General features: G+C 36.1%; 47 protein-coding genes, 1 tRNA gene and 6 pseudogenes (1 of these 54 running past the window's edge). 24 read left to right on the plus strand and 30 right to left on the minus strand.

Translation table 11 applies throughout. The annotated features are described in order from the left end of the window. Positions 1–136 precede the first annotated feature (136 nt). The 6 genes from ON07_RS00765 to ON07_RS00790 form a co-directional block, all read right to left on the minus strand. A tRNA-Ala gene (locus ON07_RS00765) sits at positions 137–210 on the minus strand. A gap of 65 nt (positions 211–275) precedes the next feature. Further along, positions 276–1154 (minus strand): alpha/beta hydrolase family protein, encoded by an 879-nt coding sequence (locus tag ON07_RS00770; RefSeq protein ID WP_010227398.1) that lies wholly within the window; start codon positions 1152–1154, stop codon positions 276–278. Next, on the minus strand, positions 1141–3900 hold the full coding sequence (locus ON07_RS00775) for a PD-(D/E)XK nuclease family protein (RefSeq protein WP_010227399.1): 2760 nt from the start codon (positions 3898–3900) through the stop codon (positions 1141–1143). Before ON07_RS00775 ends, ON07_RS00770 begins: the two co-directional genes overlap by 14 nt. A 67-nt stretch (positions 3901–3967) precedes the next feature. Continuing rightward, positions 3968–5392: an OmpA family protein gene (locus tag ON07_RS00780; protein WP_010227400.1), complete on the minus strand. Its 1425-nt coding sequence runs from the start codon at positions 5390–5392 to the stop codon at positions 3968–3970. 245 nt (positions 5393–5637) lie between these two features. Further along, on the minus strand, positions 5638–6831 hold the full coding sequence (kbl, locus tag ON07_RS00785; protein ID WP_010227401.1) for a glycine C-acetyltransferase: 1194 nt from the start codon (positions 6829–6831) through the stop codon (positions 5638–5640). 32 nt (positions 6832–6863) lie between these two features. Next, the gene (locus ON07_RS00790; protein WP_010227402.1) at positions 6864–10004 is read right to left on the minus strand and encodes a UvrD-helicase domain-containing protein; all 3141 of its coding nucleotides are present in this window, start codon (positions 10002–10004) and stop codon (positions 6864–6866) included. A gap of 172 nt (positions 10005–10176) precedes the next feature. Here ON07_RS00790 and ON07_RS00795 point away from each other — a divergent pair, with 172 nt between their 5' ends. Continuing rightward, positions 10177–10791 (plus strand): superoxide dismutase, encoded by a 615-nt coding sequence (locus ON07_RS00795; protein WP_010227403.1) that lies wholly within the window; start codon positions 10177–10179, stop codon positions 10789–10791. 241 nt (positions 10792–11032) lie between these two features. On the opposite strand, the pseudogene ON07_RS14045 reads toward ON07_RS00795, so the two are convergent. The 4 genes and pseudogenes from ON07_RS14045 to purN all read right to left on the minus strand — a co-directional run bounded on the left by ON07_RS14045 (position 11033) and on the right by purN (position 15088). Further along, a pseudogene (locus ON07_RS14045) lies at positions 11033–12932 on the minus strand (amidophosphoribosyltransferase). A gap of 62 nt (positions 12933–12994) precedes the next feature. Next, positions 12995–13933: a PfkB family carbohydrate kinase gene (locus ON07_RS00805; protein ID WP_010227405.1), complete on the minus strand. Its 939-nt coding sequence runs from the start codon at positions 13931–13933 to the stop codon at positions 12995–12997. Positions 13934–14028: 95 nt separating this feature from the next. Continuing rightward, positions 14029–14493: a ribonuclease HI gene (gene rnhA / locus ON07_RS00810; RefSeq protein WP_010227407.1), complete on the minus strand. Its 465-nt coding sequence runs from the start codon at positions 14491–14493 to the stop codon at positions 14029–14031. Further along, positions 14486–15088 carry a phosphoribosylglycinamide formyltransferase gene (gene purN, locus ON07_RS00815; RefSeq protein WP_010227408.1) on the minus strand — a complete coding sequence of 201 codons (603 nt, stop codon included), beginning with the start codon at positions 15086–15088 and terminating at the stop codon, positions 14486–14488. The genes rnhA and purN overlap by 8 nt, the downstream gene beginning before the upstream one ends. A 147-nt stretch (positions 15089–15235) precedes the next feature. Here purN and ON07_RS00820 point away from each other — a divergent pair, with 147 nt between their 5' ends. The 5 genes from ON07_RS00820 (at position 15236) to pyk (ending at position 19509) form a co-directional block, all read left to right on the plus strand. Then, complete coding sequence (locus ON07_RS00820) at positions 15236–15469, plus strand: acyl carrier protein (protein ID WP_010227409.1); 234 nt, start codon at positions 15236–15238, stop codon at positions 15467–15469. A 16-nt stretch (positions 15470–15485) separates the two neighbouring features. Then, positions 15486–16739, plus strand: coding sequence for a beta-ketoacyl-ACP synthase II (fabF, locus tag ON07_RS00825; RefSeq protein WP_010227410.1), 1254 nt, complete (start codon positions 15486–15488; stop codon positions 16737–16739). Between the two features lie 9 nt (positions 16740–16748). Then, entirely contained in the window at positions 16749–17483 is a 735-nt protein-coding gene (gene rnc / locus ON07_RS00830; RefSeq protein WP_010227411.1) for a ribonuclease III, read from the plus strand. 110 nt (positions 17484–17593) lie between these two features. Further along, positions 17594–18079 (plus strand): IPExxxVDY family protein, encoded by a 486-nt coding sequence (locus tag ON07_RS00835; protein WP_010227412.1) that lies wholly within the window; start codon positions 17594–17596, stop codon positions 18077–18079. Beyond that, a complete protein-coding gene (gene pyk / locus ON07_RS00840; RefSeq protein ID WP_010227413.1) occupies positions 18079–19509 on the plus strand; it encodes a pyruvate kinase in 1431 nt (476 codons plus the stop codon). Before ON07_RS00835 ends, pyk begins: the two co-directional genes overlap by 1 nt. Before the next feature lie 72 nt (positions 19510–19581). Here the strand turns inward: pyk and dinB are convergent, their stop codons facing one another. Continuing rightward, a complete protein-coding gene (gene dinB, locus ON07_RS00845) occupies positions 19582–20682 on the minus strand; it encodes a DNA polymerase IV (RefSeq protein ID WP_010227414.1) in 1101 nt (366 codons plus the stop codon). Positions 20683–20793: 111 nt separating this feature from the next. Between dinB and ON07_RS00850 the strand changes: the two genes are divergently transcribed. The 3 genes from ON07_RS00850 to ON07_RS00860 are packed head-to-tail and all read left to right on the plus strand — an operon-like array spanning position 20794 to position 22437. Then, positions 20794–21450 carry an NAD-dependent epimerase/dehydratase family protein gene (locus tag ON07_RS00850; RefSeq protein WP_010227416.1) on the plus strand — a complete coding sequence of 219 codons (657 nt, stop codon included), beginning with the start codon at positions 20794–20796 and terminating at the stop codon, positions 21448–21450. A gap of 12 nt (positions 21451–21462) precedes the next feature. Next, positions 21463–21939 carry a CYTH domain-containing protein gene (locus tag ON07_RS00855; RefSeq protein ID WP_010227418.1) on the plus strand — a complete coding sequence of 159 codons (477 nt, stop codon included), beginning with the start codon at positions 21463–21465 and terminating at the stop codon, positions 21937–21939. Between the two features lie 3 nt (positions 21940–21942). Then, a complete protein-coding gene (locus ON07_RS00860) occupies positions 21943–22437 on the plus strand; it encodes a YciI family protein (protein ID WP_010227421.1) in 495 nt (164 codons plus the stop codon). Between the two features lies 1 nt (position 22438). Here the strand turns inward: ON07_RS00860 and ON07_RS00865 are convergent, their stop codons facing one another. Together ON07_RS00865 and ON07_RS00870 are read right to left on the minus strand one after the other, a co-directional pair. Next, positions 22439–23272 carry a phospholipase A gene (locus ON07_RS00865; RefSeq protein ID WP_010227423.1) on the minus strand — a complete coding sequence of 278 codons (834 nt, stop codon included), beginning with the start codon at positions 23270–23272 and terminating at the stop codon, positions 22439–22441. Positions 23273–23423: 151 nt separating this feature from the next. Beyond that, positions 23424–24527 (minus strand): isoaspartyl peptidase/L-asparaginase family protein, encoded by a 1104-nt coding sequence (locus tag ON07_RS00870; protein ID WP_010227425.1) that lies wholly within the window; start codon positions 24525–24527, stop codon positions 23424–23426. A 274-nt stretch (positions 24528–24801) separates the two neighbouring features. Here ON07_RS00870 and ON07_RS14050 point away from each other — a divergent pair. The 4 genes and pseudogenes from ON07_RS14050 (at position 24802) to ON07_RS00890 (ending at position 27641) form a co-directional block, all read left to right on the plus strand. Beyond that, a pseudogene (locus tag ON07_RS14050) lies at positions 24802–25337 on the plus strand (3-hydroxyanthranilate 3,4-dioxygenase). 87 nt (positions 25338–25424) lie between these two features. Continuing rightward, positions 25425–26978 (plus strand): L-piperidine-6-carboxylate dehydrogenase, encoded by a 1554-nt coding sequence (gene amaB, locus ON07_RS00880; protein ID WP_010227426.1) that lies wholly within the window; start codon positions 25425–25427, stop codon positions 26976–26978. A 140-nt stretch (positions 26979–27118) separates the two neighbouring features. Beyond that, the gene (locus tag ON07_RS00885; protein ID WP_010227428.1) at positions 27119–27361 is read left to right on the plus strand and encodes a ribbon-helix-helix domain-containing protein; all 243 of its coding nucleotides are present in this window, start codon (positions 27119–27121) and stop codon (positions 27359–27361) included. Beyond that, a complete protein-coding gene (locus ON07_RS00890) occupies positions 27354–27641 on the plus strand; it encodes a type II toxin-antitoxin system RelE/ParE family toxin (protein WP_010227429.1) in 288 nt (95 codons plus the stop codon). The genes ON07_RS00885 and ON07_RS00890 overlap by 8 nt, the downstream gene beginning before the upstream one ends. Before the next feature lie 56 nt (positions 27642–27697). On the opposite strand, the gene ON07_RS00895 is transcribed toward ON07_RS00890, so the two are convergent. The 14 genes from ON07_RS00895 to hemA all read right to left on the minus strand — a co-directional run bounded on the left by ON07_RS00895 (position 27698) and on the right by hemA (position 38962). Continuing rightward, the gene (locus tag ON07_RS00895; RefSeq protein ID WP_010227430.1) at positions 27698–28411 is read right to left on the minus strand and encodes a 3'-5' exonuclease; all 714 of its coding nucleotides are present in this window, start codon (positions 28409–28411) and stop codon (positions 27698–27700) included. Beyond that, complete coding sequence (locus ON07_RS00900; protein WP_010227431.1) at positions 28389–29561, minus strand: serine hydrolase domain-containing protein; 1173 nt, start codon at positions 29559–29561, stop codon at positions 28389–28391. The genes ON07_RS00895 and ON07_RS00900 overlap by 23 nt, the downstream gene beginning before the upstream one ends. 39 nt (positions 29562–29600) lie before the next feature. Next, a complete protein-coding gene (locus ON07_RS00905; protein ID WP_010227432.1) occupies positions 29601–30071 on the minus strand; it encodes a methylated-DNA--[protein]-cysteine S-methyltransferase in 471 nt (156 codons plus the stop codon). Next, positions 30055–31155 carry a CNNM domain-containing protein gene (locus tag ON07_RS00910; protein WP_010227433.1) on the minus strand — a complete coding sequence of 367 codons (1101 nt, stop codon included), beginning with the start codon at positions 31153–31155 and terminating at the stop codon, positions 30055–30057. The genes ON07_RS00905 and ON07_RS00910 overlap by 17 nt, the downstream gene beginning before the upstream one ends. A 135-nt stretch (positions 31156–31290) precedes the next feature. Beyond that, on the minus strand, positions 31291–31641 hold the full coding sequence (locus ON07_RS00915; RefSeq protein WP_010227434.1) for a hypothetical protein: 351 nt from the start codon (positions 31639–31641) through the stop codon (positions 31291–31293). A gap of 298 nt (positions 31642–31939) precedes the next feature. Then, complete coding sequence (locus ON07_RS00920) at positions 31940–32296, minus strand: hypothetical protein (RefSeq protein ID WP_029331286.1); 357 nt, start codon at positions 32294–32296, stop codon at positions 31940–31942. A gap of 61 nt (positions 32297–32357) precedes the next feature. Beyond that, positions 32358–33332 (minus strand): porphobilinogen synthase, encoded by a 975-nt coding sequence (hemB, locus tag ON07_RS00925; protein ID WP_010227437.1) that lies wholly within the window; start codon positions 33330–33332, stop codon positions 32358–32360. 73 nt (positions 33333–33405) lie between these two features. Continuing rightward, positions 33406–33777, minus strand: a complete 372-nt coding sequence (locus tag ON07_RS00930) for a DUF2255 family protein (protein ID WP_010227439.1) — start codon at positions 33775–33777, stop codon at positions 33406–33408. A 15-nt stretch (positions 33778–33792) separates the two neighbouring features. Beyond that, on the minus strand, positions 33793–34698 hold the full coding sequence (hemF, locus tag ON07_RS00935; protein WP_010227441.1) for an oxygen-dependent coproporphyrinogen oxidase: 906 nt from the start codon (positions 34696–34698) through the stop codon (positions 33793–33795). A gap of 7 nt (positions 34699–34705) precedes the next feature. Further along, entirely contained in the window at positions 34706–35101 is a 396-nt protein-coding gene (locus ON07_RS00940) for a hypothetical protein (protein ID WP_010227443.1), read from the minus strand. Between the two features lie 6 nt (positions 35102–35107). Then, the gene (gene hemE / locus ON07_RS00945) at positions 35108–36133 is read right to left on the minus strand and encodes a uroporphyrinogen decarboxylase (RefSeq protein ID WP_010227444.1); all 1026 of its coding nucleotides are present in this window, start codon (positions 36131–36133) and stop codon (positions 35108–35110) included. Next, on the minus strand, positions 36130–36738 hold the full coding sequence (locus tag ON07_RS00950; protein ID WP_010227445.1) for a uroporphyrinogen-III synthase: 609 nt from the start codon (positions 36736–36738) through the stop codon (positions 36130–36132). Before ON07_RS00950 ends, hemE begins: the two co-directional genes overlap by 4 nt. Beyond that, complete coding sequence (gene hemC / locus ON07_RS00955) at positions 36735–37709, minus strand: hydroxymethylbilane synthase (RefSeq protein WP_010227446.1); 975 nt, start codon at positions 37707–37709, stop codon at positions 36735–36737. Before hemC ends, ON07_RS00950 begins: the two co-directional genes overlap by 4 nt. After that, the gene (gene hemA, locus ON07_RS00960; RefSeq protein ID WP_010227447.1) at positions 37709–38962 is read right to left on the minus strand and encodes a glutamyl-tRNA reductase; all 1254 of its coding nucleotides are present in this window, start codon (positions 38960–38962) and stop codon (positions 37709–37711) included. The genes hemC and hemA overlap by 1 nt, the downstream gene beginning before the upstream one ends. A 200-nt stretch (positions 38963–39162) precedes the next feature. Between hemA and ON07_RS00965 the strand changes: the two genes are divergently transcribed. The 8 genes and pseudogenes from ON07_RS00965 to ON07_RS14060 all read left to right on the plus strand — a co-directional run bounded on the left by ON07_RS00965 (position 39163) and on the right by ON07_RS14060 (position 50085). Further along, positions 39163–40068: an AraC family transcriptional regulator gene (locus tag ON07_RS00965; protein ID WP_010227450.1), complete on the plus strand. Its 906-nt coding sequence runs from the start codon at positions 39163–39165 to the stop codon at positions 40066–40068. A 110-nt stretch (positions 40069–40178) separates the two neighbouring features. Continuing rightward, positions 40179–41213: a ferrochelatase gene (hemH, locus tag ON07_RS00970; protein ID WP_010227452.1), complete on the plus strand. Its 1035-nt coding sequence runs from the start codon at positions 40179–40181 to the stop codon at positions 41211–41213. Continuing rightward, a pseudogene (locus ON07_RS14055) lies at positions 41213–42576 on the plus strand (MATE family efflux transporter). Before hemH ends, ON07_RS14055 begins: the two are co-directional and overlap by 1 nt. Before the next feature lie 76 nt (positions 42577–42652). After that, positions 42653–45777 (plus strand): annotated as a pseudogene (locus ON07_RS00980) (VPS10 domain-containing protein). Positions 45778–45782: 5 nt separating this feature from the next. Then, positions 45783–46331: a CopD family protein gene (locus ON07_RS00985; protein WP_010227459.1), complete on the plus strand. Its 549-nt coding sequence runs from the start codon at positions 45783–45785 to the stop codon at positions 46329–46331. Between the two features lie 47 nt (positions 46332–46378). Beyond that, positions 46379–47842: a sensor histidine kinase gene (locus tag ON07_RS00990; RefSeq protein ID WP_029331291.1), complete on the plus strand. Its 1464-nt coding sequence runs from the start codon at positions 46379–46381 to the stop codon at positions 47840–47842. Between the two features lie 204 nt (positions 47843–48046). Beyond that, positions 48047–48829 carry an enoyl-CoA hydratase/isomerase family protein gene (locus ON07_RS00995; protein ID WP_010227461.1) on the plus strand — a complete coding sequence of 261 codons (783 nt, stop codon included), beginning with the start codon at positions 48047–48049 and terminating at the stop codon, positions 48827–48829. Positions 48830–49007: 178 nt separating this feature from the next. Beyond that, positions 49008–50085, plus strand: a pseudogene (locus ON07_RS14060) (PA0069 family radical SAM protein). On the opposite strand, the gene ON07_RS01005 reads toward ON07_RS14060, so the two are convergent. Beyond that, positions 50082–50573, minus strand: a complete 492-nt coding sequence (locus ON07_RS01005; protein WP_010227462.1) for a hypothetical protein — start codon at positions 50571–50573, stop codon at positions 50082–50084. The pseudogene ON07_RS14060 and the gene ON07_RS01005 sit on opposite strands and share 4 nt — an antisense overlap. Positions 50574–50677: 104 nt before the next feature. Then, positions 50678–51724, minus strand: a complete 1047-nt coding sequence (locus tag ON07_RS01010) for an endonuclease/exonuclease/phosphatase family protein (protein ID WP_029331294.1) — start codon at positions 51722–51724, stop codon at positions 50678–50680. A 126-nt stretch (positions 51725–51850) separates the two neighbouring features. Here ON07_RS01010 and ON07_RS14065 point away from each other — a divergent pair, with 126 nt between their 5' ends. The 3 genes from ON07_RS14065 to ON07_RS01020 are packed head-to-tail and all read left to right on the plus strand — an operon-like array spanning position 51851 to position 56077. Continuing rightward, complete coding sequence (locus ON07_RS14065) at positions 51851–53893, plus strand: carboxypeptidase regulatory-like domain-containing protein (RefSeq protein ID WP_316928051.1); 2043 nt, start codon at positions 51851–51853, stop codon at positions 53891–53893. Further along, positions 53883–54662, plus strand: coding sequence for a TonB-dependent receptor (locus ON07_RS17545; protein WP_316928052.1), 780 nt, complete (start codon positions 53883–53885; stop codon positions 54660–54662). Before ON07_RS14065 ends, ON07_RS17545 begins: the two co-directional genes overlap by 11 nt. Before the next feature lie 20 nt (positions 54663–54682). Further along, positions 54683–56077: a DUF5689 domain-containing protein gene (locus ON07_RS01020; RefSeq protein WP_010227464.1), complete on the plus strand. Its 1395-nt coding sequence runs from the start codon at positions 54683–54685 to the stop codon at positions 56075–56077. A gap of 596 nt (positions 56078–56673) precedes the next feature. On the opposite strand, the pseudogene hflX reads toward ON07_RS01020, so the two are convergent. Beyond that, positions 56674–57671: pseudogene (gene hflX / locus ON07_RS14070) on the minus strand (GTPase HflX); it runs 224 nt beyond the window's last position.

Here is a 57671-nt window from a genome sequence, read left to right on the forward strand (position 1 = left end):
AAAAAAACCATCCCAAAAAGGATGGTTTCCCTCATTGAGGGTTTTAATTTAAAGTCCCGATAGCTATCGGGATGTCCCTATTTTAAAAGTAGTTCCAAATACATACCTCATGGACTAGCCTTAAAGCTTTTGATTGTGGAGAATATCGGAGTCGAACCGATGACCTTTTGGCTGCCAGCCAAACGCTCTAGCCAACTGAGCTAATCCCCCTAATTCGATTTCAAAGTTAAACATTTATTTATAGGAGCGAAAAATAATTTGACTTCTAAAAATTGCTATTTTTTTATAGGAGTTGGCGCTTTTTCAGCAATAAACTTTGAAGTGCCATCTAGTACATATTGAAAATTTGCTGGTAATGATTTACCGCTATTCCAAGGATGTGATACATCATAAACATGATCTGCTCCTTCCACCAATAATAATTCTGGATTTGGGCTCCATTTGAATAAATCGCCAGATTCACTTAAAGGCACCGAAGTGTCCTTGCTGCCATGTACAATTAAATGCGGAATTTTTAATGCTTTTGTAGCTCTGGAAATGTTTAATCGCTCTTCATTTGCTTTAAAATTCTTATAAAATTGAAAGTGATGAGGCAGTTGTTGTTTCGTTCTGGTATTTACAATATAGCTCACTCCTTTCTCTTTCCAACCTTCTAAAATTTTTCCTGAAGGAAATCTTGAAGCAAAGTCTGATACCGAAGAAAAAGTTACCAACTTGGTGATCCTACTTTCTTCAGCAGCTTTAATTATACTTATTCCACCACCACGCGAATGCCCGATGAGGGTAATGTTTGACGTGTCTATGTATTTTGAATATTCAGAATTTGCTTGAAATAACCAATCTATTACAGATTGAAGATCGTCTAATTCCTTGGTGTAATTATTATCTCCAAAAGCCTCAATATCCATAAATTCTGTAAGATTCTCTGGAGTCGTACCATTATGAGAAAAATTGAATTTCAGGAAAAAATAGCCTTTTTCAGCAAATTCTTTAGCCATCATATCCCAAGCTCCCCAATCTTTAAAGCCTTTATAACCGTGGCAAAAGATAACTATAGGTTTAGGTTTCGAATCTTCGGTAAAAACCACATCGGTTAAAATTGGTTTATCATGTTCACCTGTAATTAAAATATTATTCTTTTTAATAAGCTCCATAAGCGGGTTTTAGTTCTTTTTCTATAAATGGAATTTCCGGGTCACAAATTTCTAATATTAATAGATTTAATTGCTCCTGAAAATTACTTAGAATTTCTTCTGAAATATTTGAATTTTTTACTGGTTTACTGCCTTGTTTTTCTTTTAAACTGAACTTTAAAAAACCTGCTTTCAAATTTTTAAAGGAAATCACTCCGGCTTCTACTTCTCCATTATTTTCTTTGTTATTTAAGAGCATAGTAGCATAAGTTAAGACTTGAAAAGGTTTCGAATATTTATCATAATCGGAGGTAAGCAAATCCCAATCTGCTATTTCTAACTGATTTTGCATCACTTTTCCTGTCTTGTAATCTATTATTCTTAAAACTCCATCTGCTAAATCTACGCGATCTACTTTTCCTCGAATATGAATAGGGAAATCAAGTTCAGGAATAGTAAGTGCTGAACTCAGATTAGATTCCACTTCTTTTATAATGATGTTCTTCCCGGCTTCTAAGTCTTTTATTTCCATATTCAGGAAATTGATCACATAGCGCTTTGCAACCTCAAATATCAAGAGATTCTTGCCTAAACTTAAAGGTGCTTTACTATAGGTTTTCTCAAACTGTTTCTTTACTTCTTGTGCTGTTAATTTTTTGAGCTCCTTCAGGTTTTCTAAAGTAAGCGGTTTCCCTATAAAAGGCTTATAAAATACTTCTAAAGTATCATGGACAACAGTCCCTAGTGTATTGTAAGCAACAGTTTCTTCAACTTCTTCATTATCTCTAATCCCAAGGATGTATTGTTTGTAAAAATCTAAAGGATTTCTAATATAAGTGGTAAGTGCCGAGGGTGAAAATCCTCGTCCGGCTAGTAGTTTCAATTTTTCGAGAACCTCAGGAGTTTTTTGAATCTTTTGAAGTTCATTTTTAACTACCGGAACTTCGGGAGAGATAAGAGAAGTAGTTATTTTATGTGCAGGTTGCTCTTCGTGTAGCAATTGCAGTAAAAATCTGCTCTTTTCACTACCCATTTGGCTTTCGGTATCGGTATCATGGAGTAAGTAAATTTTCTTAGCCCTATGAAGCAAATGATAAAAGTGGTAGGTGTAAATGGCATCTTTCTCCTTATACGTGGGAAGGTTGAAGGTTTTTTTAAGATCGTAAGGGATAAAAGAATTATTGCTTTTACCTGCCGGTAGAATCCCTTCGTTTACAGAAGTAAGAATAACAGTCTCAAAATCCAGACCTCGGGTTTCCAGCATTCCCATAAGTTGTAAACCCTGAAAAGGTTTTCCTTGAAAATCTAATGATTGTAAACTACTAAATTCCCTAAAATATTGAAGAAGGGAAACCAAAGAGGTGAAATGTGGGAATTCGGTTATTAATTTACTTAGTCGTTGTACCACTAGATGATAGTGATATAAAAACTCAAGGGAAAGACTGTCTTCGTCTTTATCTAATAGTTCTTTAAAGTGCCTTATTATGGTTTCAAATCGAAGTAAAACTTGCTCTGGGGTTAGTTTTACATCCGGGAAGCAAGCCAATATTAATTTCTGCTGTTCTGCTGAAAAAAAGCCTTCTATTTGCTGTTTGCTTAGATAGAGTAAATTTTCAGTTTTAATCTTATTTATAACCTCTTCCGATATAAAATTAGTTGCCTTGATAATAAGGGGAGAACTCAGGATGGCAATCACATCTTTATAATAGATCTGGTTATTTTCTATTTGATATATTTCGAATAATTTTTCAAAGAAACTTGAAAATACACTGTATTTCAAGGGATATCCCATGGTAATATTGAGCGCTTCAATATTTGAAGGAATGGAATTGAGCATTGGGAGCAGGAGTGACTCATCACCTAGCACCAATGCGGTAGAATTTAATTGTTCCTTATTTAATTCTGAAAGTGTTTCTGCAACAAATTTAACTTGTCCAATATTTTTCGGAACGCCAATAATTTCAATTTCCTTTTCAGAATTATAGGTGTTCGAAGCGAATTCGAATGCATTGGTTTTATAATATGGCCAATTTTCAAGGTATTGTCTTATAAATAAGGAGGCATCATGGTTGTTGTCTTTTAGAAAGACTTCATCGATGTCCCAAAAGATCCTTGCTTTGTTGGCCAACATCGATTGGATAATATGCTGCTCGGCATTATTTAAAGCATTAAAGCCCAGAAATATGTAGTTTTCGGCATTCGGCTTGGCGAATTCATCTATGTTTTCGGCAGCATGCCTATAGATTAATCCTTGATAGCCTTCAGATTTATTTAAAAGATTTTCCTTAAGTAAGCTGTAATATTCAGGAAGTTTTTTCCAAAAGACTAAGTAGTTTTTAACGATGTCTGTTTGGTTTTCACCTAAAGACCAATGATTCTTATCCTGAATTTCAAAAAGGTAATTAAAGATTTTCTCTGGCTTTATGAGATATCTATCTATCTCGTTGAAATCATGAATAAGGGTTTGTGCCCAATTTCCAAAACTCTCAAAATCTTCCTGTTGCTCTTTCGGGGTGAGTTCTTTATATACAGCATATAATTCGAATAGGGTATGTACAGAATCTATAGTTTTTAATCCGGATACCTTTTCTGAAAATTCTTCAATACTAATAACCTCTGGAGAAAAGATAGGTTTATCCACCAGATCGCCCAGTTCTTTCCTTAAATAAGCTCCTGCACGTTTGCTGGGAAAAACAAAGATCAAATTAGAGATATCCTTATCCTGTGATAGGAGTTGCTTAAGGATTTGGGAGATAAAAGACGTCATGGGTTAAAAATAGAAAACGCCCCGAAGAATCGGGGCGTTTTTAAAAAAACTTTAAAGATTTTTAATACTACATTTTATCTGTAGAATCTTTTTTAGTGTCTTTCATTTCTTTGTCTTTGTCTAAAGAAATTTCAACACGTCTGTTATCTTGTCTTCCTTTTGCAGTCTTGTTAGTTGCAATTGGTCTAGTTTCACCATAACCTTCAGAAGTCAATCTATAAGCAGGAACTCCAGCAGAGATTAAAAAGTCTCTAACAGAAGCAGCACGCTCTTTAGATAAGTTCATGTTGTATTCGTCTCTTCCTTGAGAATCTGTATGACCTTCAATATGGAAAATTGTGTTTGAATATTCTTCCATGATGTCTGCAATAGATTTTAAAGCTTCACCTGAATCAGGACGAATTGAAGCTTTGTTAGTATCAAACAAGACTGTTTTAGAGTACTCATTTAATTCTTTAATAGCTTCAGCAGTTGGCTCTGGACATCCGTTGTTAGCAGCAGTTCCTGCAACCTCTGGACATTCATCATCTTTATCTAAAACACCATCACCATCCATATCTTTGTAAGGACATCCTTTGTTTTCTTTAGGACCAGCTTCGTTAGGACATTCGTCTTCACTATCTTTTACTCCATCACCATCAGCATCAGGACATCCATTCATTGCAGCAATTCCAGCAACAGTAGGACATTCATCTTTTGGATCAGCAATTCCGTCACCGTCAGTATCAGGACATCCGTCAAACTCAGCTAAACCAGCTTCGTTAGGACAAGCATCTTTACGATCTTCGATTCCATCACCATCAGTATCAGGACATCCGTTAAATTCTGCTAAACCAGCAGTCTCAGGACATTCATCATCTTTGTCATATATTCCATCACCGTCAGTATCTTTTCCTCCGAAGATTACTTTAAGACCAGCAGCATGTTGGAAATGAGAATCTGCTTCATCTTTAAAAGCATGTTTGTAAGTAGATTGTACGTTTAAAGCGATATTATCTGAGAACCAGATATTAAAACCAGCTTTACCGTTTAAAGTTCCATTACCTTCTGAATCTAACCAGTTGTAACCACCACCAACTCCAAGTTGTGGGTCAAACCATCCGTCGTTCAATAAAGCTCTAAGGCTATAGTTAGCCATACCATCTACAGCGTAGTAAGATAAATCATCTACACTTTGCTTTCCAAATGTATCTATTTGGTTAACAGAACCTGCAACCTCAACTACGAATCCACCACCTACGTATCTAGAAACAGAAAGTCTAGAAACAGAAGGAAGGATATTCCATTGGTCAGTATCGAAAAACTGGTCTCCGAATCCTCCTCCGGCTACACCGTTTCCGATCATACCTGGAGTGTCGTCACCAGTACCACCATAATTAACCGCGTTTACGCCAATTTCGATGGCCCATGGGTTGTTTGCGTCTTGTGCTTGCATTGAAGAGAAGCCCAAAACAAACATTGAAGCTAATAAAAATCTGCTAAGATGTTTCATATTTGTTGATTTAGTTTTTTGTGTTAATTCAAGCAAAAGTATATGCTAATTAGATATTAACAAAGATAAAATTAATAAAGTTTTCTTAATTGACCGCGAGATACACCGTATTTAAAGGGATTTACTCAATTTTCCTCCATAAATAGGCCTATTATCATACACTTTCGAGCAATCTGATTAACAGAATAAATCTTAGATTTTAAGAAAATATTAATGGTTCCTCCAATAACTGGGGAGATTTTCATTTATATCACCTTCAGTTCTTTCCCTACTTTTGTAAATGCAGCTATGGCTTTATCTAAATGTTCTTGTTCATGTGCTGCAGAAAGCTGAACTCGAATTCTTGCCTTATCTTTTGGCACCACCGGGAAAAAGAATCCAATTACATAAATCCCTTCTTCTAATAACTTATCTGCCATATCTTGAGATAACTTCGCATCATATAACATTACCGGCACAATTGCAGAATCCCCATCGATGATATCAAAGCCGGCCGCCTTCATTTTTTCTTTAAAGTATTTTGTGTTGCTCTCCAACTTGTCTCTTAAACTCGTGTCGTTTTTAAGCATATCAAACACCTTGATGGATGCACCAACAATAGAAGGTGCTAAGGAATTTGAAAATAAATATGGTCTGGAACGTTGTCTCAATAGGTCAATGATCTCTTTTTTTCCTGTGGTATAACCACCCATGGCACCACCAAGAGCTTTTCCAAAGGTTCCTGTAATAATATCTATTCTACCTAGGACTCCTTTTTCTTCCATAGTTCCAATCCCGGTCTTTCCAATAAATCCGGTTGCATGGCATTCATCTACCATAACCAGCGCATCATATTTATCGGCTAGATCACATATTTTATCTAAAGGAGCAACAAGGCCATCCATGGAGAATACACCATCTGTAACGATCAATTTGAATCTAGTTCCTTTTTCTGTCGCGGCTTGCAATTGCTTTTCAAGATCTTCCATATCGCCATTCGCATAACGATATCTTGCTGCTTTACAAAGACGAACGCCATCTATAATAGAGGCGTGGTTCAAAGAATCTGAGATTATTGCATCTTCTGCAGATAATAAGGGCTCGAAAATTCCTCCATTAGCATCGAAACAGGCCGCATATAAAATAGTGTCTTCAGTTCCGTAGAAATCTGCTACTTTTTGTTCCAGTTCTTTATGGATATCCTGAGTTCCACAAATAAAACGAACGCTGGACATTCCGAAGCCATGAGAATCCATAGCATCTTTAGCCGCTTGGATTACATCTGGATGAGATGAAAGCCCTAAATAGTTATTTGCACAAAAGTTAATAACTTCTTCTCCGGTAGATATTTTTATAGCCGCTCCCTGAGGAGATGTAATGATTCGCTCTTTTTTATAAAGTCCGTTTTCCTTTATTTCTTTTATTTCAGCTTGTAAATGCTCTTTTATTGATCCGTACATAATTTCAATTTTTTTTCAAAAATAAACATCTTTTAAACAATTGCTATGTTCACTTCTGTATTAATATATATGAGTATTTTTTTGAGTACACTATATCCCATTTCACTTAGGACGTTTTCATATTGCTCCATTTGGAGTTGATGCGTCTTTTGAAAAGAACCCGTTTTATAATCTATAATGGTAACAAACTTGTCTTTTATGTTCAATCTATCGGGACGCAAAACTTCTCCATTTGGGCTTAAAATATTTCTCTCTTTAACTACGACGGCTTCAGAAGAATAATATTCTGAAAGTTCTGGATGAAGGATCACTTCTGAAATTAATCTCTCTAATTCCTGAAGTTCACTTTCTTCTAAATTTTCCCCTAGCGTGAATTTTTGAATTGCTGAAGACATATCTTCGATAGTATCTATTTCAGAAAAAATATCATGATATAAATCCCCTTTTAAAATTGCTTTTTCCTGAAGCGAATCCCATAACAAGCCAGATTTTGTCATTATCTGTACTGCATTATTTTGTGTGGAAGAGGAGAAAAAATGACTATTTTTAAGATTGGTTGAAGATTCTGATGTTTGATAATTTTCCATAACCTTTGTGCCAAACTCAAAAGTTTCCTTTTCATCACTCCATAAATTATTGTCTTTTAAATAGCCAATAAGCAAGCCGGACACCTTATTTTCATTGATTTCTCCTTTAGCCGATACATCCAAATTAGAAATTATATATAATTGTTGGGCTGCTCTGGTAAAAGCCACATATAGAATGTTAATGCTGTCGAATTCTGTTTTATCTAAAAGCTCCTGATATGCATTTGCTTCTGTCTCTCCCCAATCCAGCATTCCTTTGGAAGCTTTTAAATAACCAATTGGAATGTCATTTAAACCTTCCGGCAAGGGCAACCAAATAGATTCCCTAGTAACATCTTGCAGCGCCGAATTCGCAAATGGGTAAATAACAATAGGAAATTCCAGTCCCTTAGATTTATGAATAGTCATAATTTGGACTGCGTTGTTAGACTTTGGGGCAAGGATGCTTAATTTTTCACTCTTTTGATTCCAAAGCTCCAGAAATTCTGACACTCCAATATTTTTATTATTTAAGGAATCGAAAACAAAATCTAAATAAAACTGGAGATAAGCATCGGAATCTTTAATTAATGAAAAAGCTCTTATAATATATTCCGCAGCTTCGTAGATAGATAATGTTTGAATCTTTTTTATATCGAAATAAATATTATAGTCTGATAGCCAAGCAAAAAACTCCTGATGCTCTTTTTCTAAATTTTCCAGGATTAGTTTATGAGCATCCTTAATTTCTAATTTTTGAACTAGGTAATTAAGTAGTTCCCATTTTATATTTTTATCATGCGGATTTAAGGATGTAGTAAGCAGATTATTTATAAAACGAACTTCGGGAGAATTCGACACTAACAAGGATTCCGAAGAAACAATAGACACACCTTGCTCATTTAAATAATTGGCAATGGCAAAACTTTCTTTTCGAGTCCTTGTTAAAATACAAATATCGCTTCTAGAAACTCCTTGAGCATCTAGATCTTTAATTATTTCTAATACTTTTAATGGATGCAGTTCTAATTCTTCCTCTTTCTTTTTAGCTTCTAAAAAAGAAATGTTCACATAACCACCTTCTTGTTTTACAGGTTCCTGTGCGCTATTAAGAAACAGCGTTTTATAGGTGTGACTTTCAAATTTGTTGGAGACATATTGAAAGAAAGAATTGTTGAACTCCACCACTTCTTTTGCACTTCTATAGTTGGAAGGCAGGTCTATTACCTCTTTTTCTACTTGAAATGGATTTTCTACCATACAAAGATCAATAAATTGCTCTGCCTTTCCACCTCTAAATCTATAGATAGACTGTTTTGCATCTCCTACCAGAGTTATATTTGCCGCAGGCTCATCATTGGATTGGATTGTATTAAGGTTATGATCTGCAAGCGGAATTATATTTGTCCATTGCATTTCTGAAGTGTCCTGAAATTCATCTATAAAGTAATTTTTATAGCGTTCCCCAAGGCGCTCATAAATAAAAGGCACCGGCTGATTGTTGATCTCTTTGGCGATAGTTGGATTAAAATCGGAGATTAAAACAAGGGAGCGTTCTTTTTTGATTTTATCGATCTCATTGGAAATTTCACTTAGCAAGGAAAGCGGAATGATACTTTTATCGATAGCTTTTAAATAGTCCCTTTTAAGAATAGCTTTTTTGGATCTATTGAAAAGTTCTGCGATTTCAGGTTGATGTTGATCTAAAACAGCTTTTTTGTTATCACTTAATCGTTGTGGGTAAAGTGCTGAATCTTCAAGTTTATCTTGCCATTTAGCTCCAAATAATTTTAAATAATTTTGATTTTTAATTTTGATGAAATACTTAAATAAGTACCCACCGTTGAAATCTTTTTCGGTAAGATCGAATTTATTTAAGAGTTCGAAAAAGGAATTAGCAAAGCCCGTAATATCTTCTTCAATCAAAGTAATTCCCAATTTTATTTTTTCAGAAAAATCGGCGAAATCCTGAAGGCTCTTTCCTTTTAATTGCTGAACATATTGTTGCTGACTTTCACGAATGAGCAATTTTGAAAAAGAAAACAGATCTCTGCTAATATCCCAGCTTTTGTCATCGTCGGTTTTATCCAACGTGAATTTTAAAAGCACCTTTGTGAGTTCTTTTTCTTCTCCGGCTCTATTTATAACCCGATCTACAGCTTCCTGCAGAATAAGATCTAAATTTAATTCTACTTCAAAATTTGCCGGGATTCCAAGATCTTTGGCAAAAGTTCTTATTATTTTATGTGTGAACCGATCTATGGTAGAAATATCGAAGGCCGCATAATTATGAAGAATATTCTTCAGGATTTTTTTTGATCGGTTTTGGATCTCGCTCTTCTCTAATTTTGTTTCCTCCATGAGAAGCTTCAGCAAAGATTCGGTATTAGTAGGAGTTTTTTCTTCAGCCAAAGAACTCAACCCAAGAATCACCCTGGATTTCATCTCTCCTACAGCCTTGTTGGTAAAGGTTATGGCAAGTATGTTTTTATAGGCATCATCCCGGCTACTATTTAAAAGTAATACGAGGTAATCTTTTACCAGCGTAAAGGTTTTACCGGAGCCTGCCGATGCGTTATATATAGTAAAGGTATTAGGATTGATCAACTAAAAGATGTTTTGTGAGTGTTCGTGGGTCTAAATTAAATGAATATGATAATAAAACCTTCCAATAGAACATAATCTTTAAGTATTTTATAACACAAAAACGTTTATTTTAAATTTCCTAATGACTAAATTTGAATCAATTGAATAAATACTAACTAGAAAACATATAATTATGGCTTTTGAATTACCAAAATTGAACTATGCTTTTGATGCATTAGAACCACATATAGATGCTAAAACAATGGAAATTCATCATGATAAACATCATGCGGGATACACTTCTAAGTTGAATGATGCTATTGAAGGAACAGATAATGAAGGAAAAACGATAGAGAATATCCTTAAGAATTTGGATATGACCAATAAAGCGCTTCGTAATAATGGTGGTGGTTATTATAACCACAATTTATATTGGGAAGTGATGTCACCAGATGGTGGAGGAAAACCTGAAGGAGAACTTGCAACAGCAATTGATACTGCTTTTGGTTCTTTTGATGCTTTTAAGGATGAATTTTCTAAAGCAGGGGCAACGCAGTTTGGTTCTGGATGGGCATGGTTATGTGTTCATAAAGGTGGGAAAGTAGAAGTTTGTTCTACTCCAAACCAAGACAACCCATTGATGCCAAAAGTTGGATGTGGAGGAACACCAATCTTAGGAATGGATGTTTGGGAGCACGCTTATTATTTAAAATATCAAAACAAGCGTCCAGATTATATTAATGCATTTTTTAATGTGATTAACTGGAAAGAGGTTTCTGCAAGATATGCTCAGGAGAAAGAAAAATAGATCTTGAATTTATTATATGAAAATGGCCGAGGAAACTCGGCTTTTTTTTTGTTCATTATTGCGCATAAAAAAAGGTGGATGAGAATCCACCTTTTTTTGCCCCAAATCTACCATGAACTTAACCTACTTATGCTATGGCTCTGCTAATATATATAATAACTTCAGTCACGCAAACTCTTTTAGACGAACAACCCAGATAATAGTTGAACTGCAGTTTATGCGTTAAAAAACAACGAATTACTTAATAAGATCTTCCTTCGTTTCCTTCATAAAAGTTTATAAATGCTCTGTTTACTACGCGATTACCACCAAAAGTAGGATAGTCTCCTGTAAAATACCAATCTCCTAAATGTTCAGGACAGGCTTTATGGAGATTCTCTACCGTTTGATAAATAATCTTGACTTTGGTCTTCACTTCCGGCTCACTTAATAAATCGGCAATCTTATCGGAGATCTCTTGATCTGTAAATGGTTCGTAAATTTCTTTTACGAAATTCTTTACATCCTTGTCCTCTAAATGCTCTTGTAACTTGCATTTTTTATAAACTTCTTCTATAAGGTCATATTTCCCGGCATCTTTTAAAAGTTCCAGAGCTGCTCTAAAAGCAACCAAGCCTTCCAGCCTAGCCATATCTATTCCGTAACAATCCGGATATCTTATTTGCGGTGCAGAAGAAACCACCACCAATTGCTTCGGATTCAATCTATCCAACATTTTTATGATACTCTTTTTAAGAGTAGTTCCTCTTACAATACTATCATCGATAATCACTAAGTTGTCCTCGGGTTTTACAACTCCATAGGTGACATCGTAAACATGCGCTACAAGATCGTCCCGACTGCTATCTTCAGTAATAAATGTTCTGAGCTTTACATCTTTAATAGCCACTTTTTCAGTTCTTAACTTATACGCCAAGATTTGCTGAAGCCTTTCGTCTGTAAGGTTTTCTTTTTCAGAAAGAATGGTTTCATTCTTTTGCTTGTTCAATTCGTCCTGAGCTGCTTCCACCATTCCGTAGAATGAAGTCTCCGCAGTATTTGGAATAAATGAGAAAACAGTATTAATGGTATCGTGATCTATAGATTTTAAAACTTCGGGCATCAGAAGACGGCCAAGCATTTTGCGTTCCTTATAAATCTCGGCATCACTACCTCTAGAAAAATAGATTCGCTCGAAGGAACATGCTTTTCTTTCTAACGGTTCTAAAATTTGTTTTATGGAAACGTCACCACCCATTTTAGTGATAATTGCATGCCCCGGTTCCAGTTCTTTTACATCTTCAAATTTTACATTGAAGACTGTTTGAATTACAGGTCTCTCTGAAGCAACTACTACAACTTCATCATCTTTATAATAATATGCGGGTCTAATTCCTGCAGGATCCCTAAGTACAAAAGAATCTCCGTGTCCTAATAATCCGGCCATGGCATAACCACCATCCCAGTTTTTAGCAGATTTCTTTAAAATTTTTGCAACATTTAGTCTATCTGCAATTAAAGGGGAGGCTTCTACTTTGGAGTATCCTTCTTTTTTTTAATTTTTTGTAAAGTTTTCGAACTTCATCATCTAAAAAGTGCCCGATCTTTTCCATCACAGTCACTGTATCTGAATTTTCCTTAGGATGCTGCCCAAGTTCTACCAAATTGTCGAAAAGTTGAAAAACATTGGTCATATTAAAATTCCCTGCCACGATCAAGTTTCTGTGCATCCAGTTGTTTTGGCGAAGAAATGGGTGAACGCTCTCGATGCTATTTTTCCCAAAAGTTCCATATCTCACGTGTCCTAGAAGCAATTCTCCTATGTAGGGAATATTCTTTTTCTGAAGCGCAACATTATCCACATATTCCGGATGTTCGCTTAATTCAGAATTAATTCGTTCATTAATTTGTGCAAATATATCTTGAATAGGTTGTGCTGCATTAGACCGTAATCTGCTAATGTACCTATCCCCGGGTTTTGTATTTAATTTAATACTGGCAAAGCCTGCCCCGTCTTGTCCACGGTTATGTTGCTTTTCCATCATTAAATACATTTTATTTACTCCGTAAAATGCACTCCCGTATTTTTCTTTGTAGAATTCTAAGGGCTTTAATAGTCGGATTTGTGCAATCCCACACTCGTGTTTTAATGCGTCACTCATAACTAGTACCTTTCGGTTTCAATAGGGTTGAAAAAAATTTAGTCACAAAAAAAACCCTGACATTACAGGGTTTTGGTAGGCGTTAATTCTATATCGAACTGTGTTAAGCTCTGAAACTCTTGCAAGCGTGATTCTAATTCGGGATGTTTTAAACTTTCCATCCTTTCAGTTCCGAATTTTTCTACACAAAAGGAGGCTAAACTAGATCCGTAGATCACAGCGTTCTTCATATTTTCAAAAGAAATATCTTCAGACTGCGCTAAATAACCAGTAAAACCACCGGCAAATGTATCTCCAGCTCCAGTTGGGTCAAAAACCTCTTCTAATGGTAATGCAGGTGCAAAAAAGATTTGGTCTTTGTGAAACAACAATGCTCCGTGTTCCCCTTTTTTAATCACTACATATTTAGGGCCCATTTTTTCGATCTTTCTAGCTGCTCTTACTAGAGAGTGTTCTTCAGTTAATTGGCGAGCTTCTTCATCGTTAATGGTAATAACATCTACTTTGGAGATCACTTTCTTAAGATCTTCCAGTGCGTTGTCCATCCAAAAGTTCATTGTGTCTAGTACAACTAATTTAGGATTAGTTACCTGCTCTAGAACGCTTAATTGCACTAGCGGGTGAAGGTTCCCTAACATCACAATTTCTGAATCTTTAAAATCTTCTGGCACCACCGGATTAAAATCGGCTAACACATTAAGTTGGGTGTCTAAAGTATCTCTGGTATTTAAATCGTTGTGGTATTTACCACTCCAAAAGAAGGTTTTTCCTCCTTTTACTATTTCTAATCCTTGGATGTCTATTCCGTGGTTTGTTAAAAGATCCATATGCTCCTGCGGAAAATCTTCTCCTACTACAGAAACTATAGCACTTTTAACGTTGAATTGAGAAGCAGATAAGCCAATATATGTGGCAGCACCACCTAAAATTTTATCGGTTTTTCCAAATGGGGTTTCAATTGCATCGAAGGCTACTGTGCCTACTATCAATAATTTACTCATAATTACGTTTCAAAAATGTGCTGCAAATATACGGTTTGTTTTTCAAGACCCTTAGCAATTTTGAAATTTTAGGAAATCAATTTTCAGAAGAAAAATTAATCAGAAAAACCTTCATCTATAAGAAGACGTTTTTCTTTTGAAGCCGCTACCGCAAGTGCATCGCAGCGCTCATTTTGAATATGATTATTATGGCCTCGAATCCACTTAAAGTCTACCTTGTGCTTTCGGTACTCTACAAGGAAATCTTTCCAAAGATCTGCATTCTTCCTATCCTTAAAGGCTTTCTTTTCCCAGCCAAAGACCCATCCTTTTTTAACCGAGTCTACTACATATTTGGAATCTGTAAACACTAAGACCGAAACCCCCGGTTTTTTCAGCTTTTTAAGAGCATCGATTACCGCCAATAATTCCATTCTATTATTAGTGGTATGCTTGAAACCTTTAGAAAACTCTTTTTTATAAGGTTTTCCAACCCATTCCATAACAATTCCATAGCCTCCGGGGCCGGGATTACCACGTGCGGCACCATCTGTATAAATGTGAACTTCAGGATTAATCAATTGTTGAAGATTCTAATAAATTTTCGATCACTTTAGGGAAATGGCGATGTTCCAGTTCGTGAATCTTTTCCGTAAGACTTGTTAATGTTTCTTCAGAAGAAATGGGAAATGATTTTTGAAATATGATCTGGCCATCATCATACTTTTCATTTACATAATGTATGGTAATTCCAGTTTCTTTTTCCTTATTCTCCAATACCGCTTTGTGTACATTATTTCCAAACATCCCTTTTCCACCAAATTTAGGCAACAACGCAGGATGAAGATTTATAACCTTATTTGGAAACTTTTCTAAAATAAAAGAGGGAAATAACCAAAGAAAACCTGCCAATACTATGAGATCTGGATTCGTGTCTTCTAAAATATGTAAAACGTCGTTTGAGTTATAAAACGCAGTTCTATCAAAATATAGAGCAGTTACATTTAATTTTTGAGCTCGGTCCAAAACTTTTGCTGAAGGTTTATTTGATAGTACAGAAACAACTTCAGCAGTCCTAGAATCTTTAAAATAACGTATAATATTCTCAGCGTTAGAGCCGGAGCCGGATGCGAAGACAACAATTTTTTTGGGAAATATTCTTTTTGATGCGGACAAAACTTCGCTGTTAACAATTATTAAGTGTAAAAATAAAGGGTTTAAATGAAAATTCCGTAAATTCCCGTCACATTTTTAAAGTAAAAACCGGTTTTAAAGTAAAGTTTTTTATTTTTGCCACTTAATCAAAATTTAAAATAGAATATTATGTCAGACATTGCATCAAGAGTAAAAGCGATTATCGTTGACAAATTAGGCGTTGACGAGAACGAAGTTGTTACAGAAGCAAGTTTCACGAACGACCTAGGCGCTGATTCATTAGACACTGTGGAATTGATCATGGAATTTGAAAAAGAATTCGATATCCAGATTCCAGACGACCAGGCAGAAAACATTGCTACAGTTGGTCAAGCAATTTCTTATATTGAAAAAGCAAAATAAAAAACGATAGTACTATATGGAGTTAAAGCGAGTAGTAGTTACAGGCTTAGGAGCACTTACACCTATTGGAAACAATGTTGAAGAATATTGGGATGCATTGGTGGCCGGTAAGAGCGGATGTGCACCTATAACCTATTTCGATGCTGAAAAGTTTAAGACAAAATTCGCTTGTGAACTCAAAAATTTTAATGCGCTTGATTTTTTCGATCGAAAAGAAGCTAGAAAACTAGATAGATTTGCACAATACGCAATTGTTGCATCCGATGAAGCTATAAAAGACTCCGGAATAGACCTTGATGTTGTAGATAAACACAGGGTTGGAGTAATTTGGGGTGCGGGAATTGGAGGATTGGAAACATTTCAGGATGAGGTGATCAATTTCTCTGAAGGAGATGGAACACCGCGTTTTAATCCATTTTTTATCCCTAAAATGATCGCAGATATTGCCCCTGGTAATATTTCGATTCGTCATGGTTTTATGGGTGCAAACTATACTACGGTTTCTGCTTGTGCTTCGGCTGCCAATGCTATGTTTGATGCTTTAAATAACATTCGCTTGGGATATAGCGATATTATTATTTCTGGTGGATCTGAAGCTGCGGTAACAAAAGCAGGAATGGGAGGTTTTAATGCAATGCATGCGCTTTCTACACGAAATGAAAGTCCCGAAACAGCTTCCAGACCTTTTGATGCAACCAGAGATGGATTTGTCTTAGGAGAAGGAGCAGGTGCTTTGGTTTTAGAGGAATATGAACACGCAAAAGCACGAGGAGCGAAAATCTACGCCGAATTAATTGGCGGTGGACTTTCTTCTGATGCTTACCATATGACGGCTCCACACCCGGAAGGAATTGGAGTTGTTGCAGTAATGGAGAATTGTTTACAAAATGCGGGATTAAAACCGGAAGAAGTAGACGCAATTAATACACATGGAACTTCTACACCTTTAGGGGATGTAGCAGAGCTTAAAGCAATTTCCAAAGTTTTTGGAGAGCATGTGAAGAATATTAATATAAATTCTACAAAATCCATGACAGGTCATCTGTTGGGTGCTGCAGGAGCTATTGAAGCTATTTCTTCAATACTTTCTATAAAGCATGGAATTGTACCACCTACGATAAATCATGAACATCGAGATGAAAATATAGATCCGGAGTTAAATCTTACTTTAAACAAAGCGCAAAAACGCGAGGTTAATGTAGTAATGAGTAATACTTTTGGATTTGGAGGTCATAACGCATGTGTACTGTTTAAAAAATTAGATGAATAACCTGTAGAAATGAGTGTTATTCGAAACATATTAAATTCCCGTTCTTCTAAAGGCGGGAATTTTTTTATAGAAATTCAAAAGATCTTAGGCTTTAAACCTAAGAACATCAATCTTTATAAAAAGGCATTTACCCATAGATCTTTAAACCAAAAGGATGAAGCGGGAAACGCTATAAATTTTGAACGCTTGGAATTTTTGGGTGACGCTATGCTAAGTGCAGTTATAGCAGCCTATTTATTTAAAACAGTTCCCGGTGGCAATGAGGGTTATCTTACAAAGATGCGATCTAAAGTAGTAAGTAGAAAGCATTTAAACGAACTAGGGAAAGACTTAAATCTTATAAGTCATGTACATACAAATATTCCAAAAGAGCAGTTTGGAGTTAATATTCACGGAAACTTATTCGAGGCTCTTATAGGTGCGATTTACTGGGATCGCGGTTACAAATATTGCAAAAAATTTATTTTCGATAGAGTGATCATTCCCTACGTAGATATAGAGCAGCTGGAAGGAAAGGTGATAAGCTATAAGAGTTTACTTATAGAGTGGTGCCAGAAAACCAAAAAGGAATTTAGTTATGATGTCTATGACGATTCTGGAAAAGATGAAGTAAAACACTTTGCGGTAAAACTTAGGATAGACGATAAGGTTGTGGCAAAAGCCAGAGCTACTTCAAAAAAGAAAGCAGAAGAAAAAGCTTCTAAAAGAGCCTATTATGCGCTTCAAACTAAGATAGATATCTAGCAATCAATAGCTTCTAACTATAACGATTTCGTAAATATTACTCAAAAAATCCTATAAATTTATTAGAATTCTGCATTCTTATTTTATCTTTAACCTTAAAGATTAAGAGTATGTTATCCCATAAGTTACTGTTGGATGATGTAGAGGATAATTATCATTTATTGGCCATTCACAGTTCTTTAGAAGAATTTAAAATGGCTTTTCTATTGAATATGAATCTGCAACTAAGCTTAAGACGCGCTCCATGCGATGTAGATTTTAATCACGGAGAAGTTCAAGCTATGTATCCGCTTTATTCGTTTAAAGAGCCTGCGAAATACCGCACTTACTATTTATTCAAAAATAAGTATAAAGGATCGGTAAAAAAGGTAGTTAGTTCGGGTTCTTTATTTGTAGAAGAGGAAATTTCTACCCAGCTCACGTATTTAATTCCAGAGTACAAAAAGGTGGATTATTTTTTTAAAATAGAAGACGATCTAGAGGAAGAGCTTATTCAAGATCTTTTGAATGCCATAAGTAGGATACCCAGAGTTATTACAACATATGTAGTTGATGTAAATCAGCTAAAATCAAGAAACAATTTAATTGTAGATTAATGCCAGCAAATAAAAGAACAAAAATTGTAGCCACATTAGGACCAGCAACCAGCCAAAAGTCTGTGTTAAAGGATATGCTAGAAGCGGGAGTAAATGTGTTTAGAGTTAATTTTTCGCATGCAGATTACGAAGATGTAAAGGAACGAATTAAAATGATCCGGGATCTAAATGAAGAATTTGGGTATACGGCAGCAATATTAGCCGACCTTCAAGGCCCTAAGTTAAGAGTTGGGAAGATGAAGGAGGAAGTGATTGTAAGCCCTGGAGATGAAATAATTTTTGCTACCGGAAAAGAATTTAAAGGAACAGCCTCTCGTGTTTATATGAACTACGAGCAGTTTCCAAGAGATGTGCAACCAGGAGAAAATATTCTTTTGGATGATGGAAAGTTGATGTTTGAAATTGTAAGCACTAACAAAACAGATGAGGTGGTTGCCAAAGTTATTCAAGGCGGACCATTAAAATCCAAAAAAGGAGTAAATCTTCCAAACACAAAGATCTCTCTACCGGCACTTACCAAGAAGGATATAAAAGATGCCATTTTTGCCTGCGAGCTTGAGGTAGATTGGATTGCACTTTCTTTTGTGAGAAATGCGGAAGACCTATTGGAATTACAAAATTTGATTAAGGAACATAGTGATCATAAAATTCCAATTATAGCAAAAATTGAAAAGCCAGAGGGCGTTGAAAATATCGATAAGATAGTTGCGTATTGCGACGGACTAATGGTTGCACGTGGAGATCTTGGGGTAGAAATTCCTGCTCAGGAAGTTCCGCTTATCCAGAAACAACTAGTTCTTATCGCTAAAAAAGCACGAATTCCTGTTATTATTGCGACTCAAATGATGGAAACCATGATCACGAGTCTTACTCCAACCAGAGCAGAGGTAAACGATGTGGCAAATTCTGTAATGGATGGGGCAGATGCTGTAATGTTAAGTGGAGAAACCTCAGTTGGAAATTATCCGGTACAGGTGATAGAAAAAATGACGCAAATCATAAAAAGTGTAGAAAATTCTCCACTAATTAAAGTGCCTCATGATCCTCCACATGTAAGAACCAATAGATATATCACAAAATCTGTATGTTTTCATGCAGCCATTATGGCTAATGAAATAAAAGCAAAAGCAATATGTACGCTAACAAATAGTGGATATACTGCATTTCAAATTTCAGCATGGCGCCCGGAAGCTACAATTTTGGTCTTTACTTCTAATCATAGAATTTTATCTCAATTAAGCTTGCTTTGGGGGGTAAAGGCTTTCTACTATGATAAATTTTCGAGCACAGATGAAACTATAGAGGACATTAATAATATAGCTCGAGATAATGGATATGCCGAAGTTGGGGATTTCATGATCAATTTGGCGTCTATGCCAATTGCAAACCGAGGAATGGTTAATACCTTAAGAATTTCTGAAATAGAATAAACATTTATAAAATTATTTAAAGCCACTAGTTTGCGAATTAATGCGGACTAGTGGCTTTTTTATTGAATTGAATCAGAAGTCAAATTTTAATTGCACCGCGATCACTTTCTCCTTTTCATGAGTTTCTTTTTTTCCGGTATTTAAATTGGAAAGCGTGATTCCCAAAAGGCGAACAGAATTCTTCATCTTTTCCTGAAACAATAATTCTTTCGCAGTATCTAAAATAACAGCTTTAGAAGCAATATAATATGGCAGAGTCTTGCTTCTGGTTTGAAGTGTGAAATCGCTGTATTTTATTTTTAGAGTAACAGTTTTACCCGCCACTTTGCTTCCTTTTAATCTTCGTTCGATCTCTTCGGCGATATTTTCAAGGCGTTCCATCATGAAGATCTCTGAAGCGATATTCTCACTGAAAGTCCTTTCTGCTCCAAGCGATTTCCTTATTCTATCGGCTTTTACTTCACTATTATGGATCCCTCGTACCACATTATAATAGTACTTACCGCTCTTCCCGAAATTTTCGGTTAGGAATTCCTCGGATTTATCCTTTAGTTGAATTCCTTTAAAAATTCCCAAGCGATACATCTTTTCTGCAGTCACTTTTCCAACCCCGTAGAATTTCCTGATCTGCAATTGCTCTAAAAACTCCTCTACTTCTTCAGGATTTACTGTTTTTTGGCCGTTGGGTTTATTGATATCACTGGCGACTTTTGCTATAAACTTATTGATGGAAATTCCTGCGGAAGCGTTCAACCCCGTTTTCTCCTTTATCTTCTCCCGAATTTCTTGGGCAATTAAGGTAGCACTAGGAATCCCTTTTTTATTCTCGGTCACATCCAAATAGGCTTCATCTAACGAAAGCGGCTCCACCAAATCTGTATATTCCAAAAATATCGCTCGAATCTGACTTGATATTTCTTTGTATCTATCGAATCTGGCTTTAACAAAGATTAGATTTGGACAATTTCGCTTTGCGATTACACTACTCATGGCACTTTTCACTCCAAATTTTCGAGCTTCGTAACTCGCAGCTGAAACTACACCCCTTTCTGAACTTCCTCCAACGGCGACCGGCTTATTTCGTAAATCGGGATTATCCAATTGCTCTACAGATGCGTAAAATGCATCCATATCTATATGAATAATCTTTCGAATTGGGACCTGGGTTTTCACATTGTAAATTTAAGGAAACTTGTATTACTCCAGTGCTTGGTGATCTCTTTAACTAAGATTTTTGGATCGCTTAGAATCAGCTATCTTTGAAGAGTATTATGTAGAAAACTTATGAAATCAGCGATACTTTTAGGAGCAACAGGATTAACAGGAGGGTATTTATTGAAAATTTTATTGAACGACCCAACTTATGAGACCGTGAAGGTTTTTTCCAGATCTAGTGTGGGTTTCGAGCACGAAAAATTAGAAGAGCATCTGGTAGATTTATTGAAACTAGAAGACTATAAAGACAGCTTTCAGGCAGACGAAGTATATTGCTGTATTGGTACCATTAAAAGTAAAACTCCGGATAAGGAAACCTATAAAAAGATTGATTTCGGAATTCCGGTTTCCGCAGCAAAATTATGTAGAGATAATAAAACTTCTACTTTTTTAGTGGTTTCTGCCCTTGGAGCAGATGCTAATAGCAGCGTTTTTTATAACAAAGTGAAAGGGGAAATGCAACACGAAGTCTTGGAGCAGGGGATAGAAAACACCTATATTTTTCAACCTTCTTTAATTGCAGGAGACAGGGAAGAAAAGCGATTTTTTGAAAGGCTTGCCGTTAAGGGTTTTAAAATCTTCAATCCATTATTGGTTGGTTCGTTGAAGAAATATAGATCTATACATCCTGAAACGATTGCAAAAGCAATGCATATTTGTGCTAATTCCGGATATCCTAAAATATTGATAGAATCTGATGAAATTCAGAAATTAGCTTCAGAATAACGCCCGATTTTTATGATAGAAATAGAACGAAAATTTTTAGTGACTTCAAATAAATTCAAAGCTGAAGCCTTTAAAAGTTCAGAAATAAAACAAGGTTATCTAAATTCTCATCCGGAAAGAACAACCAGAATTCGGATACAAGATAAAATGGCATTTATCACCATTAAAGGCAAATCTTCTAAAAGTGGTTTATCAAGATATGAATGGGAAAAAGAGATTCCTGTAGACGAAGCCTTGGAACTTTTGAAACTTTGCGAACCGGGAGTTATTGAAAAAATCCGTTATTTTGTGAAATCTGAAGAATTCACCTTCGAAATTGACGAGTTTTTTGGAGACAACAAAGGGCTTACAATGGCTGAGATCGAATTAAAATCTGAAGAAGACACTTTTGAAAAACCAGATTGGCTTGGCGATGAGGTAACAGGAGATTCACAATATTATAATTCTCAATTAAGTAAAAATCCATTTAAAAACTGGACAAAACAGTAAATCATGAAAAAAGTAATTTTTGTTTTAGGAGTAGTTGGTTTATTAATAGCCTGTAATGAGAAAAAAGAAGAGAAAACTATAGAAACTCAAGAAGTAGTTAAAAAGACGGACGAACCAAGTCTAGAAGAAAAAGCAGAGTTGTTAAAAGAGGAAGGATATCAAGTATTTTCTTATCAAGAGGGTGATAGTACTTATTTAATGCAACAATACTATATGGTATTTTTAAAAAGCGGAGAAAATAGAACTCAGGATTCTACAGAAACCGCAAAATTACAGCAGCAGCATTTAGCACATTTGGAACGCATGGCGGTTGAAGGTTATGCAAGTTTAATTGGCCCATTTGGAGATGACGGTGATATACGCGGAATCGCAGTATACAATACCAAAACGCAAAAAGAGGCGGATAGCCTTGCAAATCTAGATCCTATGGTAAAAGCCGGAAGATTAAAGATTGAGGTACATCCTTGGTGGACCGAAAAAGGAGGAAAATTGAATTAACCTATTTGGATTTTAAAATATCCAGATCTGTAGATTTAATTACATACCCAATTCGCACCATGCTGGAGTATTTATTATAGTCTATTAAACTTTCTGCATACCCGGCAAACCATTCTAACATCACATACTGATTCCCTGAGTTATTAAAAAGCTTATATAAAACCCTTGCAGAGGCAGCTCCTTTTAAGCCTTTAAGCCCTTTTCGCACCGTTAAATCTGCAATCAATCTATTATTAATAATGGTTTGTTCTACTTTAACTTCCCCAAGACCTACGTAATCCAGAATATCCGGATGATTTTCAGTATAGGCGATGGGTAGCCATGCTTTCACACTTAAAATTGTGCGTCTACCAATTGGAGTATGAAAAGCTCCGGTAATTCTATTCCAACTCCTGCTATCTAAACTGTCTCTTCCATTAGATTCGTGCTCAAATTTTAATTCTGTAAGGCCAAATATGTTCCCTTCCTTATTAAAAACAGGTTTCCCCAAACCAATTGCGGGATTAAAGTTAATCTCTTCAAAAGGACTAGACTTGCTATATACGTTCCAAAAAGCTTTCTGGGAATAGGTTAAAAATAAGTAACTATTTAATGGTAGCGTAGCTCTGGAGATTAATTGCTTAAAACTGATTTGGTATTTGATATCAGAATTATTTTTAGTAATTGCCCTGTTCGTTGGCACCCCGCTTATAAAATAATTATCCTGATAACTAGAAAATGAAGGCATTTCCTTAATAGTATCATACACTTGTTCTCTGGTTAAGCGCTGCCCGTAGGTGTTGGTTTGATGAAATAATGCAGTAAGCAAAAGACAAGTGAAAACGATTCTATTCATAGCTAGGGTATTAAATGCACAAAATTTTAAGTCGGCAAAGATACTTTTAACTTTCCAAGTACCCTAGAAAGTTGTCGCGCCTATTCGTTAATTATAGCATAAAAAAAAAGCCCCAAATTATTGGGGCTTAAATTGTTATATGAAATTGTGATTACTCGTTTTCTTCTTCAACTTTCTCATTTTCTTTATAGATCCCAATAGTAAGTTCTCCTTTTTTGTTCATTGCGGCACGATACATTCCGGCAGAATTAAATTCCATTGCGATATTTCCTTTATTATCTATGGCTACTATTCCGCCTTCTCCACCAAGTTCTGTTAACTTATTTTGGATCACTTTTTTAGCGGCTTCTTCCAGACTCATTTTCTTGTATTCCATCATTGCTGAAATATCGTAAGCTACAACGCCTCTCATAAAATATTCTCCCCATCCGGTTCCAGAAACTGCACATGTGGCATTATTTGCATAAGTTCCTGCCCCAATAATTGGCACATCTCCAATTCTATTCCATTTTTTATTGGTCATTCCCCCTGTAGAAGTCCCTGCGGCAATATTTCCATTTTTATCTAAAGCCACACAACCTACGGTTCCAAATTTGGATTCCTTGATATATGGATCGTAAAAAGCAGTTCTATTGTCGGTAGTATCGGCTTTCATTTTCTCGGCTTCTTTTACTTTTTGAAGCGATTGGAATCTGTTTTCTGTATAAAAATAGGAAGGTTCCACGATTTCTAGTTCGCGTTCTTTTGCAAACAGCTCGGCTCCATTACCGGAAAGCAACACATGTGGAGAGTTTTCCATTACCTGAAATGCTAAATTTATTGGATTTTTCACGGTGGTCACTCCTGCAACTGCCCCTGCATTTAAGGTTTCTCCATCCATAATGGCAGCATCCATTTCATTGGTTCCTTCATTGGTAAATACCGCTCCTTTTCCTGCATTAAATAGTGGAGAATCTTCTAAGATATTTATAGTAGATTGGATGGCATCTATAGCCGTTCCTCCATTAGCAAGGATTTCATGCCCTACGCGAATCGCTTCTTCTAGTTTTTCTTTATAAGCGATTTCCATAGAGTCGGTCATATTTTCTTTTAAAATAGTTCCGGCGCCTCCGTGAATTACAATTCCAAAATTGTCGGTTTCTACTTTATCTGAAGTTGTTTTCTTCTGGGGTTTATCTATTGGTTTTTTTTCTTCGGTCGCATAATTACAAGCAACCAATAAGGCTAAGCAAAGAAGAAGTAATAGTTTTTTCATGAATTTAGATATTGAAATGTTTTAATTAAAAGTACTGAAATTAATAATAGCTCTAATAAATGCATTTCAAAATTATAAAAAATGACTTTTTGCGTAAGCGATAGCAGTGGAAAGCCCGCAGACTCGATCGCGACATTTATCGCGATCGGGACGAGGACTTGCAACGAATAGCGCGGTGCCCGCTAAGGGCATACGCCCAAAACATTTAGATAAGCTTCACTACTTTGTGTGACAGATTGATTAATTTTAAACAACTTTTTTAAACTGAGAGATTATGCCAATAAATAAGCCTTTTAACCTTACCAAATGGGTAGCGCAAAACCGGGATTTGCTGAAGCCGCCGGTGGGAAATAAGAATTTATATAGGGAAAGTGACGATTATATTGTGATGATTGTTGCGGGCCCAAATGCCCGGAAAGACTATCATTACAATGAAACAGAGGAGCTGTTTTATCAGTTAGAAGGAACAATAGAGATACATGTACAGGATGAGGGAGAGAAAAAAACCATGGAACTGGGTCCCGGAGATATGTATTTACACCCCGGAAAAGTACCGCATTCCCCAGTAAGGCATGAGGCTCTATCGGCCTTGTGGTAGAGCGTAAACGCTTGGGAGAAGAAGGAAAAGATGGATTGTTATGGTTTTGCGATAACTGCAATAATAAACTGCACGAAGTCTATTTTCCTTTGCATGATATAGAAAAGGATTTCTTGGGCCATTTTAAAAATTTCTATGGAAGCAAAGAATTGCGGACCTGTGATAAATGTGGCACGGTGATGCCTGTAGACGAGCGTTTTATTAAATCGTAGAGAATGAAAGTGTATTAAGGATGGGTTTCCTGTAATATTTATTATTTTCGCGACAATTAGATTTTATAATAGACAAAAACACGATAAATGAGTGATATAGCAGAAAAGTTTGGTATTAAACAAGCCTTAAAAGACCTTGGAATTACAGATGTAAATGAAGGAACTTCTACCGGAACAGAATTTTTTGGAAGTGGGGAAATTATTGAATCTTACTCTCCCGTTGATGGTTCTTTAATAGGAAAAGTTAAAACTACCACGAAAGAGGATTACGAAAAAGTGATGACTGCGGCTACCGAAGGATTTAAATCCTGGAGAACCATGCCGGCACCATTGCGTGGAGAAGTAGTTAGAAAATTTAATGAAGAACTTCGAAGATTAAAAGAACCTTTAGGAAAATTGGTTTCCTACGAAATGGGAAAATCTTACCAAGAAGGTTTAGGAGAAGTTCAGGAAATGATAGATATCTGTGATTTTGCGGTTGGATTATCTCGCCAGCTACACGGCTTGACAATGCACTCTGAGCGTCCTGGACATAGAATGTATGAGCAATACCACCCACTTGGAGTAGTAGGAATTATTTCTGCTTTTAACTTCCCGGTGGCTGTTTGGGCTTGGAATACAGCTTTGGCTTGGGTTTGTGGAGATTCTTGTGTTTGGAAAGGATCTGAAAAAACACCAATTACTTCTGTAGCTTGTCAGAAAATAGCAGCTAGAGTATTTGAAGAAAACAATGTGCCGGCAGGAATTTCTTGTTTAGTGACAGGAGATTATAAAGTAGGAGAAATGATGACTACAGATAAGCGAATTCCGCTTATTTCTGCTACCGGTTCTACTAGAATGGGGAAAATAGTTGCTTCTAAAGTAGGAGAACGTCTTGGAAAATCATTATTAGAATTAGGTGGAAACAATGCGATTATTGTAACTCCGGATGCCGATATTAAAATGACGGTTATTGGAGCTGTATTTGGTGCTGTAGGAACTGCAGGACAGCGTTGTACTTCTACCAGAAGACTTATTATTCACGATTCTATTTACGATAAGGTGAAAGAGGCGGTCGTTTTTGCTTATAAGCAATTGCGTATTGGGAATCCTTTAGATGAAAATAATCACGTAGGGCCACTAATTGATAAAGATGCTGTGAAAAATTACCAAAACGCTTTAACCAAAGTTGTTGAAGAAGGCGGGAAGATCATTGTTGAAGGTGGTGTATTAGAAGGTGAAGGTTTTGAAAGCGGTTGTTATGTAAAACCGGCAATTGCTGAAGCACAGAACTCATACGAGATCGTACAGCATGAAACATTTGCTCCTGTTTTATATATGATGAAGTATTCCGGAAGTGTTGAAGATGCTTTGGAAGTACAAAACGGAGTAAACCAAGGACTTTCTTCTGCAATTATGACCAATAATTTAAGAGAGGCAGAGCATTTCTTATCTGTTAACGGATCTGACTGTGGTATTGCCAATGTGAATATTGGAACCAGTGGAGCTGAAATTGGTGGAGCCTTTGGAGGTGAAAAAGAAACCGGTGGCGGACGTGAGTCTGGATCTGATGCTTGGAAAATATATATGAGAAGGCAAACAAATACTATTAATTACACTACAGAATTGCCTTTAGCGCAAGGAATCAAGTTTGATTTGTAGAGATAATTAATTTATATAATTCTGAGAAAACCGTCCTGAAAAGGGCGGTTTTTTTTTGTATTGGAATGTTATTGATACGTAATACTCTGAACTTGCGCGTGATGTATATTTGATGTAAATTTACACCAAACACAAATATCATGGTACGACAAAGCATCTCATTTACAAAACCAAATGATGAATGGCTAAAAGATCAATTAGACACTCAAGAATATTCCAGCAAGAGCGAATTAGTCAATGATCTAATAAGGCAAGCTAGAAAACAACAAGTAGAGATTGATTGGGTAAGGGCTAAATTAGAAAAAGCTGAAAATAGTGGATTTACCAAGGATAGTAAAGATCAGATTTTAAATCAGTCAAAGTCTTTACTCAAAAATGCCTAAATATATACTAAGCAATGAAGCTAAAGATGATCTAATACGAATTCATCAATATGGAGTGAAAAAATTCGGAATGGCTCAGGCTGATAAATATTTCTACACCTTTTTTGAATATTTTGAGATTATTGCAGAAAGACCTTTTTCATTTGAAGCAGTCGATTTTTTGAAAGAAGGATATAGGCGTTGTGTTTGCGGCTCCGATAGTATTTATTACAGGTTAAATGAAAACACGGTTGAAATAATGGCAATTATTGGAAAACAAGATTTAAGAAATCTCTTTTAATTTCTAATAATGAGAATAAAAAAACTACTTTTTTGTAAGCCTATAGAATCATAGATTTAAACCGAAATGATTTCAGCATCTTCTAAAAGTTTTTCTTGCCTGAATTTTAAGATAACTTGTGCGATTGCAATTACATCTTTTTCGCAGTAGGTAACAATCCTATCGATGTTTCCTTCTTCATAAAAAACATCCCGAACCTCGGAGCCATCGATATCATCTTTTGGAGTTTGAATTCCCAAGACATTGGTGAGTAGTTTTAAAGAAGTGTAGTGTTTATAATCGCCAAATTTCCATAATTCTAACGTATCTAAATGTGGCACTTCCCATGGTTTTTTTCCGAAGAGATCTAATTTAGAAGGTAGTGTCAAACCATGAATGATCATTCTTCTGGCTAGAAATGGAAAATCGAATTCCTTCCCATTATGGGCGCAAAGCACATGTTGTGGTTTATAGAAATGAGTGGTCAAAAGTTGCGAGAAATCTTGTAGTAACTGTAATTCTTCTCCCTTATAAGAAGTAATTCTAAAAGCCCTTTTTTCATCCTTAAAAGTGAAAAAACCCACCGAAATACAGGCGATTTTTCCGAATTCGGCCCAAATACCTGCACGATCATAAAATTCTTCTGCAGTAAAATCCTCTTTCCGCTGATATTTGGATTTATCATCCCAAAGCTTCTGTTTAACATTCTCGAGATCCTTAAAATTCTTTTCTTCAGGAACCGTTTCTATATCCAGAAACAGAATGTTTTCAAGATGTAGTTTTTGAATCATTAGCTAGCATTTTATAGGCCTCATCTATATAAATAAAGAAATCTTTTGCGTGTTTTTCTCCTTCTTCCCTGCGAATTAATTGATGTCCTAACCTCACGATTATAAGATCGTCTTCAGGAATTACAATTACATATTGGCCTAAGATCCCCCGCATACAGAAGATCTCTTTCCCGTTATAATCACTTAGCCAAAACCCGTAGCCATATTGTGGAGAATCCTCAAACCGCTGTTTGGTTGCAGTTGCTACAAATTCAGAATCCAATAATTGTTCTCCGTTCCATTTTCCATGATCCTTAAATAATTTTCCAAATCGGGCAAAATCACGGGCATTAGACGCTATGCAACAATAGGCTTTTTCCATGCCGCTTTCTTCACTATCTAATTGCCAAAAAGCATCCTCCTTCATCCCCAAAGGCTTCCAAAAACTATCACTTAAATAGGTGGATAATTCTTGTCCTGTAGCTTTTTCTATTACCATTCCTAGTAAAATGGTATTCCCACTTAAATATTTAAAGGATTTTCCTGGTTCGTCAACCACTTTTAAGCTTAATGCTTCTTTTCTAATATCATCGCCAAAATATGCTTTTGCGGTTTGAGAGAAAGGATTGTAATAATCTTCATCCCAATTAAGGCCAGAAGACATAGCTGCAAGATCCCCAACTGTTAAATCTGCCTGCTTTTTCTTGTTAAATTTTGGCAGAAAATCTCCCACCGGCTGATCTAAGCTTTTAATATATCCATCTTTAATTGCTTTACCTAACAGTGCTACCGTAATGGATTTTGCCATAGAAAAAGAATTGGTTTTGGAATCTACGCCATAACCTGGCGTATAATTCTCATACCAGATACTGTCATTTTTTATGATTAAAAAAGCGACGGTTTCCAATTCTTCATTTATTTCCTGAAGGCGCTCTGTTGCTGTTGCGGTATTATAATCTTTGCTTAAAGGCCATTCCTCAAAATTTTCTCCAGACTCAATTACTCTATTTTCAAATTCTGTATAATCGTCTATATAAGCTGTTTTATGGCCCTGGAAATAGACCACCTGTATTCCTTTAAGTATATAATCGTAATCAAATATAAATAGTAGAACCACCACTAAAAGAATAGAAGCCAGAAACCCGCCGATAATTTTTAAGAGTAACTTCATAGTTATTAAAATTAGGGCTTTTTGTTTGAAGATAAAACTTTAAAAAAGTTCTTGTTGCAATGGAGGATTTTCAAAATCCAACAACCACTTTTTACGCCATAGTCCGCCGGCATAACCGGTTAAAGAACCATCACTTCCTATCACGCGATGACAAGGGGTTACAATCCATAAAGGATTTTTTCCATTTGCTGCAGCAACAGCACGAATAGCTTTCACATTACCAAGTTCTTTGGAAAGTTCTAAATAGGATCGAGTTTCCCCGTAAGGAATCCTATTTAAGGCCTGCCAGACTTGTTTTTGAAATTCTGTTCCAGATGGATTCATTTTAATAGTAAAATCCTTTAATTCTCCGGAAAAATATCTTTTTAATTGTTCTACAGCAACTTCCAATTCTTTTGGGATCTCTTCTTGCTGAAAATCTTCCTGCTCTAAAATTTCAATTTTACTTATCCCAAGTGCATCACCTGTAATTTTACAGATTCCTAAAGGGGTTTTAATTGAGGTCGTCATTTTTAGGAGAATTTGTTTCAGAATCATTTTGCTGAATAAGACCGAGTTTTTTAGCGCGCTTTTCCCAGTTTTGCCTTGCCATGAGTTGCATATCTTCAATATGATCGCTTTCATCCATAATCTCAAGTCCTAGAAGCGTTTCAATTATATCTTCCATGGTTACCAAACCTATGGTATTTCCAAATTCATCGGCTACTATTGAAATATGGGCTTTTCGTTTAATAAAGATCTCAAAAAGTTCCGGAATCGGGGTGTTTCGATCGGTGATAAAAACATCTCTTTTTAAGATACTTAAAGGTTGCTGGCCTTTTTCATCGATTATTTCCTCAAGAATATCATCTTTAAGTACAAAGCCGGAGATATTATTGGGCTTGTCCTTATAAACTGGAATTCTGGAAAACTTTAGATTTTTATTAGCGCTATGAAATTCTTCAATGGTGGTAGATTCATTCTCGATGGTAGCAACAGTAAACGGTGTCATTACATCTTTTGCCAACACCGACTTAAACACTAATAGGTTTTTAATAACGGTCGTTTCATTTTCTTCAAAAAAGCCTTCTTCTTCAGCAGCATCGGTAATTGCCAAAAATTCCTCCCGGCTCATGGTACTTACATGTGCCGATTTCCCGATTAATTTAGTAGTGAGCAACATTAACCAAAGGATTCCGGTGTATTTCAACGGAAATATTAAAATCTGTAAAATTACAGCAGTAAATTTCCCTAGCGATTGCCAATAGGTTGCTCCAATTGTTTTCGGAATTATTTCTGAAAGAATTAAGATAGCCAAAGTCATAATAGCAGAAACGATCCCTACCGAGTTTCCGCCGCCACCAAAAACTTTCTCGGCTTGAACTCCTACAAGAATAGCTCCTACGGTATGAGCAACCGTATTTAGAGTTAAAATGGCAATTAAAGGGGTGTCTATATTACTCTTAAAATGCTTTAATGTAGTGGCATAAGCTTTTCCTTCTCTTTTTTTAACCCGAATGTAGGTAGGCGTGATGCTTAGTAAAACTGCTTCTAAAACAGAGCATAGAAATGAGAAAAAAATAGCCAAAACAGCATAAAGAATAAGTAATTCCATGGTTAAATTTCATTTTAGAACTCTAAATTAAGGATTCTTTCATATAATTTGGTAGCGCGGGCGTGGAGATAATAAAAATAATGCTGCCAAAAGAAATCTTTCAGCAGCATTCATATAAAAATCAACAATATAAACTTAAGCAGACAAATTTTTACGGATCAAATTATCCCATTTATTTGCGATAAAAAGCTGCGCATCGGCATCCAGACTATCATTATCGTCTTCGTCATAAAAGACCACTTCTTTTATTTTTTCTGCGGAATTATTTCTAAGCAATTCTAAGCCTATATGGGTTAAAGCTAATTTGCTTTTATTTCCGATTTTTTGCTGATGACCGGATTTAGATACCAAACTCTTACTCACATTTTTTAGATCGATCACCTCATATTTTGAGTGATCTTTTGGATCTATAACTAAAAACTTTTTGGTGTTACTATCTAGACCCAATAATAACGAATTTGTAACTTCAATTTGATCTAATTTCATTTGATGTTGTGAGGCTAGATTATTTAATAATTTTAAAATTCTTTTTTCTTTGGTAGCGTGCGCTACGATTATGTAAAGTATTGGACCTACAAATAGAATCAGTAAACCGATGCCATAAGGACAGATGAATTTTCCATTTTTATATAATATTAAGTTGCGATTATGAAGCTCCTTGAATAAAACTTAAGGACCTTCAAAATTTAATTGATTGTAATCTTCGAATTAGCTGAATGCGTAGAATTTGTTCTCGATTTTAAAATAGAATAATTTTCTACTTATAATTCAGCAAAAATTATGATCACCAAAAAAATTGAAATGGAAATATTTGTTGTGAAAGTAATTGTCTTGAATTCGGTGTATAGGACCAATAATTAATCCCCCCTGAAAGTTTGCTTAAAATAAATTGTGAAAATTGAAGTTCGGGTATAGTACCAGAAGCTGACAATTCATTGGAAGTCTCTTGTTCATAAGAAGTCGAAATATTTGCTTCTTCAAAGAGGATCGCTCTTTTATTCTGATCTCCTTGCAGGTAATCGAAATTTCTCGAATCGAGATCCAAGTCTTCTGAAGGATATGAAAATGCAACAGCACTAAAGGCATTCAGAAATGCAATCAGCAACAATAAAGAAACAGTATGTAGTTTATTGATTTTCACTTAACAAATGTACATTAAAAGTAAATTCGCGAATATTTTTTTGGCAATAATTTATAGCGTCTTAAGAAAGTAACTTTACAGCATCTTTTGCAAAATAACTGGCGATCATATTCGCGCCGGCACGCTTAATCGCAGTTAACTGCTCCATCATCACCGCATCATGATCTAACCATCCTTTTTCTGAAGCTGCTTTTATCATAGCATATTCTCCCGAGACTTGATAAACTGCAACCGGAACATGTACCGCCTCCTTGATGTCTCTCACAATATCCAAATAACACAATCCCGGTTTTACCATTACAATATCGGCTCCTTCCTCTATATCCATCAGGGTTTCCCGAATGGCTTCTTCTCTATTCGCAGGATCCATCTGATAGGTTTTTTTATCTCCAAAGCCCGGAGCAGAATCTAAAGCATCTCGAAAAGGGCCATAAAATGCGGAAGCATATTTTGCAGAATAACTCATAATTCCAGTGTCATGGAAACCTTCATCCTCCAACAAACTTCTAATTTCGAAGATCCTTCCATCCATCATATCGCTTGGCGCAAGAAAGTCGGCACCGGCTTTGGCATGAGAAAGCGACATTTCAGCTAGGATCGCAGTTGTATCGTCGTTAATGATCTTTCCGTCTGCAACCACACCATCATGACCAAAGGAAGAATAAGGATCTAAGGCAACATCTGTCATTACCAACATCTCCGGCGTTGCATTCTTCACCGTTTTAATTGCTCGTTGCATTAAGCCTTCTGCATTTAAAGCTTCAGTCCCGGAATTATCCTTTAGATTATCAGGCACTTTTACGAAAAGCAAAACCGATTTAAGCCCCATTTTCCAAAGCTCTTTCACTTCCTTTTCTAAAAGATCTAAGCTGAACCTATAATAATTAGGCATAGAAGCAATTTCTTCCTTTACGCCTTTCCCTTCAACCACAAATAATGGCACTAAAAAATCGTTTGGGCTCATAATGGTTTCGCGCACCAAGCTTCTTACAACTTCAGAGGTGCGTAATCTTCTATTTCTTCTTAATGGATACATGCTCATTCAATTAAAGATTATTAATAAGTCTTGTCCAAATCTAATATTTGGAAGGTAATAGGGTGACTATGTTTTAGGCTGGAAAAAACTCCATGGTATAATCGGCATATTCTGGTTGAGATATACCTATAGCATATTTTAATTTTTCTGGACGGGTATATTTTAAAAGATAGGCCTGATCTATTAGCTTATTAAAAGGATCTTGTTTTTCAAGTTTTTTCCCTTTAACATTAATTATATCGCTACCATATTTTATCTCGCCAACACCAGTCTTTTGAAATTCTGTAAACCAGCTTCTAGCACTTTTATTCCAAGACCTGGCGAAAATTCTGCCTTCCACTTCTACCATCCAGATATTTAAAAAGCTGTCTCTTTCGGTTCCTCCTTTTATCTGAATTAAGGGGTGACTCTCTAAGTAGTTATAAAATTCTGATGGAAAACTCATTTGTTATAATTTAAATTATGCCATCCAATCTTTCGGCTTTGCCAATACTTCTAAAAGTCGTTCTTCTTCACTTCCAAGCTCTGGATGATGATCATAAACCCATTGCACATGTGGTGGTAAGCTCATCAAGATGCTCTCTATTCTTCCGTTGGTTTTTAAACCGAACAAAGTGCCTTTATCATGTACTAGGTTGAATTCTACATAGCGACCCCTTCTTATTTCTTGCCAAGTTCTTTGCGCTTCGGAATATGCTAAATTTTTTCGTTTTTCGGCTATAGGAACATAAGATGCTAAAAAGCTATTTCCCACTTCGGTCACGAATGAGTACCAGTCTTCCATGCTCATTTCTTCTGAAGCTTTGCAATAATCGAAGAATAAACCTCCAATTCCACGAGCTTCGTCTCTATGTGCATTCCAGAAATATTCATCACATTTCTGCTTGTATTCAGCATAAAAGTCTGGATTATGGGCATCACAGGCTTTTTTACAGATCTCATGAAAATGTTTAGCATCTTCATCAAATAAATAATAAGGAGTAAGATCTTGTCCTCCACCAAACCAGCTATCTATTATTTTTCCGCTCTTGTCATACATCTCAAAATAGCGCCAGTTTGCATGAACCGTAGGAACCATCGGATTTTTTGGATGAAGCACCAAACTTAAGCCACAAGCGAAAAAATCTACCTCTCCCACCTTAAAATAGTGTTGCATTGCAGGTGGAAGCGGGCCATGAACCTGAGAGATATTTACGCCACCCTTTTCGAAAACAGCTCCGTTTTCTATAACTCTAGTTCTTCCACCACCACCTTCCGGACGCTCCCAAAGATCTTCTTTGAATTTCCCGGAACCATCAACTTCTTCTAATTTAGAGGTAATAGTATCTTGAAGTTGCTGAATGTATTGGAAGAATTTATTTTTCATGCTGAATTTATTCTAATGCTTTTGCTTGATTTATTTTTTGAATAATACTAAATGAGAAAGTTTTACTCTCTTTCTGAATATATTCGAAAATAGCTACTGCCGATGCTGCCAAATGCGACGCATGTTGCTCGTCTTCAAAAGGAATAATATTTAAGAGAAAATCTCCAAACTGCTCCAGATTTGAAAAGTCGAAATTCAGCTCTTTTAATTTTACTAGCAATTCTTCAGAATACCAAGTTTCAAGATCTGAGATTTTAAAACCTAGCTGGTCAAATAGGAGTCCGTTTACCTTAGAGCGTTGTTCGCTCTCATAAAACTCAGGAACAAATTCCAAGTCGATTAATCTCCCAACAAGCTCGTTGATCTTTTGGTTCTCTTCGTCTCTTAAACCTTTGCTAAGCATGTTCGCCTATTTTGAATATTCTTTAACCGCATCAATAAACGCACGGGCATTTTCAACAGGAATATCTGGTAAAATTCCGTGACCTAAATTCACGATATATCTATCTTTTCCGAATTCATCGATCATCTGATGAACCATTTTCTTAATCTCTGCAGGTGGCGAATACAATCTTGAGGGATCAAAATTTCCCTGAAGTGTTATTTTTCCTCCAGATAAGTAACGTGCATTTCTTGCAGAACAAGTCCAATCTACGCCTAAAGCTGAAGCTCCGGACTTAGACATTTCATCTAGCGCAAACCAGCATCCTTTTCCAAATGCGATCACAGGCACTTCATCTTTTAAAGCATCTATAATTTGTTGCATATATCGCCATGAAAAAATTTGATAATCTGTTGGAGACAACATTCCTCCCCAAGAATCGAATATTTGTACGGCATCTACTCCGGCTGCAACCTTCGCTTTTAAATAAGCAATAGTAGTATCGGTAATTTTTTGAAGCAAAGTATGTGCAGCAGCAGGATTGGTAAAACAGAATTTTTTGGCGATATCAAAATTCTTAGAACCTTGTCCTTGTACAGTATAACAGAGAATCGTCCATGGAGAACCTGCGAAACCTATTAATGGCACTTCATCATTTAAAGCTTGTTTGGTCATTTTTATGGCATCCATTACATAACCTAACTCTTCATGTACATTAGGTACATACACCTTTTCTACATCTTTACTGGTGCGAACAGGATTCGGCAACCATGGCCCAACGCCCAGTTTCATTTCTACCTCGATATTCATCGCTTGAGGAATTACCAAAATATCACTAAATAAAATAGCAGCATCCGGGCCAACTTGATTTATGGGCATCACGGTGATTTCTGTAGCCAATTCCGGAGTTCTACAACGGGTGAAGAAATCATACTTTTCTTTCAATTTCATGAAATCCGGCAAGTATCTTCCTGCCTGTCGCATCATCCAAACCGGCGGTCTGTCTACTGTCTCCCCTTTTAATGCTCTTAAAAATAAGTCGTTCTTGATCATTTCTTATATTTTTTAATCGCCTGTACAATTACATTTTCAATACTAGGCTTATTCGCGATAATTATATGTTGTGTATATTTCTTAGCTTCGGCTGCAGTGGTTTCCCCAATACAAAAAGCGGTACTCGAATTTAAGTCATTTTTCTGGCAATAGCTTTTAACTCCGCTGGGACTAAAAAACAAAACCCCATCAAAAGTGCTATTAAACTTTTTGGGATTCAGAGAAGTGTTATAAACCTCTAATTCTTTAATAGAAACATTTTCTTTTTTAAGAATCTCAGGCAATTCTTCTCTCCGCATAGAACCACAGATGTAAAGAAATTCTTTTTCTCTGAATTCATTCACGATTAAATTCGCCAATTCTTTACTGGAATTTGCTGAAGCATTAACTTCATATCCATTTTTTAAGATCTCTGCCTTGGTTTTTTCACCCACACAAAAAATGTTGAGCTCTCTGGTCTGAAATTCCGGGTATTGAGTAAAAAATCCTTTTACGCCATTCTGGCTTGTAAAGATGAGGTTTCTAGGGATAGGTGCGTCTAAAGAAGAATGATCGAACTCAATACTAATAGCATCATATTCAACCAATCCAATTCCTGAATTCAAAAGAAGTTGCTTCTGATTTTCAGCAAGTATTTTAGTAGAGAGGATGCTAGCATGATATTTAGTTCAAGACTTTTTTTTATTTCTTCCATCAAAACGCTGCCTCCATTATTTAGTACTTTTAAAGCGCAATTTTTTCCGAAGTTTGGTGCATCTTCTAAGGCAATCTTTCTTTCTATGGAAACTTGCTTTTTTCCATCTAAACTGAATAAAGCTCCTTTAAAACTTATTTCATTCCCTTTAATAGTTGCCAAAGCACCAATAGGAGCAGTACAACCGCCTTCGAGTACTTTTAAAAACTCACGTTCTATGTGAACACAAATCTCAGATTCTCTATGATTTAAGGCTTTTAAAATGTCTCTTGTTTCATTATCCTTTTCCATGGCAACAACCAGCATCGCACCTTGAGCGGGAGCGGGAAGCATCCAGTCTAGGTCTAATGAATTCTCCGATGTCAAATTGATGCGCTCTAGCCCGGCAGCGGCGAAAATCGCCCCGTTCCAATCGCTATCTTTTAGCTTTTGCATTCTGGTATTTACATTTCCGCGGAGATCTACGCAGGTATGTGATGGATATTTATTTAGCCATTGTGCTTTTCTTCTTAAGCTTCCGGTTGCAATAATTCCTTCAGCATTTAAAAATTCCAAGCCTTTATGGATAAGAATGTCTTTGGAATTGGCTCTTTTCAGAACGGCTGCCTCTACAATCCCTTGCGGAAGAGCTGTTGGCACGTCCTTCATAGAATGTACAGCAATATCTATTTTGCCGGTAAGCATGGCGACATCCAGAGTTTTGGTGAAAATACCTGTGATACCCATTTCGTATAAAGGTTGATCTAAATTTAAATCGCCGGTGGACTTAACGGGAAGTAATTCGGTTTTATGACCGAGTTTTTCGAGTGCAGTTTGAACTGTTTTGGCTTGCCAAAGTGCAAGTTCACTATCGCGGGTACCAATTCTAATAACTTTGCTCATTATATGGAATCTTCCAGCTGAAATACTTTTTGGATAAGCTCCAAACTTTCATCTGAGGTGTTAGAATCATCTTTTAAGTGATTGGCAAAATGATTCATTATTTTTTGAATAATTCTATTGCTTACAATCTCTGCTTGTTCGCTATTGAAATCGGTGATTTTTTTACTTTGAAAATCCAACTCGGCATCTTTCATCGTTTTCAGCTTCTTCTTTAAAGCTTTAATGGTAGGTGCAAATTTTCGCATTTCCAACCATTTATTAAAATCGCCTTCAACTTCTTTTATAATTTCTTGAGCATGCGGAATAAATTCTTTTCTCTTTTCCAAAGTAGCATCGGTCATTTGAGAAAGCTGATCTAAATGAATTAGGGTCACATTCTCCATTCCTACTACATCATCTGCTACATTTTTAGGAATAGAAAGATCAAGAATCAACAATTGCTTTTTCGCATAGATCAATTCCTTAGAAATTGTAGGATTCTGAGCTCCGGTGGCTACTACCAAAATATCTGCATCTCGAATTTCCGATTGTAGATCGGCATAATCTTTTACTCTTAAATTGAACTTTCCGGCAATTTTTTCAGCCTTGAGCTTAGTTCTATTTATAAGTGTAATATGACTGTTTTTGGTATGCTTTACCAAGTTCTCACAGGTGTTCCTTCCTATTTTCCCGGTTCCGAATAAAAGAATATTCTTATCGGTAACATTTTCAACTTCATTTAAAATATACTGAACAGATGCAAAACTTACCGAAGTTGCTCCCGATGAAAGCTGAGTTTCGTTCTTAATGCGCTTGCTGGCCTGGATTACAGAATTAATCAATCGTTCCAAAAAAGGATTGGCAACTCCAACTTTCTTAGAGGCGATAAATGCAAGTTTAAGCTGACTTATAATTTCGAAATCTCCGAGAATCTGGCTATCTAAACCGGTTCCCACTCTAAACATATGGGAAATAGCTTCCCGATTTTTATATACAAAAGCTACTTTTTCGAATTCTTCAACAGTTCCATGCGTGTGTTCGCAAAGCAATTTAATTAGCTGATATGGGTGTTGGGCGAAACCGTAAATTTCTGTACGATTACAGGTAGAAGTGACTATTAGGCCATCTATTCCTTCAATTTTTGCCTGCTTAAGTAAATTTGTTTTTCCTTCTTCGGTAAGGCTAAAGTGGCCTCTAATGTCGGCGTCAGCTTTTTTGTAGCTTAATCCTATGGTATAAAAATGTTTCCCTCTGGAGATATGATACTTTTCCATGAACCTGTTTAGGTATTCTGGGACAAAGGTAAATGATAGGTATTTCAAAAAGTAACGCTCAAAGTACTAAATGTGTCGTTTGATGGGATTTGTAGATGGAACTATCTTTAATTTGCTGAAATAGCTTAAATTTGCAGTGATTTCAAATGTTTAGAAGCTATTAGTTTAGATTCATTCTAAATAAAAAAGTAAAAATTACAATGAATTCTGAAGAAAAAAACGTCGCTGAAGGGTTTGTAGATGAAACTAAAATTGAAGATGGATTCTTCATATTAAAGTTTCAAAATGAAGAAAATACGCCTCAGAAAATTACTAGAGAAATAGATAGTACCTACATTCAATTTCACTTTTGTGTAAAGGGGGACGGAAAATTTCTCTTTAATAATAGCAGCTACGAGTTGCCGTTAAAAGAAGAATATTCACTGCTTTTATACAATCCGCAAAGAGATTTGCCCTTAAATTTAGATTTGCACCCAAAGTCTTGGCTTATCTCTATGGTGATCTCTATTAAGAAGTTTCATTCTATGTTTTCTCAGGAAGCTAATTATATTCCTTTTTTGAGTTCAGAAAACAGCGATAAGAAATATTACAAGGATGGCGATATTACTCCTTCGATGGCAATTGTATTAAATCAGTTGATGAATTTTAATTTGATGCCATCAATTAAATCCTTGTATTTTAAGGCCAAAGCCTATGAATTACTGAGTTTGTATTTTAATAGGTCTGGAGATAACAATGTGGAGCAATGTCCATTTTTAGTAGATGAAGATAATGTGATGAAAATTAGAAAGGCAAAGGACATTGTAATTGCCCATATGGCTGAGCCACCTTCGCTTCAGGAGCTCTCTACAGAGATCGGTTTGAGTTTAAAAAAGTTAAAGGAAGGCTTTAAACAGATCTATGGAGATTCTGTTTATAGTTTTCTATTTGACTATAAAATGGAATTTGCCCGTAAGCTATTGGATTCGGGTGAGTTTAATGTGAATGAAGTTGGCCTGAAAGTAGGATATAGCACGGCAAGTCATTTTATCGCGGCTTTTAAAAAGAAATTTGGAACCACTCCAAAGAAATACGTGATGTCCCTGGCATTGCCAAACAATTCTTAATGCATTGATTTTATTAATAATCCAATTGAGCTAATCTTAGTTTAAACGCATTTTAAAAATATTTATAATCGTATTTTTAAATTCTGAAAATAGCTGAAAAAGAAAAGAGAATGAGTAAAGGTGTACTCTTGGTAAATCTGGGTTCTCCGGATAGTACCGACCCAAAAGATGTAAAGAAATATTTAGGAGAGTTTTTAATGGACGAACGCGTGATCGATGTTCCTCTTTGGGCGCGAACAATTTTGGTGAAAGGAATTGTTTTAAATACAAGGCCAAAACAATCTGCCGCAGCCTACAAAAAGATCTGGTGGGATGAGGGTTCTCCTCTTATCGTTTTATCTGAAAGGTTAAAAGATAGGATAGATGAAAACACCTCTGTACCAATTGTTTTAGCAATGCGTTATGGAACTCCAAATATAAAATCCGGACTTCAGGAACTGCATGATCAGGGAGTAGATGAGGTGCTTATTTTTCCTCTCTATCCCCAGTTTGCCATGGCAACCACCGAAACTATTTTAGTTTTAGCAGAAGAGTTAAGACAAGAATTTTTTCCAAAAATGCGATTTACCTCTATTCCGGCTTTTTACAACCATCCAGATTACATTAGGGTATTGGCGAATAGTATTCAAGAGAAATTAAAAGATGTGGAATATCAACATATTTTATTTTCATATCACGGGGTACCGGAAAGACACATTCGTAAAAGTGATATTACTAAGTCTCATTGCCAGATAGATGGAAGTTGTTGTAATACACCATCTAAAGCACATCAATTTTGTTACAGGCATCAGTGTTTTGAAACTACACGTTTGGTAGCAGAATACCTTCAGTTAAAAGAAAATTCCTATAGCGTTACCTTTCAATCCAGACTTGGTTTCGATCCATGGTTGCAACCTTATACAGATAGAACTATCGAACGTTTCGGTAAACAAGGCATGAAAAATCTAGCTATTGTAACACCTGCATTTGTGAGTGATTGTTTAGAAACTTTAGAGGAGATCGCGATGGAAGGGGAAGAGATCTTTCATGAAGTTGGCGGAAAAGAATTTACTGTTGTTCCTTGTTTAAATACTCGAGAAGATTGGGTGAAAGTACTTTCTAGATGGGTAGACGAATGGGCTTTCGCTAACGAAGTAGAAGCTTAATGGCTCATGTAAATTCAGCGGCTTTAGGTAAGGATCCAATCTGGAAACTGTTAATAAAACAGGCAGCTCCAGCATCTATAGGAATTCTAGTAATGTCCCTGAATATTTTAGTGGACACTATATTTGTAGGAAATTGGATAGGTTCTATCGCAATTGCCGCGATAAATGTAGTTTTACCGGTTTCTTTCTTTATTGCTGCTTTGGGGATGGCAATAGGAATTGGAGGTTCCTCGATTATTTCAAGAGCTCTGGGTTCTGGAGATAAACCGAAAGCGCTAAAAACCTTCGGAAACCAAATTACCCTTACCCTTATTTTATCTGTATTTTTAGTATTGATAGGCTTAACGTTTGTCGATTCTATTATCCCTGCTTTTGGAGGGAAAGGAGATATTTTCGATCCGGCCAAGATCTATTATATCGTGGTTTTATATGGAGTGCCATTCTTAGCGCTTTGTATGATGGGGAACAATGTAATACGGGCAGAAGGCAAACCAAAATTTGCTATGATTGCATGATAATTCCCTCAGTATCTAACCTTTTATTAGATTATATCCTCATCAACGTTTTGGATATGGGAATGTTGGGAGCAGCAATCGCATCGAGTGTTTCTTACTTCTTTTGTTTCTCTTATGTCTTATGGTTTTTCCTTTCCAGTAATTCAGAATTAAAGATAAATTGGGCTCATTTCGGGTTTGATTTCCCAATTTTAAAGGAGATCTCTTCTCTTGGTTTTGTCACGTTAGCCAGACAGGCAGTAGTGAGTATCACCTACTTATTAATGAATAATATTTTATTCGAACTCGGTGGAGAAGATTCGGTTACTGTATATGCAATTATAGGTAGAATGCTGATGTTTGCACTTTTCCCGGTATTAGGAGTAACACAAGGATTTTTGCCAATCGCCGGATATAATTACGGAGCGGCACAATGGGAACGTGTGAGAAAAAGTATCAATACCGCCATTTTGTATGCTTGTGGTTTGGGATTGTTAGTTTTTGCCGGCATCATGTTCTTTTCAGAAGATATTGTTAGAGTTTTTACAGATAATCCTGCGGTAGTTCGAGATACGCCAAGTGCCATGCGATGGGTTTTTGCTGCCACGCCAATTATCGCTTTACAGTTAATTGGTTCGGCCTATTTTCAAGCTATTGGAAAAGCAGTTCCTGCATTGTTACTCACCCTATCACGACAAGGATTTTTCTTTATTCCTTTAGTGCTGATATTACCTATATATTATGGTGAAATTGGAGTTTGGATATCTTTCCCAATTGCCGATGTGCTCTCAACCCTTGTAACTGCCTATTTTTTAAATCGTGAAATTCGCTTGAGGTTAAAACCATCCCTATCTGAAACGGTTTCATAGAAATTGGTATATTTAACTTCCATTCAATTTATGGTTGAATTGAGTTTAATATCAACAGAATTACACACTACACTCTATGAGAACATTTTTACCTAAACTTCTTCTTGTATTCTTTTTCTTCGGAATTTATACAGAAACCAACGCACAACGTAACAAAAAATCTACTGAAACAACAATCGACTCAAGCGCTTTCGGAGCTTTAAAATACCGATTAATAGGACCTTTCGTGGAGGGCGTTCTGCAGCTGTAGTTGGAGTTTCCGGCGAACCAAATTTGTTTTACTTTGGATCTACCGGAGGAGGAATTTGGAGAACTACTGATGGTGCCCGTACTTGGGAGAATATCTCTGATGGATTTTTTGGAGGAAGTATCGGGGCGATAAGTATTGCTAACAGCGATCATAATATATTATTTGCCGGAGGTGGAGAAAAAACCTTAAGAGGAAATGTTTCTTCCGGATCCGGAATATGGAAATCTGTAGATGCAGGGAAAACCTGGAAATCTATGGGCTTGGAGAAAAGCAGGCATATTCCAAGAATCTCCATTCATCCTACCAATCCAGAGATCGTTTATGCAGCGGTTTTGGGAAATATTTATAAGCCAACTCAGGAACGTGGGATTTATAAAAGTACCGATGGAGGACTTACCTGGAAAAGAAAACTTTTCGTGAATGAGCAGGCAGGGGCAGTAGATCTTATAATGGATCCTAACAACCCTCGAATTTTATATGCTTCTACATGGAGAGTGCAACGTACGCCTTATAGTTTGAGCAGTGGTGGAGAAGGATCTGCTCTTTGGAAAAGTACAGATAGTGGTGAAACCTGGAAAGAGATCTCCAATAATAAAGGCTTTCCTGAGGACACCTTGGGGATTATGGGAATTACCGTTTCTCCGGTAAACTCCAATAGAGTTTGGGCAATTGTAGAGAATAAGGAAAAGGGCGGCGTTTATAGAAGCGAAGATGGTGGTGCGAGTTGGAAAAATATAAATAGCGACCGTAGTTTACGCCAAAGAGCTTGGTATTATACTAGAATTTACGCCGATCCTAAAGATGAAGACGTTGTTTACGTAGTGAATGTTTCTTATCATAAATCTAAAGACGGAGGAGAGAATTTTACTTCAGCAAGAGCACCTCATGGAGATCACCACGATATGTGGATCGCTCCTGAAAACCCAAATAGAATTATTATGGGTGACGACGGTGGTGCGCAGGTAACTTACGATGGTGGAGAAACTTGGAGTACTTATCACAATCAGCCAACTGCACAATTTTACAGAGTGACTACAGATAATCACTTTCCTTATAGGATTTATGCCGCCCAACAGGATAATTCAACTATTAGAATAGACCATAGAAGTACAGATTATACAATTTCTGAAGATAATTGGGAGGAAACTGCCGGAGGAGAATCTGCTCATATTGCAGTAGATCCAGAGAATGATGAAATTGTTTATGGAGGAAGTTACGGTGGATTTCTAACTCGTGTAAATCACGAAAAGAATACGCAACGGGCAATTAATGTTTGGCCTGATAATCCGATGGGACACGGAGCTGAAGATATGAAATACAGATTCCAATGGAATTTCCCAATCATTTTTTCTAAGCATAATTCTAATAAATTATATACGTTTTCCAACCATGTGCATGTAACTACGAATGAAGGCCAATCTTGGGAAACTATTAGTGAAGATCTTACGAGAAACGACCCTACTAAACTTGGTTCCAGTGGTGGACCTATAACTCAGGATAATACCGGGGTAGAGTATTACGCAACTATTTTTGCTGCTGAAGAATCTGCTTTGCAAGAAGGCTTGATCTGGGTGGGAAGCGATGATGGCTTAGTACATGTAACCAAAGACGGAGGCAAGAACTGGGAAAATGTAACTCCAAACGGATTGCCGAAATGGGCACAGATAAATTCATTAGAAACCAGCGATCATGATGCTGGAACAGCTTATATCGCTGCCACAAGTTATAAGTCGGGGGATTTTGCACCTTACCTTTATAAGACAACCGATTTCGGGAAATCATGGACAAAAATTACCAATGGGATAGGAAATGAACATTTTACCCGAGTAATTCGTGAAGATCCAACCGATAAAAACTTGTTATATGCAGGAACCGAAAACGGTATCTATATTTCTTTTGATCAAGGAAAACAATGGCAAGAATTTCAGTTAAATCTGCCAATAGTTCCCATTACAGATCTGGCAATAAAAGAAGGAAATTTAATCGTGGCAACCCAAGGGAGAAGTATATGGATTTTAGACGATCTAAGCGTGTTGCATCAATATGATTCTGAAAACGCTAAAAAAGATTCATTTTTATTTCAACCTAAAGACACGTATAGAATTGGTGGAGGATCTAGACCAAATTCTAAGACAGATGGAACGAATCTTCCGAATGGTGTGGTGACTTATTTCAACATTAAAGATCTGGATGAAAAGAAAGACACGATTCATCTTACATATTTTAATCAGGCAAATGATACCTTGAAATCTTTCGGGAACCAATCTAAAGAAGATAAGTTAAAAGTTAAAAAGGGTTCCAATATGTTTGTTTGGGATATGTACGAGAAAGGTGCCGAAAAGTTAGATGGGATGATTTTATGGTGGGCAGATCTTGAAGGTCCAAGAATTCTTCCCGGAGAATATGCGGTAGAATTGAATGTAAACGGGAAAAAAGAGCGTAAAAATTTTAAAGTTCTGGCGAATCCAAATGCTGAAACCGATAAAGTAGGTTTGCAAAAGCAATACGATTTTATTGCAGATGTGAATGCAACTGTAGACGAAGCTCATAAATCCATCAAAAAAATCAGAAAGATCAACGAGCAATTAAAATCTTTTCAAACTCAATATAAGGGGAATGAAAAAGTTAAAGATCTGGTTGAAAAAGCGAAGCAAATGGAAGAGGAATTTGGGGAGATCGAAAAAGCACTTTATCAAACCCAAAATAAGAGCGGGCAAGACCCTTTAAATTTTCCAATAAAACTCACCAATAAATTGGCGCATTTAAACTCGTTAGTTGGAATGGGAGATTTCCCACCGACAGATCAGGATATAGCTGTGAAAAACGAGTTAACTTCAGCAATAAAAACGCAACTGACTGCTTTTGATACGTTGATAGATAAAGAAATTAAGGAATTCAACAGACAATTCAACGCGAAGAATCTTAATTATTTATTTTTGGACGCTCAATAAGATCCATGGAATATTACAATTACATTAAAGCCCTGCATTTAATCTTTATTATCACTTGGTTTGCGGGGCTTTTTTATATCCCTCGTCTATTTGTGTATCATATAGAAGCTTCAGCTAAAGCCGAGCCCGAGAAATCTATCTTGACGACACAATTAAAATTGATGACTAAAAGGCTTTGGTATATCATTACTTGGCCTTCAGCAATTTTAGCAAGTATTTTTGCATTTTGGATGCTATACCTCATGCCTATTTGGGTAGAACAGGATTGGATGCAAGTAAAATTAGGATTTGTAGTTTTATTATATGCTTATCACTTTAAATGTCATTTGATCTTTAAAGAAATGCAAAACGATATTATAAAATGGAGCTCCAATCACATGCGACTTTGGAATGAAGGCTCTACCTTGATCCTGTTTTCGGTCATATTTTTGGTAATTGTACGCGATGCAATTAACTGGATCTATGGCGTGCTTGGGATATTTTTATTGGCCGCCATGTTGATGCTTGGAATTAAAATATATAAACGCATTCGTTCTAAAAACCCCAATGCCTAATATGGTGTGATAATTGATTATTTCAGCATAATTACTCGAAATTTTTTATGAAGCTTTTAAAATTATCTTTAAGAAACCGGATTTTCATTTCCATGATGTTGCTGGTTCTTGTAGCTTCTATACTTATTGCCGGGGTTACGGTTTTTCAATATAAACAGGAATCTGAAGATTATCATCGCGAACGTCTGGAACGTAAAGAGCAGGCAATTCGGGAGAATATAAAATTTGTTTTAGAGGGCACTACACATGTAGTGAGCACAGAGAATATGCCTGTAATTCTTCAGCAAAACAATAAAATTTATGAGATTTCGCAGGTTCATGATATGCAGCTTAATGTGTACGATCTCAATGGGAAGTTACTTATAAAATCTAATGAGTCTTTCTTTAGGGACACTACAAATGTGCAAATTCCCAAACACATAGTTAGGGAATTGGAGAAATCCCGAGAAAAACGATATTTAAAACGGTCTCAGGTAAATGGACAGAAATTTCAATCTTCTTATACGTATATCACCGACAATAAATTTAAACCTCTGGCAATCTTGTACCTGCCATATCTCCAGGATGACGATTTGCTTCAAAAGGATTTGAATGATTTTTTAGTGAAGTTAGGCGAGGTTTATCTTTTTATGTTTTTGATCGCTATTTTGATGTCTTACTTCCTTTCTAAATACATTACAAAATCGCTGAAGATCGTCTCGCAAAAGATTATTGATACTCGCTTGGATAAACGACTCCAAAAGATACAACTAGACAATGCCACAGAAGAGATTTACGCCTTAGTCTCGGCATATAACAGTATGATAGACGAGTTGGAGGAAAGTGCTGTAAAACTTGCTACAGGAGAGCGGGAACAAGCATGGCGAGAAATGGCAAAACAGGTGGCACATGAAATCAAGAACCCTCTGACACCAATGCGCTTAACCGTGCAAAGTTTTCAACGAAAATTTGATCCTCAAGATCCAAATGTACACCAAAAATTAGATGAATATACCAACACGCTGATTCATCAAATAGATACGATGAGTGCAATTGCGTCTGCATTTTCAAATTTTGCAAAGATGCCGGCACAACAAAATGAGATTCTTAATGTTCCAAAGATCGTTAAACTGGCGCTGGATATTTTTAATGAAAATTATATCGAATTTCAAACAGAAAAAGAAGAAATACTCGCAAAGTTCGATAGAACTCAGTTGATAAGAGTGGTGACTAACCTTGTTAAAAATGCAACTCAAGCTTTAAACGAAGAAGCAGCACCTAAAATATTGGTTGAGGTGAAGGAAGAAATGGAAATGGTTACGATTCAGGTTTCAGATAACGGAGTGGGAGTTCTGGAGGAGGATAAAGAAAAGGTATTCGAGCCAAAATTTACCACTAAATCTAGCGGAATGGGATTGGGACTAGCGATGGTTAAAAATATTGTAGAGACGTATCAAGGGGAGATCACTTTTGTTTCTGAAAAAAATAAAGGCACTATCTTTACCGTAAGGTTTCCGAAGCAAAATACTTAAATAATTAGCGTATCAATTCGCTTTTTGTCCGAGATGCTGAACGGATTCCGATAGCTATCAGAACAGCAGGACGATATTTTTAGAAAATAACACCGTCACCCTGAACTTGTTTCAGGGTCTAAAATTATAACACCAGTTCTCAATTTGATATTTAGTATCAAAGCAGGTAAAAACAAATTATAAAAATCTAAAAAATCCATATAAATGAATTTTGAAAATATTTTAGTTGAAAACAATGAAGGAATTCTTCAAATTAGTATTAATAGGCCTTCTAAATTGAATGCATTAAACAGAGCTACTATTGAAGAATTGCATGATGCTTTTAGCGATGCACAAGAAGACACGGATGTTAAAGTGATTATTTTAACAGGAAGTGGAGAAAAGGCCTTTGTTGCAGGCGCAGATATCAGTGAGTTTTCAGATTTTTCTTCGGAAGAGGGGAAAATGTTGGCTGCTGAAGGTCAGGCAAAACTATTCGACTTTGTAGCTAATTTATCCAAACCGGTAATAGCTGCCATAAATGGTTTTGCACTTGGTGGCGGATTGGAGCTTGCCATGGCTGCTCATTTTAGAATTGCCAGTGATAATGCAAAAATGGGACTTCCGGAAGTTTCTCTTGGAGTAATTCCGGGTTATGGCGGTACACAAAGACTGCCTCAATTGGTTGGAAAAGGTCGCGCTATGGAAATGATCATGACTGCCGGAATGATAGACGCCAATCAGGCCTTGCAATACAATCTCGTAAATCATGTTGTTGCACAAGAAGAGTTGCTTGATTTTGCTGAAAAACTTGCTGGAAAGATCATGCGTAATTCTTTAGTTGCGATAAGCTCTGCGATTAAAGCGGTAAACGCTAACTACGAAACCGGAGTGAATGGTTTTGAAACCGAAATAGCTGAATTTGGCTGGTGTTTTGGTACGGAAGATTTTAAAGAAGGAACTTCAGCATTTTTAAATAAACGCAAGGCAGATTTTCCGGGGAAGTAGAGTGAATGATATTTTGTCTGTTCGAGCGGAGTCGAGAACTTTTTAATCGAAAAGGGAAATCAGATTATAGCCTGTATTGAGCTATGTCGAAATGCTCAACCTGAGATATCCACTTAAAAATTAAAACAAAAATATGGAATAATTCCCTTTAAATGGAATTATTCCATATTTTTGTTTTATGTTAAATGAAGGAGAATATATAAAAGGAAGAGGAGCTCAATTAAATGTTTCAAATAAATTTGATGCGCATACCCATGAATTGCGCTCGGATTTTCTGAATTATTGTGCGGTTGAAGGTGATGAGGCTACGAATTCTAAAACGGTTCTTATAGATACTTTTCCCAAAACCATTGTGAATAAAGTGATGAGTCCGGATGTGGGGATGGGGTATTCTTTGAATCCGTATCAGGGCTGTGAACATGGCTGTATATATTGTTATGCAAGAAATTCTCACGAATATTGGGGATATAGTGCCGGATTGGATTTTGAACAGAAAATTTTTGTTAAGCGAAATTCAGCAGAACTTCTCGAAAAAAAACTTCAAAGTCACCGTTGGAAGGCCGTACCCATTGTATTATCTGGAAATACAGATTGCTACCAGCCAATCGAAAAGAAATTGGAGATCACCAGGCAACTGCTCAAAACATTTTTAAAATTCAAACACCCGGTTGGGATCATTACGAAAAACTCTCTGGTACTTCGTGATTTAGATGTTTTGAAAGAACTAGCAAAAAACAATTTAGTTCAGGTTCACCTTTCAATAACTTCTTTAAATGAAGAAACCAGAAGGATCCTTGAACCGAGAACAGCAACTATTAAAAAACGCTTGGAAACCCTAAATCTATTAGCTTCCAATAATATCCCAGTAAGTGTGATGATGGCTCCAATAATTCCCGGAATCAATAGTCATGAAATTCTACAGCTTGTAAAAGCAATTTCAGAAAACGGTGCTCTAGGAGTTGGATATACTATGGTAAGGTTGAATGGAGCTATAGGCGGAATATTTACCGATTGGATAAAAAAAAACAATGCCGGATAGAGCAGATAAAGTATTACATCAAATAGCCGAATGTCATGGCGGAAATTTGAACGATAGCGAATTTGGCCGACGCATGAAAAGATCGGGAAATATTGCTGAACAGGTTTCACAACAATTTAAGATTGCACGAAAAAAGTATTTATCGGGTAAGGAGATGCCCAGACTAAACTGTGAATTACATGAGCAATATAAGGATGGACAGATGAGATTATTTTAAAGAAATTTATTAAAATCTGTATCTAGTTTTAAATTGCCATATGGACCTAATGTGGCGGCGATCGCAGGTCCAACATCTACTCCTAGATTAAATCCATTTTTCCCAAAGTAGCTAATCCCGACTGGGAGATAGCCTATAAAAACGCCTTTTTCCTCCTTTTGTTCAGTAGTTTTAAACGCGTCAAAACCTTGAGTATCTATATAAGTTCCAGAAAGTCCAATATGAAATAGAATCTTGGACTCTTCTATGCTCCATGGGAAATATTTTATTCCAGCACCTACACTTGGAATACCCACGCCTATTTCCAAACTCACATTTTCAGAAACCAAACGTTCATATGTAATTCCAATAAATGGGGATGATCCTAAAACATTGAAGGAAATGGCATTTTTGCGCATTCCGTTAATACTGGTGGTGGTTTCTTGTGCTATGCTAGTAAACGAAACAAATAATACAGTAAAAATTAGAAGAACATTAATTTTGGTCATAATACTTAAGAATTCCTATATGGAAATTCTATAGCAAGGTAGACTTTAAAATAGCTGTTTTAAAAAATATTTTAACATCTGTTTTCTAACCAATAAGATTGAAGTCATTGCTGTGAAACTAAATACACAAAAACCGGGAAATGATCTGAAAATCCTCCTGTATATCCGCTATAATCATAACTCCTAAAAGGATACCCTCGAAATTGCCCATTTAGCGTGATAAGGTAATGGGAGTTAAATATTCCCGCTTGGTAGAATTGGAGTCCGCTGCGGCTGCCCAGTAAAGATTCCGATACTAAAATTTGATCGAATAGATTCCAACTATCTCTATAGGCTAACGAACCTTTTCCTTGCTTGGCTAGATTCTCCATAGGATTAAAGAGCTCTTGAGCCAAAATTGTTTCCCTATTATTGCTGGTTTTCAAAACCTTTTTAAAACTTTTATTTGTTGGATCATCATTAAAATCGCCCATGCTAAGTATTTTAGCAAAAGGATCTTTTTGATAAATCGAATCGATTATCTGCTTATTTAGATCAGCAGCTTTTTCTCTTCTGTAATTTGTTTTTGCCTCGCCCCCACTTCTTGAAGGCCAATGATTTACAATTATATTAATGGCCTCGCCATTTAGCTTACCGGAAACTACTAATTGATCTCTGGTAAATATCCTTTTTGTTGGTTCATCCAAATCATATAACATTAATCTCCTAGACTGGGAATCGTCCGGAATAAATAATGATTTTTGATATAATAACGCCACATCGATACCGCGCATGTCCGGTGAATCGTAATGAACTATTTGATAATTGAATTTTTCTAAAAGAGGATGATTTACGAGGTCTTCCAGAACTCGTAGGTTTTCAATTTCACATAAACCTATAATCGCAGGGGCAGTTTTGGAATTATCAAGCCCAATCTCTGAAATTACTCTGGCGATATTCTTTATTTTATCCTCATATTTTTCCTGAGTCCACATATCTTTCCCTAGCGGAGTCCTATCATCATCAAAAGTTAGTGGATCATCTTCGGTATCGAAAAGATTTTCAACATTATAAAAAGCAACGGTATAAATATTATAATCTTTTCTTTCTTGTCCCAAGGAGTATGTGCTAAACAGTAAGCTTGTAACTAAAATAATCACAAGTTTCTTCAAATTTATACAATTACAGGGAGTATATATCATGAATAGTTAAAAGTTAAATTATTAGTGAATTTACATTTTTTATTAGTTGGATTTAATAAAAATAGTATCTTAATTGCTGAAATTGAGTGTTTTATAATGAAAGGCAGAAAACTTTTATTATTTCTGATGCTTCTTGGCATCCTCAAGATTTCTGCTCAAAACACTGCCCTATCAGGTTCCGTAGTGGACGCCTTGTCTAATCAACCAATCGTAGGGGCACGCCTAAAATTGGAGGGTACCACCTATATAAAAATCTCAGCACCCGATGGCAGTTTTCAATTTCAGGATATAGACCTAGTTCCAGGAAATTACATTTTGGAAATTACCAAACCAGCATATCAAATTGTACGAATCCCTATAAATTTAAATGTTGAACAACCTAAACCCTTGGGTGAAATTCCTTTACAACAAGTTCTGTTGAAGGAACAAATTCAGTTGGCGACCATAAGTTTAAGCGAATCTGAATTGAATGAAGATCAAGGTGGTACAGATAATATAACAGGATTACTTCAAGCTTCCCGGGATGTTTTTCTAAATGCTGCTGCCTTTGATTTCAGTAGTACATTTTTTAAACCTCGAGGTTTGGGAAGCGAATATGGCATTGTCTCCATAAATGGGATTGAAATGAATAAATTCTTTGATGGCAGACCACAATGGAGTAATTGGGGCGGACTAAATGACCTTCAGCGAAATCAGGTTTTTGCCAATGGCTTGGTTCCGGGAGAAACCACATTTGGTTCTCTGGCTGGAAATACTAATATCCTTATGAGGGCGTCCCAATACAGCAGAAATACTAAGGTGTCTTATGCTGCTGCTAACAGGAGTTATGCCGGGAGAGTTATGGCAACCTATAGTTCCGGGGAAAAGCCCGGAGGTTGGTGGTATGCATTAGGGTTAGCAAGAAGATTTGCAACTGAGGCTTACATTGATGGGACATTATACGATGCAAACTCTTTTTTTATTTCAGTAGAGAAAAAGTTGAATTATGCACATAGCTTAAATTTCACGGGCTTCTACACACCCAATATTCGGGGGAAATCTTCGGCAAACACTCAGGAAGTTTTCGATCTTAAGGGTAGAAAATATAATTCCTTTTGGGGTATTCAGGATGGGGAGATCAGGAATAGCAGAATTAAAGAGGTTAAAGAGCCCATTTTAATGCTGAATCACTTCTGGAAACTTTCAGAAAAAATCAAAATAAATAATAATGTCGGCTATCAATTTGGTTCTACTGGAAATACTCATTTGGATTTTGGTGGTACACGGCTGGTAACTCAAAGCGATGCGCAACAAAGTTTTATAGGAGGCGGGAGCAATCCAGACCCTTCCTATTATCAAAAACTGCCTAGTTATTTTCTAAGATTTTCTGACAATCTGAATTTTGAAGCGGCGTATCGTTCTCAAAAAGATTTTCAAGAAAATGGACAAATCAATTGGCAAGATTTATATGAAGCCAACAAGGTTTCCTTAAGTAGTGGTGGAAATGCTATTTATGTAATTGCTGAAGACAAAGTGGAAGACAAACTTCTAAATCTAAATTCAATTTTAACTGCAAATATTAATTCTTCATTGATGCTAACCGCCAAGCTGAAATTTTCCAATCTAAACAGCGAAAATTATGCTGAGGTAAATGACCTTTTAGGCGGAATAGGGTATCTAGATGTAGATTTTTTTTCGGAAGGAAATAGGGCACAGAATGATTTATTGAATCCAAATAGGATTGCCGGTTTAGAAGAAAGATTAAAATATAATTTTAAATGGAAAGCAGCTTCAGCTGAAGCTTTTGTGAATATGATAATGAGAACCGAAAAATTAGATTCTTATGTAGCGCTCAATGTATCTCAAACCAATTATCAGCGAGAAGGATTTTATAAAAACGGAAATTTTCCGGAAACGTCTTTCGGCAAGAGTAAAAAGCTAGAATTTACAGATTACGGAGCAAAGGCTGGGTCTGTTTGGAAAATTACGGGAAAGCATTTATTGGAATTTAATGCAGCCTATTTCACGAATGCTCCTGCAATTAAAAATTCCTTTTCTAATTCCAGACAAAATAACAACGTAGTAGTCGGGATTAAGAGCGAACAAATCTACTCGGGGGATGCCAGTTACATTTTTAGAAGTTCTTTTTTTGAAAGCTAGGCTCACCGGCTATTTCACTCAGATAAATAATGCAACCGAAATCTCCTTTTACTATGCCGATGGACTTTCCGGATTGGGAAGAAATAGCACGACAGCTTTTGTTCAGGAGATTTTAACCGGTATCGATAAGCAGCATCTTGGACTCGAATTAGGAGCTGAAGCACAGTTAACTTCCACCTTAAAGCTAAAGACGGCAGTTGCATCAGGGCAATTCATTTATAACAATAATCCGGATTTAAAACTCACCTCCGACGATTTTATTGAAGCTCAAGATTATGGAGAATCGAATTTGAAAAATTATAGGATTGCAGGTGGGCCGCAACGAGCCGCTCAAATAGGCTTTGAATATCGCGATCCCGATTACTGGTGGTTTGGAACAACGCTCAATTATTTTTCTCATGCTTTTGCAGATGTTAGTCCGCTGGCAAGAACCAGCAATTTTGCAACAGATTCCGATGGTTTGCCACTTTTAGGCTATGATGAGAATATTGCCCTGGACCTTTTAAAACAAGAGCAATTTGATGATTATTTTTTGTTAAATGCTGTGGGCGGAAAATCCTGGAGAGTAAAAAATTATTACATCGGATTTTTTGTGAGCGTTAATAATATTTTAGATGAATTGTACAAATCAGGTGGCTTTGAACAATCTCGGAATGCAAATTTTAGAACTCTAAAAGCAGACAGAGATCGAGAACAACCAGTATTTGGCTCTAAATATTGGTATGGAACAGGAACTTCCTATTATGGGAATGTATATATCAGATTTTGAAAAATATAAAAAGAAAGAAGATGAAGAGATTTAAATTATTTAACTGGATCGGATTGCTATTTATAGTCTTGCTAATTGATGCGTGTGTGAAAACCGATGATTTTGAGGTGCCAACAACTAATGAGGTTGAAGATGACTTCGATGGAAATTTCACAAGTATTTCAGCTATTAAAGGTAATTATAATCCAACTACAGCTACGATTTACACATTTCAAAACACAGACACTTTTGTTGAAGGCTTTGTGATTTCAAATGATGAAGCTGGGAATTTTTATAAAAAACTAATACTTCAGGACAAAGCTTCAAATCCGATTTCTGGAATTCAGATTTTAATAGATGGTACTTCCTTATTCGAAACCTACGAATTTGGGAGAAAGGTGTACATAAAATTAGACGGACTCAGCTTGTGGTTTAATAATGGCGTTTTTCAGCTTGGTATTCAAAACAGAGGAGATGTGGTTGCAATCCCTCAGTCCTTAATAGATGAACATATAATAAGATCTTCTACGACTGCTGAAATTGAACCCATTAATCTGGATATTATAGATTTCAATGAGAACTATCGCAATTTATATATTCGCTTAGAAAACGTTCAGTTCAATAGAAATCTGGTAAGAGAAGAGAAGCGATTTACATTTGCAGCTGAGGTAACCGATAGATTCGATGGAGAACGACAAATAGAGAGTTGTGTATCGGGAAGTACAAGTTTTTTAAGCACTAGTACCTTTTCAAATTTTAAGTCGCTTCTATTGCCTCAATTTTCTGGAAGTTTGGAAGGGGTGTTGAGTAGAAATTTCTTCGATGACCATTTTGTTATCATTCTTAATTCTCCGGAGAATCTTCAATTTAAAAATGACACTAGATGCGACCCTGAGTTTCTGAAATGTGGCGAAAATGAAACAGCCGGTTCAAAAGTGTTATTTGAAGAAAACTTTGTTGGCGTGAGCAATGAGAATATCCTGGATGGTAGAGGATGGACCAATGTGAATGTAAATGGAGGAAACGAGCGTTTTGAAGACGGGATTTTAAACAGCGATCGATATATTAGAATTTCTGCCTTTAATACTCAGGAAAACCCATTGGAAGCTTGGCTAATTACTCCGGGAATTAGTTTGAACAACTCAAATAATGAAGTTTTGAGCTTCGATATTAAAGCTTCTTACGATAATGGAGTGATATTATCTGTGCTTATTACAACAGATTTCACAGGAAATCCAAGTACAACCGAATGGCAATTGTTAGATGCCAATATCCCAATAGGTCCAACCAGCCAATTCGGTAAAAGTTTTATAAATTCTAAAATCGATATTTCTTGCTTGGAAGGAACATTGAACGTAGCATTTAAATATCTTGGTGCAGCACCAGATAAAACCACCACTTATGACATCGATAATATCCGGGTGACAGGAAATTAACCCTCATTGAGGGCTTTATTTATTAAATTTTTTCGTTAAAGTATCGCCTAAGCCACCACATTTGTTAATAGCTTTAAAACATGCTTGTAGCGGTCTATTTTAAAGGGATTACCAACATAAATTTAATATTTAGCTAACAATCATGACAAAACAACAAATACCTGATAATCATTAATTTAATATACCTATTTAGCGCAATATTAAGAGCATTAATAATACTCTCTGTTTAAAACTTTGTTGAAAACGTTTGTCTTAATTCCCCTGTTATGAGGGCATAACAAACTAAATTTATAAAATGTTTTGAGACATTAAAAAAACCGAAGCTGGAACTTCGGTTTATAATTTCTGAATTTCAACTAAATCTTAAAAAAATGGAGACTACCATTGGTTTATTATTGATCTATATGATTATCAGAGAATTGTAAAATTCTTATTAGAACCCGTTTATTAAAATAAACGGGTTTTTTATTATTTATAAAAACAAATATATATAATATGAAATTTGTTTTTCAAATCTTTGCTTGAAATAAAATCCAATTTGTAAACACTTTGTGTTAATAAACAGATTTCTAATTCTATTTATTAGGTTGAAAACCTTATTCCTTCTCCTCGATCTCTTCGTATTCCGGGTAAAGAAGGTTGTTATAAGGGAATCTGGAAAGATGTATTTTTCGAACGGTATTATATACTTTTTTCTTAAAGTCTTCAATATTATCTTTATTCAAAGCTGAAATGAATAATACGTTATCTCCCATTCTATTCATCCATGTGCGTTTCCATTCTTCCAGAGAATAATTGGCCTTTGTATGTTCGGTGATTAAATCATCCTCTTCAATTTTTTTCTTCGACGAACGCATCAATTTTGTTGAAAACCATTATAGTGGGCTTGTTATTGCTCTTTATATCTGCCAAGGTTTGGTTCACAGATTCTATGTGATCTTCAAAATTTGGATGGGAAATATCTACTACATGTAATAATAAATCGGCTTCCCGAACTTCGTCTAATGTAGATTTAAAAGATTCTACCAATTGTGTAGGAAGTTTTCTAATGAATCCAACTGTATCGGTTAATAAGAAAGGTAAATTTCTAATTACCACCTTTCTTACCGTGGTGTCTAATGTTGCAAATAACTTATTTTCAGCAAAGACTTCACTCTTGCTTATTACATTCATCAAAGTAGATTTCCCAACATTCGTATAACCTACAAGTGCTACACGAACCATCGATCCTCGGTTTCCACGTTGTACGCCCATTTGCTTATCTATGGTCTCCAATTTCTTTTTAAGTAAAGAAATTTTATCACGTACAATACGTCTATCTGTTTCTATCTCTGTTTCCCCGGGACCACGCATTCCAATACCCCCACGCTGACGTTCCAAGTGAGTCCACATTCCGGCAAGTCTAGGCAATAGGTATTGATATTGTGCCAACTCTACCTGAGTTCGTGAATTACTTGTTTGAGCTCTTTGCGCAAAAATATCTAAAATCAAATTTGTTCTATCCAAGATTTTACAATCCAAGATCTTTTCTATATTCTTTTGCTGTGCAGGAGAAAGTTCATCATCAAAAATGGCGGTCTTTACATCGTTAGCC

The organism is Gillisia marina, from assembly GCF_000258765.1.
Lineage (GTDB): Bacteria > Bacteroidota > Bacteroidia > Flavobacteriales > Flavobacteriaceae > Gillisia > Gillisia marina.

Excerpts from the sequence above, each read along its gene's own strand:
- ON07_RS00770 (WP_010227398.1), bottom strand. The coding sequence starts at position 1,154 with ATGGAGCTTATTAAAAAGAATAATATTTTAATTACAGGTGAACATGAT.
- ON07_RS00775 (WP_010227399.1), bottom strand. The coding sequence starts at position 3,900 with ATGACGTCTTTTATCTCCCAAATCCTTAAGCAACTCCTATCACAGGAT.
- ON07_RS00780 (WP_010227400.1), bottom strand. The coding sequence starts at position 5,392 with ATGAAACATCTTAGCAGATTTTTATTAGCTTCAATGTTTGTTTTGGGC.
- kbl (WP_010227401.1), bottom strand. The coding sequence starts at position 6,831 with ATGTACGGATCAATAAAAGAGCATTTACAAGCTGAAATAAAAGAAATA.
- ON07_RS00795 (WP_010227403.1), top strand. The coding sequence starts at position 10,177 with ATGGCTTTTGAATTACCAAAATTGAACTATGCTTTTGATGCATTAGAA.
- ON07_RS00805 (WP_010227405.1), bottom strand. The coding sequence starts at position 13,933 with ATGAGTAAATTATTGATAGTAGGCACAGTAGCCTTCGATGCAATTGAA.
- ON07_RS00820 (WP_010227409.1), top strand. The coding sequence starts at position 15,236 with ATGTCAGACATTGCATCAAGAGTAAAAGCGATTATCGTTGACAAATTA.
- fabF (WP_010227410.1), top strand. The coding sequence starts at position 15,486 with ATGGAGTTAAAGCGAGTAGTAGTTACAGGCTTAGGAGCACTTACACCT.
- rnc (WP_010227411.1), top strand. The coding sequence starts at position 16,749 with ATGAGTGTTATTCGAAACATATTAAATTCCCGTTCTTCTAAAGGCGGG.
- ON07_RS00835 (WP_010227412.1), top strand. The coding sequence starts at position 17,594 with ATGTTATCCCATAAGTTACTGTTGGATGATGTAGAGGATAATTATCAT.
- pyk (WP_010227413.1), top strand. The coding sequence starts at position 18,079 with ATGCCAGCAAATAAAAGAACAAAAATTGTAGCCACATTAGGACCAGCA.
- ON07_RS00850 (WP_010227416.1), top strand. The coding sequence starts at position 20,794 with ATGAAATCAGCGATACTTTTAGGAGCAACAGGATTAACAGGAGGGTAT.
- ON07_RS00855 (WP_010227418.1), top strand. The coding sequence starts at position 21,463 with ATGATAGAAATAGAACGAAAATTTTTAGTGACTTCAAATAAATTCAAA.
- ON07_RS00860 (WP_010227421.1), top strand. The coding sequence starts at position 21,943 with ATGAAAAAAGTAATTTTTGTTTTAGGAGTAGTTGGTTTATTAATAGCC.
- ON07_RS00865 (WP_010227423.1), bottom strand. The coding sequence starts at position 23,272 with ATGAATAGAATCGTTTTCACTTGTCTTTTGCTTACTGCATTATTTCAT.
- ON07_RS00870 (WP_010227425.1), bottom strand. The coding sequence starts at position 24,527 with ATGAAAAAACTATTACTTCTTCTTTGCTTAGCCTTATTGGTTGCTTGT.
- amaB (WP_010227426.1), top strand. The coding sequence starts at position 25,425 with ATGAGTGATATAGCAGAAAAGTTTGGTATTAAACAAGCCTTAAAAGAC.
- ON07_RS00885 (WP_010227428.1), top strand. The coding sequence starts at position 27,119 with ATGGTACGACAAAGCATCTCATTTACAAAACCAAATGATGAATGGCTA.
- ON07_RS00890 (WP_010227429.1), top strand. The coding sequence starts at position 27,354 with ATGCCTAAATATATACTAAGCAATGAAGCTAAAGATGATCTAATACGA.
- ON07_RS00895 (WP_010227430.1), bottom strand. The coding sequence starts at position 28,411 with ATGATTCAAAAACTACATCTTGAAAACATTCTGTTTCTGGATATAGAA.
- ON07_RS00900 (WP_010227431.1), bottom strand. The coding sequence starts at position 29,561 with ATGAAGTTACTCTTAAAAATTATCGGCGGGTTTCTGGCTTCTATTCTT.
- ON07_RS00905 (WP_010227432.1), bottom strand. The coding sequence starts at position 30,071 with ATGACGACCTCAATTAAAACCCCTTTAGGAATCTGTAAAATTACAGGT.
- ON07_RS00910 (WP_010227433.1), bottom strand. The coding sequence starts at position 31,155 with ATGGAATTACTTATTCTTTATGCTGTTTTGGCTATTTTTTTCTCATTT.
- ON07_RS00915 (WP_010227434.1), bottom strand. The coding sequence starts at position 31,641 with ATGAAATTAGATCAAATTGAAGTTACAAATTCGTTATTATTGGGTCTA.
- hemB (WP_010227437.1), bottom strand. The coding sequence starts at position 33,332 with ATGTATCCATTAAGAAGAAATAGAAGATTACGCACCTCTGAAGTTGTA.
- ON07_RS00930 (WP_010227439.1), bottom strand. The coding sequence starts at position 33,777 with ATGAGTTTTCCATCAGAATTTTATAACTACTTAGAGAGTCACCCCTTA.
- hemF (WP_010227441.1), bottom strand. The coding sequence starts at position 34,698 with ATGAAAAATAAATTCTTCCAATACATTCAGCAACTTCAAGATACTATT.
- ON07_RS00940 (WP_010227443.1), bottom strand. The coding sequence starts at position 35,101 with ATGCTTAGCAAAGGTTTAAGAGACGAAGAGAACCAAAAGATCAACGAG.
- hemE (WP_010227444.1), bottom strand. The coding sequence starts at position 36,133 with ATGATCAAGAACGACTTATTTTTAAGAGCATTAAAAGGGGAGACAGTA.
- hemC (WP_010227446.1), bottom strand. The coding sequence starts at position 37,709 with ATGAGCAAAGTTATTAGAATTGGTACCCGCGATAGTGAACTTGCACTT.
- hemA (WP_010227447.1), bottom strand. The coding sequence starts at position 38,962 with ATGGAAAAGTATCATATCTCCAGAGGGAAACATTTTTATACCATAGGA.
- ON07_RS00965 (WP_010227450.1), top strand. The coding sequence starts at position 39,163 with ATGAATTCTGAAGAAAAAAACGTCGCTGAAGGGTTTGTAGATGAAACT.
- hemH (WP_010227452.1), top strand. The coding sequence starts at position 40,179 with ATGAGTAAAGGTGTACTCTTGGTAAATCTGGGTTCTCCGGATAGTACC.
- ON07_RS00985 (WP_010227459.1), top strand. The coding sequence starts at position 45,783 with ATGGAATATTACAATTACATTAAAGCCCTGCATTTAATCTTTATTATC.
- ON07_RS00990 (WP_029331291.1), top strand. The coding sequence starts at position 46,379 with ATGAAGCTTTTAAAATTATCTTTAAGAAACCGGATTTTCATTTCCATG.
- ON07_RS00995 (WP_010227461.1), top strand. The coding sequence starts at position 48,047 with ATGAATTTTGAAAATATTTTAGTTGAAAACAATGAAGGAATTCTTCAA.
- ON07_RS01005 (WP_010227462.1), bottom strand. The coding sequence starts at position 50,573 with ATGACCAAAATTAATGTTCTTCTAATTTTTACTGTATTATTTGTTTCG.
- ON07_RS14065 (WP_316928051.1), top strand. The coding sequence starts at position 51,851 with ATGAAAGGCAGAAAACTTTTATTATTTCTGATGCTTCTTGGCATCCTC.
- ON07_RS01020 (WP_010227464.1), top strand. The coding sequence starts at position 54,683 with ATGAAGAGATTTAAATTATTTAACTGGATCGGATTGCTATTTATAGTC.